Raw genomic sequence first — 53,699 nt, 5'->3', positions numbered from 1 at the left:
TCACCATTGAATCTGAGTACTTCTTGCGAGGTGCTCAGATTCTTTTTTTGTGCCGTGTATTTGATGGCTCCGGCCAATGATACATAGCTACCGCGTACCGTCGCCTGATTCCCTTTCAGTTCAATTCCCCTAACCAGCAAGTGCAGATACTCCTTTGAAAATGGCGTATCCCTGTTCAAGAGCTTTTCCCGCAACAGACCGGCAAACACCTTGACCTCTTCCATGTCGATGCTGTCAACCATAGCCTGTGTTGTGCTGCTATACCCTTCTATCTTGCGGCTGATTTCCGTTTCCTGCTTCTTCAGTTCATCAAGCCGCTGTTTCAGGATAGCGTCAATCTGGATGCCGTTCTCAATCGAATGATACAGGTTCTTCAACTTGAAATGCACTGCTTCAAGCTGCTTGTTCAGTTCGGTGATGCTCTGAGGGTTGTCACCCCGCATCTTCTGTTTAAGCTCCTTAAGTATCATCCCGACACGTTCGGGAATAAAAACCTTGTCTGCCAATGCCGACAGCACCGACATTTCAAGCTTGCCCATCGGAACCATCTTTGACGAACAGAGGTCAAGGTGCTTCCGTGTTCTGGTATTACAGCGATAATAGAAATATGTATTGCTCTTGCCGGTTGCTGCGGTCATGGCTGCGCCACACTCCCCGCAACGCAACAAGCCGGTTAGCAGTTTCGGCGACGTCAAGCGCCGCGGGTGGTTCATTTTCGGGCTTCGCTGGATTCTCTTCTCCTTGACCAGTTCAAAAACTTCCGGTGAGACTATAGGCTCAACCGGAATGCGGATGATTTCAGCAACATCCTTCTTTTCACCGGTTTTCCATGTTTTTTGATTGAACAGCTTTTCACCTTTATAAACGGTATTGGTCAGAATCTGATACACGGTTGTAGTACTCCACAACGAGCCACGCCGGGTAATTCCCTCTTTATTCAGCAATGACGCAATATCTTTCACCCCCATGTTACGCTCAATGTAAAGCTTGAAAATCCGCTCAACAACCGGCACTTCAAGCGGGTCAAGCACTAACAGTTTCTTATGTCCCGTTCGTGCCGGTTCATCTGTTTCCTGTATCCGATAGCCAAACGGGACAGTGGAGCCATTGAAGAAACCCCTTTCAGCGTTACGAATCATACACCGCAATGTGTGCTTCGCATTCTCCCGGCTGTTCTGTTCGTCAACCATTGCTAGCATTCGGCGCAAGAATTCGTTTTCTTGGTTGTTGATTCCTTCCTGGCTGATAGATGCAAGTGCAATCCCGTGCTTAGTCAATCTACGCTCATAAAGCGTGAATTCAACCTCGTCACGGAAAAACCGGGAAAAGCTATGCACGACAATGATATCAAAGGGCCGATGCTTGCTGGAATTGCAAGCATCGGCCATCATGCGCTGAAATGCGGGGCGGCGGTCGTCTGTGCCGGTCAACCCCTCATCGCAATACTGTTGCACAATTTCATAGTTGTTCTTAGTGCACCAGTTCAGCATACTCTCAATCTGGTCGGGCAAAGAGAGGTTAAAATCTGCCTGACGTCCGGTGCTCACCCTTGCGTACAGCGCTGCTCTCATCAGTTTTCTCCCTCTTGTCAATCAATAGCTCTTGCAAAATGTCTTGAAAGTATACCTCAATCAAAGAGATTTCTGCAGTCAATACGGAGCGTTCGACAAAGTCCAGTTCTTCAAATTGTATTATTACTTCTTCTTCGGGGAATTTCTGTTTCTTTACATTCGGCGGATGTGACATGATTCTACCCCGCTCGCCGAACAAGCGGGGTAGATGCCCAGAAAATCAATCATGTGCAGTTCCTCCCTGTCGGAAGCGGCCCAACGTCGAAGACGAAAAGGCCGGAGAATCTGCACCCCAGGCATATTTAGGCGGTGTGACGCATAAGTCACACCACGAATAATGATTGCGTTTAACGATTGCGGTCAGGTTGACTGCTTAGATCATGTAAAACGTGGCCTTTAGGAAATCAGGACGCACGTATGGCGGAAAAGCCTGGGGGAATGCTGCCCCGCGTGCAGGAATCACGGGCGCAGTCTGGCGACGCTCCAATTCATTGCGTCGATGGAAACAAGAAAGTGTACATTTATTAACATAAAATCAAAGCTATGTCAATATGATATGCCCAAATAAATAATTATCTGTATTGTGAATATTTTTATTACAGTAAATCGGTGACTAATGATTGCAAATAACCGACATTAACTCCATATAAACAAAGCGGCAAGGTGTATTTATTGGTATATTAAGGAGGCAATAAATACAGGTAAAAACGCCATACAAGCCTGAATTATATAAAAAAATATGCAAAACAGCCTTGCATCGGAAGTCGAATTCTGCTACTGTTAAATCACTTTTCTTTTTCCCACTTTTTGAGTGCTATCGCACCTATCTTTACAATTGACTACAGTTTAATTCCATCCATTGTGACGAATTATACTCATTGTCAACTTATCACTTTATTTTACAAGTCATAATAATATTATCTGGTACAAATATGTACTGCTTATAATAGAAGTTGTGCGATAGCGCAACTTCCATATTGGAAATCACAAAAACAGAGGCGGTGTAAACCAACTCGATAACATAAAACTGTTAATCGGTTAAAAAGTTACTTTAGTAATGCCAAAAATCTGCACAAAGAAGAGAAGAGCTGCTCGTTGATGCGAATGCCAATCGCTATATACGGGTATCATGGCGCAACCACCTGTCGCCAAACAGGAACTGTAGCCATGATGGGGCTCGCCGAGTGCATTGAGAAATGCCCGCTCGGTGGGGAGGGGCGCTGGCTGGTGAAAATCCGGTCTTCGACCCACTTACATTGAAATCGGGCGACGTGGAAATAGTCTCAATCAAGCTATCATGATTGGGGCTCGTCATACATGAAAGGGTGAAAATCCCGAATCGGGGGGGACACATTGTGTACTACCCGGTCGTGGCGGGGGAGCGTGGAAGGGTTAACAACCTTCTTGGCAGTAATGTCGAACGCATACAGCTGAACCCGTTAAAGGACTGCATTGATGCTTGCAGCCAAAGCGCCTGTTAAAAAGGTGCAACCACGTGAGTTTGCAGGAAGTGGCCAGGTCAAAGCGCGATGAAGGCTATGCGTACAGAAAGCCAGTTTTCAGGGTGAGTAGGGGGGAGCTTGTGATTTCTGCCCCGTGCTGTGATGCACACAAACATAGCTGGAGCAACCAGAGCCTGCAGATGACATGTATGTCTAACACGGAAAGGGCCGAACGGCATAGCGTCTTGCGATATTGAAGACGCTATGTGCGAGGTCTGATTAGCAATCCTGAGTACCGTCTGAGCTATCCTTGCTTGACCGTAAGGGGCAACGTCCGCCAACTTGGCACTTGGCCGCCGTGAAAGCAGTTAAAACGGCAAAGGACACGGGAAAGGGATTCCCTAGCAATTAATTCTCTTCTTTGGGTTGTTTGTTCGCAGGTGCCGGCGTGGCAACCGTTCACCTGCGAATGCAGTAACAGCAGCAACTGACTGGAAGGTCGTCTATCTTCAAGTAACCGGAAGGTGAAAAAATGGATGCGGATGAGAGCTCACAGCAGTATTTATGTGGCTCATGGCAAGGTTTCATTCAACAGATCGTTTATCAGTTTGGGCGCGGATATGAACATTTCTGCTTAACTGTTCTTCCCGACGAAAAGCGCGATAAATGGCTGATGATAGACAATAAATTGATAAGCAAGTATGGCTGCAATAGGAGTAAATACCAGCGTTACCGGTCGAAAGCAAAGGGCGAGGCGAATTATGTGTATCTTCGGTGGCAACATCTCGCACTTTTGTTACGAACAAAGGGAACGCTAAAACCTGAATCTGACCGGTTTTGTGATATACATGAGCATGATTTGAGAATTCCGATTAGCTCGCTTGTAACCATGAAAATCCATAAAAGACGCAAAGAGACCACCACCGTCTTTTTGTCAAAAGATACAATCAAAGGAATGAAAGCGGAATTTGCCGATATCATCGGGAAAGACCATTTTGATAAATCATTCATTACAAAAAGAGTCCTGACGATCTGGGACTATACAAACGGTTTTCCGCAATACTCGGGACTGATTGAACAACGGTCTCAAATATTGGATTTTGTTGTCAAGAAGTGCCGGAAACATAACATTCCGTTAAAGCGTGAAGATTTCAGATTCAACACAAAACGGAAAATTTACAAAGTATGGTTAGAATCCCCGGATACAATACCGGAGGACGCATAGTCAAAGCCCCGGCAAGCGCGCACGTTACGTGAGCCGGGGCTTTTTGCGTTATATTAAGCAAGATGGAGGGTAAAAAATTTGGCCTCAGTTTGAATACGATCTCGAAAATTGTGCATTGTCAGAAATTATCGGGTGGCCACATAATAATTGGTGAATCAAAATTTAAGTTGTGTTAATTATTGTATGCTTGCAGTGATTATATTCCGAGTGGGGTCGGTGTGAGTGACCTTATAGACTTAGAAAAAAACATGTTAGAGAAGCGAATTGAAGCCATCCTCGATGAGCGCCGCCAACTGCGAGATGAACTGATTATGTTTCAGCGCGCTCTTGTCGGATTAGGGCCTATCCTTGTAACCGTATGGGGTGGAATATTCGTAGCTATTCTCGGCAAAGATGCACCCAGATTTTTTCAAGAAAATCGGATTTTAATCCTAACCTTCCTTAATCAGCTTCTATTTTTCCTCGGACTCTACGTTGCAATGATCGTTGTCAATGGTCAAATACACAACCGTTATATTGCTCATCTGGAGAATGAGCTTAACAATTTGGTTGGAAAGCCTACATGCATTTGGGAAATATCGGGGGATGCTTTCCAGCCATCATTTGTTGTGTTGACTGTGGTTTTGATTTTGACATTGAGTGGCGGATTTCTAGCTTTAACAAGCTTGACATTCGGAGCGACTCAATCCCATTGGCTCCTTATTCTCAATATTAATCAGCTAATTCTTGTTATTGGAGCATTCACGTATCAGTTTCTCTGGGGGGATAAACGCTATGACGAAAAACTCAAAAAAACTTTTTCCTAGACTGCATCAGCATCCGAACCGAAACATGCTAATAATTAATGTCATGGCTTTCATTAGCAAGTGACTACTTATGTTTATTGGATTCGACACTGAATTGAAGAGGTCGTTATATGGAGAACATCAAGCAGAGAGTAAAGCAAGGAAGACGTTTTCGCCTATTGCAATATTTATTTCTGATTATGATTGTATTAACACAGGGATTCTTCAACTACGCATACGCAGCGGATTTCGGTTATATTAATGATAAGAGTGGGAATCCTGTTCGAGTACAAATTAATGGAAATCAAGTTTATGACACTAATAATAATAAAATTGGTCAATTACGAGAGGATGGAAGAGGGATAATAGATTGCAGTAGGGGTGATACTTCAAATGTAGGAAGGTTTAACAATTTTTCTCAAATACAAAATGATGATGAGGCAAGAAGAAGAGCATTAATGCTTGAATCTAATTCATCACAAGCACAGCAAAAGTACACTTATGAAAACATGCCACTTCCACCAAAATCATATAACTATAAGACAGCTAAGCAGTATCAAAAGTCTGCCACCCAAGCATATAAAAATAGTAAATTTCTAGAAGGATATTTTATTTGTAATGAAGCAATAATAAGGGCAAATAGATTGGAGATAAAAGCTACTAATAAAGTTTTGTTTGATTTAGGTAAATCAAGAGAAGTTTTTCTATATTTATTAAATAATCAATAACAATGATTATTTTAGATAATAATGTAACAATTACATGTTAGTGACATTAGGTAAGTTATTAAAATAGATGCGCCCATTGTATGGCCTAAAAAGTAGTATTGTTGTCGCCATTGATTGGAGTGATAATTGCAATCAATAACTAGTAAATTTTCCTTGAAAGACTTTATCGCTTATCTGTTCCCAGGATTAACCTGGTTACTTTCGCTATTTGTAACGCTATCAGTAAATAAAGGGTTTCGTGATATTTTTCTGAATACTGAGTATATTAATAAATTTATTGCCGCTGCAATATTTTATTGCATTCCTCTAGCTTACTTACTCGGCGCAATAGCATCAAGTGTTGGTCATGTTTTGGAAGATTTGTTGATCAAAATCTGTGAAATACCAATAAAATCAACCAATAAAGAAAAAAAGAAGACTGATGACGAAAAAGAAAAAATTGATGCCTTCTTTTACGTAGTTAATGATGTTTTGAATGTCAAAATAGACAAAGATTCAATTAATAAAAGTACTGATTTAATAAGAAGTAACTATTTTTATTTAGCTCGAACATTTGTCGGAGAATTATTGCCATATTCTTTAGAGCATTCCGAAAGACAAGATACTGTCAGGCAAATGCGTCGCAATTCTCTTGTCCCTGTCATTTCTTGGGTGCTCACTGGAGTTACGTGGTACTTTTTGGGAGATCAATTATCCCCCCAACAGAAATCTATATTGTTAACAACATCTTTGTTCTTCGGCTTTATTGTTTTATGGGCATTATGTTATGGAATTTATAAAAATCGAGCTAGTCAGTTACGTGATATCTATTTGGGGTTACTTGCATTACCTTCACTACTAAACATACAGAAAGAAAATAAACCTAGCAATAATCGACGAAGCATCCGCTGTTTGTGTGTCTCTAAACGTGCAATATATTCTAATACTAAGTTGCATCCAAGAAGTCCGTAGGGACACTTCTTGTGGACGCCCAATCAGTGGCAAGTTTCATCCGCCACCAAGAGAGTGTTTTTTGTCATCTTGAATGCAATGCCGAATAAACACAGTTAGATGCGAAGAATATGATCTTATAAAATTGATAAAGAAATCAATTGTAATCTCTAACCATATACAATTACAGACATTTCCCAGTACTCTGATTCATTGCCACTGGCGCGCCAATAAAATTACTGGCCGATTCCTTAAATGGAATCGGCCAGTTTGTTTGTGAATGGGCAAAACCATTCTGAATCACATGGTTATGAGGTTAGGCTGAACCGGAGTGCACCCTCCTCGCGGATTCTGGCAAGCATGTCGAACCTCTTCTCACACGCTACTTGATTACGATATTATCCAGGATTGCGGATCCCTGGCCGACTGTAACCGTACCTTGGATCTCCGTACTGCTTGCCGCATTGACGAAGCCGGCATCATAACCACCTACTATCGTGACGGAGACTGGCTGGTTGAGGTTCAGGTCCTGATTGAAGGTATATGACTGGGAAATTATGGTATTGCCGCTGAGAGCATTGTTGTATGCCTGCTGCGGCGTAGTGTAAATACTCGACCAGTTCTCCGCGATCTTTACCGGGAGGGTTGCCGAAAATTCAGCCTGGATTGTAACATCCGCGCCAAGGGTTACGGAGCACTCCCCGGTACCGCTGCAGTCGCCCCCTGTCCAGCCGCTGAATTGTGAATTTGGAGCTGCCACCGCCTTGAGAGTAACAACGGTTCCCAGAGCAAATCGCCCGCTGCAATCCGGCCCGCAGTTGATCCCCGACGGCAGGCTCTGGATGCTTCCGCTCCCCGTGCCCGCCTTGGTTATGGCCAATACCGGATCAATGCCGTTTACCGCACCGCATACTCCCCCCTCGGCATAGAAGCCGTCGCCGTCATGGTCGGTGCAGAGCTGCACAACTTCACCGTTGAACCCGTAATATCCTTCATTCCAGTTGATTGCGAGCCTGTTGCCGCCCATGTGGATCATGAATGGATTTACCTGATCCTTGTTGCCTGAATGGACCCAAACTCCTGAACTCCCCCAGCGATACGAACCGTTTGCCTTAAGGTGTTGGATGAAGATGTCGAAGTTGCCGGAACGGTCGTCATGCCAGGCAAAGAGGGCGCCGCCATCACCGTCGGGGATGATGGTCGGAGCGTCCTGTTTGCCGTCGGCCGCGATTACCGGGACCCCTTCGGCCCCCCATACCGGTTCGCCCGCGGGATTGAGTCGCTGGGCATAAATGTCCCATTTGCCGTGGATTGTCGTTTCCCTGTTCCTGAGATCGAGCCAGGCCACGATGGCCCCACCCTGGCCGTCGCTCACCATATTGAGCCTGCTGGGACCGCCGGATGGTGAGATCCTGAACGGCATCGCCGTGAAGCCACTGGCAACCGGCACTCCGGTCTGGTTCCAGAGATGCTGCCCGGCACTGTTGAGACGAACGGCGTAGATGTCGTTCCGGTTGACGGCATTGTCTTCCGGATAAAGAAGGTGATTCCTCAGATCGTGCCACGCAAAAATGGCCCCACCGGCGCCGTCGGACATGACGTTGGCACCATAGCCGGAGCCATACGTGGTGCTTTCCGGGCTCAGCCGCTTGCCGGTTGTTTCCCACAAGGGGATACCGTCGCCGTTGACGTGCTGGCCATAAACGCCCCACCATGCAGAACCGGCCCAGGACAGATACGCACCACCGCTGCCATCTTCTGCCATTGCCATATCAAACTGGCTTTCTGTTGACTGGGAAGCCCGAACGCCCGGCTTCGCCCATAAAACGTGCCCCACTGGCGCTCACCCGCTGAACATAGAGTTTGCTGTCTGCAACGGAATACCACCCGACCACCGCTCCGCCCGAACCGTCAGGGATCATGACCGGATTAACCGCTGATCCCCCAAGGGTGACGTCTATCCCGGCGCTCCCCCAGAGGAGCTCGCCGGTATTGCTGACCCGCTGGCCACGGATATTGTCGTCGCCATAGTCCCCGGTGTTGTTGTCCTCGATCCAAAGCACGATGGCGCCGCCGAAGCCATCGCTGATGATCGCCGGCCCATGTTTAGATTTGGTCGAGGAACTGATCCTCAGCCCGTTGGCTGTCCAGAGAGGGTTGCCATTACTGTCGATATGCTGGATCGACATGTCGGGGTGCCCCTGGAGGACATCGTATGAAACGTAGTAGGCGCCCCCGGCCCCGTCCGGGATCCCGGGGGGGTTGGTATTCCGGTCCGCGTCCCACACCCCTGAGGACAGGCTAATGGAGCAATTGGAGAGCAATATGTCCTGCTGTACTGCCACCGAAACCGGGAACTGGATCGTGGAGCCGCTCCCGTCCGGCGAGATGTCGATCGTACCGTTCACCGAATCAACGGCGTTCAGACTCATGGCCGGGGAAGAATTTGCGGTTCCAGACGTTGCGGCGGCGGCAATCCACGGGGGTGCGGTAAGCGACCAGTTCAGGGTTCCGCCGCCAACGTTCAAGATACCGAAGGAAAATGTGCGATCCTGACCACAGAGGAGCTTGGGAACCACAAACGAGAGGCTGTCGGGCTGGGTCTTCAATACCGGCGGATCGGATGGGGGTGAAGCGGCCATCGCTACTGCCCGGGCAGCATTGACCCTGCCCCAGCCAAGGTAGGGATCGTAACCCGGCGTGTCCTTCGTCGGATTGCCGACCTGGTCGTCAGCGCTGTGCCTGATAATGGCGAACAGTTGTTCGCGGGTAAGCGATGGGTTGGCGGAAAGCACCAGGGCCGCAACCCCCGAAACATAGGCTGCAGAAGCGGATGTCCCCGCACTTCGCAGATAGCCGGGGGCAACGGCGGTACTTCCAGGCAGGAGCGGCTGTGCTATCCCCAGTGACAGTATCGAGATATAATCCGGGGCGTAGCTGACACTCAGACCGCTGTTACCCCCCCGGTGCTGCCACATCGACAAGATAGCCTCGATTCGAATAGAGGGAGAAGTCATCATTCACATCTGTTGCGGAAACGGTGAGCACCTCCGGGATCATGGCAGGAAAAGCATCCTTGACATCGCTTGCCCGGTTGTCGGCCGAGGCGACGACAATTGCGCCGAGAGCGTTGGCCACAGCTACGGCATCTGCTATGGTGGGAGAATTGAAGCAGTCGGAACAGCCCCAGCTGAGGTTGATGACGTCCGCACCGTTATAAGCCGCATAGAGAATGGCGTTAGCAAAGGGGCTGTCCGGCTCGGGGCCGCTGCTGATGCTCCAACCGCTGGAGTACGCTTTTACCGGCATTATCCTGGCCTTCGGGGCAACACCCACGATCCCGGTGCCGTTGTTGCCGACAGCTCCGATGATACCGGCAACAAATGTACCGTGGCCGTTGCGGTCCATGACATCATTGTCGCTGGCATATGGTTCGTTGATCCCCTGGGGGGATTCGAAATGCCAACCCCTGACATCGTCCCTGAAACCGTTGCCGTCATCGTCAACACCCGGTGCACCCGCGGCTTCCGACGGATTCGACCAGACATTGGGGGCGATATCCACATGATTGTAATCAAGCCCGGTGTCAACAACTGCGACCACGACACCTTCACCCTGGGCGGTATCCCAGGCAACATCGGCTTTGATTCTCTTCAGTGCCCACATGTCATCAACTGAGTTGCCCCATGAACCTCTTGACGAGAAAAACGGATCGTCGGTTACCGACTGGGACTGCATCATGGAGCTTGGGACGGCATATTCAACAGCCGGATTGGCAGAGTAGCTTTTGCACGCAGCCTGGATATCCGTCCCCTCAGGCAACGAAAAGATGTAAACATGGGACAGGTCTGGAACTTCTCCGGCCATTGAGGCTCTCGCCGCACGCTTGGCGTATTTAGCTCTCGACCTCTCGAACTGTTGGATGAAATACGCCTTTCGTTCTGCTCTCGAGTTCCCAAATACCTTCTCCTTTGGGTCTCCGGCGTTTATCTGCAACATGGGAGAGATCTTTTTCACCCCCCATTTTTTGTTAAGTTCGTCTAGATCGCCCCCCACTTTCGGCGCGACATGCTCAAACTTGAGACCTGCGTCATGAATCAGGTCTGCCGATTCTACAATGCGGTCATTGAGCTTGACAATAATCCGGTCATTGGCGAAGCGGGTCTTCTGAGGGGGAGAAGGTTGTATGTTATCCTGCGGAAGAGGCGATTGCCTCCTGAAAGCACTGTTTAATTGCACATCGGGGCAGGTCAATGAGTTAGCGTAAAGGGGGGGTGCCGGGAGGAGCAAAAGAATGAGGGGCAACGATACAAAATACTTGCATAACCAATTCATTTCCGGGTTCATACAACTCTCTCCAATCAGATTGATTGTATACAAGCAGAACCTTAAATATAATAAATGTTAGCCGATATCAATAATAAATGATTAAATTTGGTTCAATGAGAAATATTGGGTTGAAAGCAGGCGGCAAGCTGGGAATGGCAGGCAATCCGTACCCCTCTTAATTGGACTCTAGAAAAACGTTGACAAATCGTCGTTGAAAGGTACACTGCAACAAAATTTGTTTGAGAGATAGCCGATAATACTTAACCATCCGCGAGGGTGGGGCGGAAAGCCTACAGGGTCTCGACTAGAGACAGCCGGGTTGCCGAAATATCCAGTGATATTCGGTCCCGGCTTTTTTGTTGTCAATGGAGTCGAGACAGCAAGAGGTGCGACTCTGAGGGTGCCATATGCCGGTTCGCGCCGCTGACTGAAAGCGGCAATAAAATAGTTGTGGTAAACGATAATACTCAACCATCCGCGAGGGTGGGGCGGAAAGCCTACAGGGTCTCGACCAGAGACAGCCGGGTTGCCGAAATATCCAACGATATTCGGTCCCGGCTTTTTTGTTCATATTGTTATCGAGAAAGGTGCTTACGTAACCCATGTGTCGATTCTTTGGCCTGTTACTCCCATCAAGTTGGCTTCGTCTGATAGCTCTCTCTGTATTCATCTTCTCTCTCCCTGGCTGCGCGGCCATGAAAAGCGCTCAGGAGAATTCATGGCTTGCCCCGGACCACCTTGAAAAGGAGATCGAGCGGAACGAGTTTCCGGTTGCCAGAGGAGAAGATGTCATTGGTAGGCTGGCAGTCATCAGACTTGAAAAGGGGGATACGCTGCCGGATATTGCCAGGCACTTTAGTTTGGGGATCAATGCAATCAGTGCTGCTAATCCAGGTGTAGATGTATGGGTGCCTGAGGCTGGAGAGCGCATCCTGTTACCTCTGAATTTTATCCTTCCGGACACGCCCAGGAAGGGGATTGTGGTCAACCTGGCCACCAAGAGGCTCTTTCAATTCAAAGAGGATAAAAACTCTCTGGTGGTGTCGACCTACCCGGTCGGTGTCGGGACCAAGGAGCGTCCCACCCCAACGGGTCAGATGCGTGTAGCGCGCAAGGCAGCCCGGCCGACCTGGTATGTGCCTGCTTCAATCGCCGAAGATCATCGGAAAAAAGGAGATCTTCTCCCAGCACAAGTCCCTCCGGGACCTCTGAATCCCTTGGGAGAATACGCGCTCTATCTGAGCAAATCGGGTTATTTGATCCACGGTACCAATAAACCGGCCAGCATTGGTCTTAATGCATCAAATGGCTGCCTTAGACTCTATCCGGAAAACGTGGAGATGCTCTTCAACGACACGCCGGTCAATACTCCTGTACTCATTGTCAACCAGCCATATCTCATCGGTCAACGTGATGGCGTAGTTTACCTGGAAGCCCATACGCCTCTGGAAGATTCGGGCGCTGTTGAGCTGGAGAAGGTCTATGCAAAACTGAAAAATTTTGAAAAGAAATCGGCGGCTGCCCTTGACTGGAAAAGGGTTAAGGAGGTACAGGCCGAGGCCCGGGGGATTCCTGTTCCGATCTTGGAGATGAGTCAAGGACGTGCAAAAGGGGCTGCGAAAATCATAGAAGTCGAGCATCCGGCTGCATTGTATGGCAGACCGGAACTCCCGGAACTGAAACTGGAGGCATGGTACGTTTTGGCTGCTGATCTGCGCGACGAGATTGAGGCTTTGAGGATTGCCGCCATTATCAATCACCAGGGCCCGCCAATCCCGGCACGGGTGCTCACAAAGAGCAATGGCTACCGAGTGATCGCCGGCCCTTTCAATGATATGAGTGAGGCCAAAGATGCAGCAAAACGCTTGAAAATTGATTTGGAAATAGACGGGATATTGATTGAGCCTGTCAAGAAGGGGTAGTCGATCCCGCTTCATGGCAAGGTAACCTGAACAGAAAGGAGGTGAAGAGATATGAAGAAAAGTCTTTTGCTGATCGCAATGATGTTTGTTCTCGCCAGCATGATTGGTTGTGCTACATCCGGAGACCTCGAGAAAGTGCAGGCACAGCAAAATCTGATAAATGCTAAAGCCGAGCAGGCATTGCAGGATGCGCAAGCTGCCAAGGCAGCAGCCGACGAGGCTAAGGTAAAGGCAGATGAAACATCAGCCCGCGCCGATAATGCTGTAAAGCAGGCAGAGGAGAGGGAACGGATCGCTGATGAAAAGGCGAAAAAAGCTGACGCTGTCTTCCAGAAATCGATGAAGAAGTAAGTCAATGCCAAGGGAACTGTCAGTTTTGCCTTTGTGTTCCGGATATGAAAATGGCAGGGTCTCAAAACCCTGCCATTTCAATGTTCATCACTTAAGTTCACCCGGAACAATTCACACATCTGACTTGTTAGGTTAGAATATCAGACGGTCAGCGCAAAGATATTTCAGGTTATTCTGTCAAGGGTAATGAGATGAGGGTGAGAATCTTTCAAATGATGCTGTCTAAGGCAAATATGGATAACAGACAAGGCAGGATGGGTGGACACTTTTTCCTTTTCTTCATCGTTATCATAATGACACCAATGTTACTAAGCGGATGCAGTCACTTTACCGAAGGATATCAGACCAAGTCGACCTTTCAAGAAGCGAATAATTTGTTTAATCAGGGAAGCTATAAGGCCTCTTTGAACATGTATGAGCAGATTAGTGAAAAGTATCCCACGACGTCAGACAGAGTTCTTTTCGAGATGGGTATTATTTATGCGTATCCGAAGAACGAACAAAAAGATTATCAGAAGTCACTGGAGTGTTTTCAGAGAATCATCAAGGATTATCCCGGTAGTGAGTACAGGCAAAACAGCGAGACAATGATATTTAATATCAACAATGTCGCTATCAAGGATAAGAAGATTGCATCGCAGCAAACACAGATTGAAACTCTCCGGCAAGAGGTCAAAGGCAAGGAGAATGAAATAGCGGTATTGCAGAAAAAGATCGAAGCGCTCGAACAAAAGGTTTTTGCCTATGCAATCCAGAAGGGATCGGCAGATAAGATACTGATAGAAAAACAGGCGCGGCGATTGATGTTGATCTCAAAGGGTGAGGTGCTCAAGACCTACAAGATAGCCTTGGGGGGAAACCCAATTGGCCCCAAAGAACGGCAGGGCGATAACAAGACCCCGGAGGGAATCTACTCCATCGATGCAAGAAACAAGGACAGCCGTTATCACCTGTCTCTTCATATTTCCTATCCAAACGAGCGAGACAGAAAGCGGGCCAAGGAACTGGGTGTTTCTCCGGGCGGAGACATCATGATCCACGGCATTAAGAATGGGTTCTCGTGGGTCGGTGACTCTCACTCAGAGGTTGACTGGACAAAGGGGTGCATAGCCGTAACAGACGATGAAATCGAGGAAATTTCCAAGTTAGTGCCGAATGGCACGATTGTGGAGATAAGGCCATAAAAAGTCACTTCCTGCTATTGTCAGATCTCGGTGGTTCTGAGACGATACCCCACCCCCGGCTCAGTGATGATGTGCTGCGGAATTGATGGATTCTGCTCGATCTTGCGGCGCAGGTTGCTGATATTGACTCGCAGCACATGCGGCTGTTCCAGGTAGGCGATTCCCCATACCTGTCTGAGTATCTGGCTGTGGGTCAGAACCTTCCCGGCATGAGTAACCAGTAAACGCAGGATATCGTATTCTGTAGGCGTCAGAGATACCTCCTCCCCCCGGCATAATACCCTTCGATCAGTGAGATTTACAATAAGATCACCGCTGGTGAATACCGGTTCCGGAGTTTGTTGCAGCGTTCGCCGGAGCGCGGCGCGTATGCGCGCCTTAAGTTCGCTTACCCCGAACGGCTTGGTAAGGTAATCGTCGGCACCGGCATCCAGAGCTGCCACCTTGTCATCTTCCCGCTCCCTTACCGAAAGCACGATGATTGGGACCTGCGACCACTCGCGGATGCGTCTGATGACTTCGATGCCATCGAGGTCGGGGAGCCCCAGGTCAAGGAGGATAACATCCGGTTTGGTCGTTGCCGCGGCAGCCAGAGCAGCATGCCCACCTTCCGCAAGGTGCAGACGAAACTCTCCCTCAAGAATTGTCTGCAGGAAACGACGTATCGGTTGCTCGTCGTCAACGACCAGGATGCGCACGGGATTGTCGGAGTTCATTGCTTTCCTTCGTATTGAATATCAAGAGTAGCCGGCGGCAACTTCACTTCGACCATCAATCCGCCTTCCGGCCTGTTCGATGCGGTAATGCTGCCATTGTGCGCCTCGATGATTCCTTTGGCAATGGAGAGCCCCAGTCCGGTTCCGCCGGTCCGCTCCGGCACCTCGATACGGTGAAACTTGGCGAAGATCTGTTCTTCCTGTCCTGAGGGTACGCCCGGTCCAGTGTCAATCACAGCAATTATAACCGACTTTCCGTCGAAACGTGCTGACATGGTGATATCAGCCGACGCTGGGGAATGTTTGAGGGCATTGTCCAGCAGGTTAACCAGTGCCTGGGTCAACAGGGCGAGGTCGGCAGGGACCAGCGGTAATTCCTGATCCACCGCTGTCACGATCTGGTGATTACCGATACGCGGCTCGACAGCGCCGATGGCACAGCCGATGATCTCTTCGACCTCACAGGGGATCAGCCGGGGAGACAGAGCACCTGCCTCAAGCCGCGTCATGTCGAGCAGGCTTCCCACGAACCGGTTCAGGCGACCCGCTTCTTCGGCCGCTGTCGAGATCATGCTTCGCCGTTGTTCCGGGTCGAACTTCTGGTCATCGGTCAGCATCGAGTCGAGAACCCCGGATATGGTCACCAGCGGGGTGCGCAGGTCATGGGAGATCGAATTCAAAAGAGCCTGTTCCAGGTGGCTCTTCTCGCGCAGAAAGCGGGCCTCTTCTGCCTGACTGGCAAGATGGACCCGCTCCAGCGCCATCGCGACCTGACCGGCGAACGCTTCAATCAGTTGCAGGTTATCGATTAGCGATGACTTCTCTTCGATCACCATGACCCCCACAACCTCGGTACCGGCCTTGAACGGCACGAACAGGCAGGGAGACTCCGGAAAGGCGGCAGTCCCGGCCCCGGCTCGCCGGCCGCTCTTCATTACCCAGGAAACAATCTCCTGGCTCCCGTCATCAAGCTGGATCGCCATGTCGTCCGGGACCTGCTCAACTGCACCGTCCTTGTTCAGGAGAACCGCCAGTCTTGCCCCGAGATTCCGGAGCACGGCACGCCTCAGAGCCTCGACGATCGCCTGTGCATCACCGGAAACAGACAGGTCCCGGGTAAGGGAATACAGGCTGTTGGTCCGGCTTTCCTGTTGCCTGACCTGTTCAACCTTCTCCTGGATTCTGGCGACCAGAGAGCTGATGACAACCCCGACAACGAAGAGGGCGAAGAAGGTAACCAGATATTCCGTATCCGAGACCCGCAGCGAGAATCGTGGCGGGATAAAAAGGAAGTCGTAGGCTAGCACCGACAGGAGGGCGGTCAGTATTGCGGCCCGGAGCCCCAGCCTGGTAGCGGCCAGCACAACTGCCAGCAGGTAAGCCATAACCATATTGACCGGTGCAAGCGACGTGCGGACTAATTCGCATATCAGAGAGGCCACTGCAACAAGGCCGATGGCACCAAGGTAGCTGGAAAGCAAACGAGCAGGCTTCATGAGGTAAATCATACCCCTGAATCAGGATGTTGCCAGTAGCTGAATTATGTCCGCACCCTGATCGGCAGGATCACCGTGGTCAAGCCATCCCATTGCAGTCGGCGCTGGATGGCAAAGGCAGTCTCGTTGTGCAGGAGGCGGTGATAGAACTTCTCCAGCCGGAAGGTGATCTGACCGGTGAACACTGTCGAACGGGGGTAACTCCTCGGCGGTCTGTTTGCAGAGCTCCACTGCGGTCTCAACCACATCAGTCGCCATGGCGGTGCGGTATTGAGCGGCAAAACCGAGTTTGCGGGCCATTGCCACATATTTATCAAGCCCCTGCCTGACCGACTCCTCCAGCGCCTCAATCTCCTTGGCGCCCTTGAACGATCCTGAATCTATCATGGCAACAGAGACAAATATCACGTTTCGGTAGGTCTTCGGGAAGGTTGACATGATCGACAGCAGGGTATGAACGCCAAAGCCGCTGTATCCGGAGACCAGCTGGATGGCAGTCGGTGCATTACGGTCAAGGGGCGGCGGGTCACCATGAGGAGAAATAGGCAGATCCAGCAAGGTTTCATCAAGATCCCGCATTCCTTTGCGCACCTGCAGATAATGGCCTTTGATCAGGTAGCAGAGCCCGATAACGACCGATGTGATCACCAGGGTCAGCCAGCCGCCTTCGGCGAATTTCTCCACGGTGGTGATGACCAGGATGGTAACGCACAGGATCAGGCCGACAAGATGTACCGAGAGGTGGCGCAACCATTGGGGGTCTTCTTTACGTCGCTGGATGAAGAGTTTCGACATGCCCAGCTGCGATAATGAGAACGTGATAAACACATTGATGGAGTACATGACTACCAGAGCCGAGACCGATCCACCGGTATAGAACAGGAGGACAATCGCAGCGATACCCATCAGGATGATGCCGTTACGCATGGTCAGCCGCACCGACAGGGCGGCAAAGCGATGCGGGAACCAGGAATCGATGGCCATGTTTGCCATTACCCGCGGACCATCCACGAAACCGGCCTGGGCTGCCACCAGCAAGAGCGCTCCTTCGGAGAAGATGGTGACGAAGGAGAGCCCGTTTCCCATGGGCCAATGGGCGAACAGCCCGTCGGCCAGCACGGCATTGAGAGTTTTTCCTTCTACCGGCTTGATCCCCACCAGGGCATAGCATAAAAACAGGATACCTGCTGTGAAGGCCAGTGAAGTGGCCATGTAGAGCATGGTCCGCTTGCCGGTCTGCACTCGCGGCTCCCGCATGATCTGCAGCCCGTTGGAGACCGCCTCGATACCGGTGTAGGTACCGCCGCCGAGCGAGTAGGCCCTTACGAACAAGAGCAGGATACCGAAGAAGCCGACACTGGAGAGGTCATTGCTGATGCCGCTCCGCATATCGCTTGCCAAAGGGGCGATCTTGTCTGTGTGTGCGCATACACCATAGACAAGCATCAGGATATGGCTGATTACGAACGTCATGAAGATCGGCGCCAGCACGGATATCGACTCCTTGACACCGCGGATATTCAGGACGATCAGCAGCACCGTGAGGATGCAGGCAACCGGTACCTTATAGTAGTGAAACCCTTTGGGGATATAACTGAAGATCGCGTCGCAGCAGGAGGCGATGGAAATGGTTATGGTCATGACATAATCCACCAGCAGGGCGCTGCCGGAAACGACCCCGGCCTTTTCCCCTAGCATGTGGCTGGCGACGATATATCCGCCGCCGCCATGTGGGAAGTGCTCTATGATCCGGGAATAGGCATAGGATATGATGAAGACCGTCATGGCCGTGGCCAGGCCGAGGAAAACCGCCAGATAGGTATGTTCTCCCAGAGCCTTGAACGCCTCTTCCGGGCCGTATGCCGATGATGACAGCCCGTCGGCACCCAGGCCTACCCAGGCGAGGATGGGTATCAGAGCGATCTTATGGAAAAGGTGAGGGTCCTTGAGGTATTTTGGCGCTCCGAAGATTACACGGCGTATCTTTCCGACAAGAGACATATTAGCCGGATGAGTATCAATCATTCCCGTTTCTCCAGGCTGTCGCCGGGGACCAGCTTCCAGTTGCCTGAATTGCGGTCAAACACAGGTACCACCCCCGGCTGTCCGGTCGGTGGCGAAAGAATGGTAATGCCATCTTCTTCCTGCACCTCTTTCAACTCGCAAAAATCCTCGCCTGCGTACAGACCGCTATCGACATCGAACAGATAAACTCTCATTGCGATCCTCCCATGAGTACAGCGTAGCTCGATAGACATAATAAATGTGTCAAGATAGGGATGAAGGGCATCAAGAAAACATCAAGATCGTTTCGAGAGGAGTGCGCTGGTCAAGGTTGGACAGTACCCTGACCGCATCCGGTATCTCTGCTTTGCAGGTCACCCATGGGGATTATGATAATATTGATAACGGTATTGAACGGAGGCGTTCAGATGGGAATCTGGCCCAATAAAACCGAGGCAGTTTATCAAAAGTGTCAGGAGGCCTGACATGAACTTTCTGTGCCACCTTTATCTTTCCGGCGATGACCGGATGCTCCTGACCGGCAACCTGATGGGGGATTTTGTCAAGGGCCGCCTGGAAGGCCGTTATCCCGAACCTCTCCGTAACGGCCTTATCCTGCACCGCCGGATAGATTCCTTTGCCCATCATGATAGTAGCTATCAGCAGAGCAGAAAGAGGATTGCCGCGCAATACAGTCTGTTCCGCGGGGTACTGGTGGATCTCTTCTATGACCATTTTCTGGTCAGGGAATGGGGTCTCTGGTCAGACGAGCCGCTTGACCACTACCTTGGCCGCGTCAGGCAACAGGTGGAACAGCAATGGCAGCTGTTGCCGCCGACGCTTCAAGGTTTCCTGCCGATCATATTTACTGAGCTGATCCCTTCCTATGAAGAAGTCGGCGGGGTGGCAACTGCACTCGACCGGATGTCGCGAAGGGTCAAAAGGCCAAATCCGTTGCGTGGGGGGGAAGTTGAACTTGTGAATAATTACGAGGGGCTGAGGGACGATTTTCTGGCCTTCATGCCAAAGGCGCTCCAGTTTGTGGCTGAGTTCACTGCTGCTGCAGAATAAAGCTTGTGCACATATCACATGCCTTTGGACCTATTTGCAGACCTGGTTTCTCCCCCGGTTCTTGGCCTTGTACAGGGCATTGTCTGCTGTTTTGATGACCTCATGCTTCGAGATCTCGCCGCCGTTGCTGTCGGCAACCCCGATGCTGACCGTGACGTTCGTGGTAATGCCGCCATCGACGCGCCCCCGGTTCTGCTTCCCTTGCCGTTTGTTTTTCGGCCGGTCAGAATTACGGATAACCAGCGGGTATTCTGCGATTTCCTTGCGAATGCTTTCCAGATGTTCCAGGGTTTCCTCGGCATTCTTCCTGGGGAACAGGATGGTGAACTCCTCACCCCCGTATCGGTATACTTTTCCGCCGCCAGTCACATTTTGCAGCTTTTTCGCGACAAGCTTGAGGACCTGGTCGCCGATATCGTGGCCGTAAGTGTCATTGAATTTTTTGAAGTGGTCTATATCTACCATGGCCAAGGCGTAATTCCGGCCGATTCCGTGCAACTGTTCGTTCAAGGCTCGTCGCGACGGGACATTGGTCAGTTCATCCCGGAACGCCATATTGTAGAAGTCCTGGAGTATGCTCACGGTGACTATGATTGCTGCCGACGAGGAGAAAACTACGAGCATGTTGGGTGTAGTAAGCCAGTTGCCGGCGATGAAGAAAGATATCATTGCCCCGAATAACCCGCTATCGACCGGGGCCTGCCGGATGATTGCAATGGCCATGACTGCAATCAGCTCGAAAACAAAGGCCAGTAAAGGGATCTGGGCAAAAGTGATTCTGTCGAAAATGCCGGCCAGTAGCGGCGAGTGGAAAATATTGGGTAAATCAGCCAGATGGTGATTATCGTGCAGAATGAGTGCGATCAGCGCCTGCAGCGCAAAAAATACCATCCTGATGCGTCCGGCCGCCGAGAAGAGCCCCTTTTCACGCATGGCTGCAAGCAGCAGGATGTTGAACGGGATGAACAGCGATAGGGTGTTGAAGATGGATTTCCCCTCTATCCCCTGGATCCCGGTTGGGAGGTAGGTTCTGCAGGTCCAGTAGCCGGTAATGATCAGGACAAGGGCGAAGAACGGCCGGCCCCGGCGGAAATTTGCCGCCATGAACATGCCGATGAATGAGATCAGATATGGGGTGGCAAGGGCTAGTTCATATTTTGCCGGCGGCAATCCGGCGATATATGGTATGGCAAGCCTTGAAAAAATGATGAGGAATATCGGGGTGGCAAAAACGATGATTTTGCGGAAAACCGTAACGGTCACGATTAACCTCCTCTATAAACACCTTCGGCATAATCCGCGATTGATTAAGGTGAATTTTGCATCAAGAGGAGCGGTTTCCTGACCGGAAACACAAAAAGGTCTTCCCTTGTGCCATTGTTTACAATGTACACACGGGAAAACCTTTTTATATCGAAAGCTTGCCTAAAATCGGCTAGTTGGTTTTAATGGGGTGGCTAGTGGGATTCGAACCCACGTATGTACGAGTCACAGTCGTAAGTGTTGACCGCTTCACCATAGCCACCATAAAGTGGGTATTCAGTTGGCACGCCCGACAGGATTCGAACCTGTGGCCTACGGCTTAGAAGGCCGTTGCTCTATCCAGCTGAGCTACGGGCGCAGAGTTTGGTCGGGGTGAGAGGATTCGAACCTCCGACCCCCTGCTCCCAAGGCAGGTGCGCTAGCCAGACTGCGCTACACCCCGTAAGAACTGACTTGTAACATACCATCTGTTTCCATGCAAGCATTTTTTGCTCAAATGTAATCAGAAATCGCCGGTCGAAATATGCTCCAGGAATCGTTGAAACGCCTTGGCCCGGTGGCTGATAAGGTTTTTGGTGGTCGAATCGAGCTCAGCCAGAGTCTGGTCGTATTCGGAGACCAGAAATAACGGGTCATAGCCAAACCCGTTACTTCCCCTTGGTTGCTCGATTATACTTCCAGCCAACTGACCGGAAAACGTCAGACAACTTCCGTCCGGTTGGCAAAAGGCTATACAGCAGGCAAATCTCGCACCTCTTTGCTTCCTGTCCACATGCATGAGTTCGAGGAGGAGCCTGCTGTTGTTCTCGCCGTCGGTAGCCGATTCTCCGGCAAATCTTGCTGATAGGACTCCGGGGCGACCACCGAGATAATCCACCTCCAAGCCGGAGTCGTCGGCGATGGTCGGAATTCCGGTTTCCCTGGCAGCATGGCGCGCCTTGATGATCGCATTCTCCGCAAAGGTCCTGCCGGTTTCCGGAGGGAGAGTCAATTGCGGGAAATCGGCCAGGGAGAAAAGCTCAGCCACTCGGGGCGCAAGCATTGCCTTAAATTCGCCGAACTTGCCGCGATTGGATGTGGCTACAAGCAATTGTTTCATTCTGCCAGAACCTTTTCCTGGATTGCGAATAGTTGCTTGATACCTGAAATCGCCTGGTTCCGCATCTGGTCCATCTGTTCGATCGTAAACGGTTCGCTTTCTGCGGTCCCCTGTACCTCGACAAATCTTCCGGAAGAGGTCATGACGAAATTCATATCCACATCGGCGCCGGAATCCTCGGAATAATCGAGGTCGAGCAATGGTTCGCCCTTGATGATCCCCACGCTCACTGCCGCAACAGCTTCGCGCAAAGGGGAGGAAGAAATGATATTGCGTTTGATCAGGCTTTGCATGGCATCGGCAAGCGCAACATATGCGCCGGTGATCGAGGCGGTCCTGGTCCCGCCGTCGGCCTGAATGACGTCACAATCGATCTGAATGGTTCTCTCGCCAAGAAGCGTCATATCCATGACGCTCCGGAGGGACCGGCCGATGAGACGCTGGATTTCATGGGTTCGTCCTCCCACTTTTCCTCTGGTAGATTCGCGCGCTGATCTTGTATGTGTGGACCTCGGCAACATTGAATATTCTGCTGTTACCCACCCAGTGCCTTTTCCTCTCAGGAAGGGGGGTAACACTTTCCTCAATTGAAGCGGTGCAGATCACTTTGGTATGCCCGAATGTCACCAGTACGGAACCTTCGGCATATCTGTTGAAATTCCTTGTAATAACAACTGGCCTGAGTTCTCCGGCGTTTCTTCCGTCAGCTCGCATGGTACTTCCTTTCAATGTGGTGCGGGTATAAGTAGCAGAGGGGGTGGCTGCTGTCAACGGGGCTCTTGCAAGTAGATTAGACAAAAAAAGGGCACCGAAAGGCGCCCTTTGCTTTTTGTGTGGTTGTAAGTTCTACCCCAGGAAATGATTGTGGCTTCTTGCCCTGTTGGTCAGTATGGTCGGATCCAGAACCTCTCCGCAGCAAGTGCATTTCCAGGCGTCGAAGGATCTTACGTAATCATAAAACTTTTCATTGAACATACGACCTTTGCATTTAGGACATTTCATGATTTATACCCCCCAAGGCATGAATATCAAACAGACGAAGCATATATATTCAGCTACTGTGCCGAACTGCAGGTATTTAAAAAAATAAAAAGTTTAATTAGTTGTCTTGGCGGCAAAAATGCTCTAAAAATCAAATAATTAACTGCTGTCGGAAATTTTCTGCCATGAGCCGCAATTTTGAAGATATCTCTGGAAATGGTCGAAAAGCAAGATGCTGACGGGCACCTAACGACAATTCATTGACGGTCAGCAGTCTTAATTAAACCCGCGCGCCCTGAGCCTTAGGGCATATTGACTTTGGTGCAGCCGGTTTCCGGGGCGGTTTCAGCAGAATAATGAGCCGGATATCTCAACAAAAACAGCTAATAAGTGACCTTGGTCACTGAAAACCATGGATATTGCCTCTATTGGATATGGTGCCGTCATAATTGTGACGTCGGCGCGGCGTGAATATCCGGTTATACTCGCCTGGGGTTCATCTGCATTGACGTAAAGATGCCGATTGGGTATGCTCCTGACATGACAAATTGTGACTCTACCGAAATAAAATGGGAAAATCTCTGCCATCAATGCGGCAGATGCTGCTTTGAAAAATTGGAGAATGAGGATGGCACCATTTTTTTTACCGCTACCCCTTGTCGTTACCTGGATGTCGTTTCCAGGCAATGCAAGGTGTATGAGCGCCGTTTTGAAATAAATCCCGACTGTATCGCCCTTACTCCCGAACTGGTCAGATCTCTTGATTGGCTTCACGATAAATGCGGATATCGCAGTCATTTCGGCCTGAAGAGGCGTCAGTCAAAGCAAGGCAAAAAAAATTACAAAGGAATGGAATGAGCCCAAACAAACCGAATCTTACTTTGATCCGGGGGGGGAAGCTCTCCCCTGCAGAATTTTCGGCTTTATTGCCGGAAGAAAAACTGGCGCACCTTAGAGAGCTCCCGGCCCAGCGCCGCCTAGAACTTATCATTGATGATCCTGACGGTGAGAAGCTGGTCAGAGGTTTTTCTCCCCAGGAGTACTATCTGATGATTAAGGAGATCGGCGAAACAGATGCCTCGCAACTTCTGGCCAACGGTTCTGCCGAACAGCTCTCCTTATGCCTTGACCTGGAACTCTGGCAGAAATGGGAGTTCAATAACGAAAAGGCCATTGAATGGCTGGAATATCTTCTTTCCGCTGACTCCGATGCCATGAAAGTTCTTTCCCGGCTCGATCCGGAACTCCTTCAACTGCTGCTTCTCGACGAAATTGAGCTCGGCGGAGGTTCCGGGGAGCTGGCAACCGATTCCGAACGGCTGGGCGATTGGGATCATTCGTTCGACAGCATGTACTTCCTGACATTTAAAAACGATAAACATGCTCGGATAATCGGCACCCTGATCGACGTTATCTACAGAAATGACCATGAGTTGTATCTCGATCTGATGGCGGGGTGTCGCTCAGCCGTAAAGAACGAACTTGAGGATCATTGTTACCGGTTCAGATCCGGTCGCCTGGCAGACCTCGGCTTTCCGTCACATGAGGAAGCGATTGAGATTTATGCCCCGTTGTCACCCGACAGGTACACCCCCGGCGAGGAGAAGATCCCTGTCATCAGTGAGATGGAAGGCCTTACCCTCTCGATTGCGCCGCTTGCTGACGGCACACTGTTATCCGGAGTGCTCGCAAAGGTTATGACAGAGCCGTTGCGTCAGGAACTGGAAGGGTTGCTGAATTGTGCCATGGTTGCCGAAGGCGGCTATGGGCTGGATGGCGAAAAGGCCCGCTCGGTAGCACAACGGGTATATGGCTGGTTGAACCTGGCATTGGAGTATCTCAGCGGTTCTGATGAATCTTATGCCGCTAATATTCTGCGCACCGAACAGCTGAAACGTCTTTTCCGGCTCGGGTTCGGCATCGTCCGGCAGGTGGGTCAGCAGGCGCGGAGCCTGGCTTCCGACGAATATGCAACTGCCAAAGCCTTGAGAGGTTTCGGGAATGATCGCCCGCTATTTTACCGGGGGCTGGATGCAGACCGTACGGACGGTTATCGCGAGTTCGGTTCCATGAAAGATGTTGAAATCGCCCGCGAATTTCTGAACCTTCTGAAACGGTGAGCAGTTGCAGGGGAGGGTGAATGGCGCAATATGTCGTACTGGCGGCAGGGGTTCTTCTTGGCGGCATTGTTGGCTGGGCTGTTGCGTGGTCGCGCCATAACCACGTAAGGCAGCTGGAGAAATCCTGCCTGGAAGCTGAGGCAGTCAAGCTGGCGGAACGGCTGCAGGCCAGAGACGACCGGATCAATGTGCTGACCGGAACGCTGGAGAGGCAGGAAGGGGAACTGCGGGAGGCAGGTGCTGCAATATCCAGGCTGCAGATTTCCCTGAGCGCGATGGAAACCCGGCTGCAGGAAGAGCGAAAAGGCGCGGCGGAAAAGCTGGCGGTCGTAAACGAAGCGCAGGCGAAACTGTCGGATGCCTTTCAGGCGCTTTCCGCTCAGGCGCTGCAGAACAACAACCAGGCCTTTCTTGACCTGGCCAGGGCGACCCTGGAAAAGTTCCAGGAGGGGGCCAGGGGAGACCTGGAACTCAGGCGGCGCGCCATCGATGATATGGTCAGGCCGATGAAGGAGTCACTGGAGAAGGTCGATCAGAAGATCGGCGAATTCGAGAAGGTGCGCGCCACGGCTTTCGACACCCTTGCCGAGCAGCTGAGGTCTCTTGCTGCAAGCCAATCGCAGCTGCATGGGGAGACATCCCGGCTGGTAAAGGCATTGCGGACTCCGACCGTTCGCGGCCGATGGGGGGAAATCCAGCTCAAGCGGGTGGTCGAGATTGCCGGGATGCTGAACTACTGTGATTTCTTCGAGCAGGAGAGCGTTAACGGTCTTGAAGGGCGGCTGCGTCCGGACATGGTGGTCAAGCTCCCCAGCGGCCGCAACATTGTCGTTGATGCCAAAGCCCCGCTCATGGCCTACCTGGAGGCTCTGGAAACCGTTGATGACAGCGAGAAGGTGCGTCATCTTCAGGATCATGCCCGGCAGATTCGCACCCATCTGGCAAAGCTGAGCGCCAAGGGTTACTGGGACCAGTTTCAGCCCACACCTGAGTTCGTGGTGCTGTTCCTCCCCGGCGAAACCTTTTTCAGTGCCGCACTGGAGCAGGATCCTGCCCTGATCGAGTTCGGGGTTGGACAGCGGGTAATTCTTGCCACTCCGACCACCCTGATTGCCCTGCTGCGGGCCGTTGCCTACGGGTGGCGCCAGGAACGGCTCGCCGAAAACGCCCAGGCAATAAGCGACCTTGGCAAAACCCTCTATGATCGGCTGGTACTGCTGACAGGGCATTTCTCCGATATGCGCAAGGGGCTGGAGCGCGCCGTTGAATCCTACAACAAGGCAGTCGGGTCGCTGGAGTCCCGTGTTCTTGTCTCAGCCAGACGGTTCAAGGAGCTGGGAGCTGCCCCTGAGAAGAGCATCGAAGATCTGTCCTCAATCGACATGGCTCCCCGGTCCCTTCATATTTCGGAAGTTGCACCGCCTGACAGCGATGCGACCTGATCCGGAAAGGTTTTCCGGAGCTATATTTTCCTCAACCCTCTGTACAAGAGGGAATCTTTCTGCTATTCTCTCCTACATCCAACACTGAAGGAGGTCTGATCATGGCTGAAGAAGAAAGCGGGATGGGCACCGGCATGGTTCTCCTGTCATTTCTGGTAGGCGCTGCTCTGGGGAGCAGTCTGGTGCTTCTTCTCAAGCAGAACGAATCAGAGGACCAGGAATCATCGTCCGAGGACGGTCCGCTCTTTATCTAGTGTCTCCTTACTGCTTGCCGGCTCGTGCGGCAGTGATATTTTTTCTTGCATCGGGAAGCGGCAGGTGGTATATAAATTCTTCCCATGAGCCCAGGTGGCGGAATTGGTAGACGCGCTAGATTCAGGTTCTAGTTCTCGCAAGGGAGTGCTGGTTCGATTCCAGTCCTGGGCACCAATTACGAAAAAGGCCTCACAGTTGATTCTGTGAGGCCTTTTTTCTGTGGCACTCATCAAATTCGCCGGCAGAGTGGTCCCTGTTTTCTGCCGTTGCACCGGGTCCGATGTCTCCGATAGCTTTTCTGTTAATAGTTGTTTCGGCCGTGATGCATGCACTCTGGAACCTGCTGGTGAAGCGAAGCCGGCACAAGACCGTCTTCATCTGGTGGATGTTTGTCGCTTCTTTGAGCCTGTTTTCACTGGCCCTTCCCCTCTCTCCCGACCGTTTCACCCCTCCGGAACCGTTCACGCTCCTGATGATATCTATGGGAGCAGTCTGTTTCGTGCTGTACCACCTGCTGAACGGGCGGGCCTACCGGGGGGGAGATCTTTCGGTGATATATCCGCTCTGCCAAACATCCATGATCTATGTTCCGATATGGGGCGTAGCCCTTCTTGGCGAGCGGCTCTCGATTTGGGGGATCATCGGCATTGTTATGGTCGCCGCCGGAGCGTATTCGATTCAGATGCAGAAAGTGTCTCTGGATGAAATATTCCGCCCGTTCCGCGATCTTCGGGGCAAGCCGGTCCAGGCTGCGCTGGCCGCGGGTTTCATTTACTCCATCGGCTCAATTGCCGAAAAGGTTGGAGTAAGAAACTACTCGCCATTTTATTTCACTTACTATCTGGTCCTGGTCATGTTGATACTGATGTCTTTCAATCTCTGTCGGCACCGATACCGGAGCCTGATCATCCCGGAACTGAAGGAGAACTGGCGGCTGATTCTGATCAGCGGCCCGGTGATGATGGCATCTTTTTTGACCTTCAGATACGGACTTAACCTGTCACCGGTGAGTTATGCCGTACCGGTGCGCCAGGTAAGCATAATGATCGGGGTCATGATCGGAATCCTGTTTCTCGGAGAGCCGTCCGGCAGGATCAGGCTCTTTTCCGCGCTCCTGATCCTTGCCGGCGCAGTCGTGATAAGACTGGGGTAAGAGACGGGAATTCTTTCCTTTTGACACCTTGATTTTGGCCGGTCGGCATGTTATAAGACTAAAGTTTTGTATACTTCATGAACTATATTTCAGCAAAGGGAGATTTGACATGGCGTATTCCGCAGATTTCGAAAAGGCCCTACAGGTTGGGCGTCCACCAAACATCAGGCAGCTTTTTCCCAATTCCAAGGCGCTTATCGTCAGCGGAAAGGTCATCGACCGTGCCATGATAGCAAAGGGCAAGGCAATCACGATGGCGGCCAACGGCCGCAACTACTTTGTCGTGCGCGGTGCGCTCATGGCGGCCCAACGGGCCAATGCCCCGATTATCATCGAAATCGCCAAGTCGGAAGGGGGCCAGAAGGCCTACTGTGCCGTCAACTACTGGAATATGGCACGCATTGTCGATGCCCTGTGCAACGAACTGGGGATCACGGTTCCGGTCGCAATCCACGCCGACCATTACGGCATCAAGAACGACAAGGATCTGGCCAGCGCCAAGGTCGAGATCCCGACCATGTTCGAGGCCGGCATCACCTCCATCGCCATCGATGCCTCGCATCTCCCCGACGACCAGAACCTGCTCGCGAACCTGGCCATCAACCCGTTCATCCCGAAATGGGCCGGGCTGGAGACCGAGGTCGGCGAAATCAAGGGAAGCACCGGACTTTCCACGGTAGACGAAGCACTGTTCCTGATCCGCGGCCTCAATGCCCACGACATCCATGCTGACTGGATCGCCCTCAACAACGGCACTACCCACGGTATCGAGGCTTCGGACGCCGGTATCCAGGTGGGCTTGACCGCTGCTATCCACAAGGCGCTGGCGCCATACAAGATCAATGGCGCGCAGCACGGCACTTCCGGCAACAGTTCGGATCGTCTCCGCCAGATTGCCGCTGAGACCGTCACCACCAAGGCGAATGTCGCCACTGCGCTGCAGATGATCTCCTGGGGGCTTGAGGTCAATGACTACGGCAATGCCCAGCTCGATAGCGACGGCAACTTCATCAAGGTGCCGGGCCAGGGAATGACCGAGGAGTTGTGGGCCGAAATGGTCAAATATGCCAACGACAAAGGGTGGAAGAAGGGGGACTACAAGAACCTCAACCTGCCGTTCGAGAACAAGATGCTGGCCCTTCCCAAAGAGGTCCGCGACCGGATGGCAAAGCGGGTTGAAGATTTTGCGTTCAAGATGCTGACCGAGGTCTTCAATGCCAAAGACACCGCGCCGCTGGCAATAGAGGCGATACTGAAGGCCGGTTCCCATGACATCGGACCGAAAGGAAGCAGGATCGAAAATCCTGCGGAATGGACCGAAGCCAAAATTGTCGAAAAGGCTAAGAACATCAGCGGTGACAAGGGCGCTGCAGGAAACTTCGACGACTAGTCAGGAAGCCATGCCTCCGGAGCATGTTGCTTTTGCCGCGGTTTAGATTCGTTCCGGTTTGATCTTACGGGAATTATTGTTAATATTATGGGGGCCATACGGCCCCCATTGTTTTACCGGGCCAACCAAACGAGGAGATCGGCTGCATGCGGAACTATTTCGGACTCTTGGGGATCTTGGCCATTACTGCTATGGCCTGCTGGATTTTGCTCCCGTTCCTCTCTGCGTTCATCTGGGCGGTTGTCATCTTCCAGGCCATGAGACCTGTGAGCCGGCGCTTGTCCGGCCATGTTTCCCGGACCATGGCTGCAGCGGCCATGGTTTTCATCGTTGCCCTGGCCGGGGTTGTCCCGGTTACCCTGGTTGGCGGTCAGCTTGCCTATGAAGCTACCGTAGCGGTGCAGTCGATCCAGGCCAAAAATCTCAATAAGCTTTCCGTAGCATCGGTGCAGAAAAAGCTGGAGAGTCTGCCGCTCCCCAAAGGGATCCGCAGCATCGTCAACAAGTACCGGGTTGACGAAGACGCGCTTGCCGCCCATGCATCCGAGGCCGGGCAAAAACTGCTTCAGTGGCTGGCAATCGCAGCAGCAGGGATTGCCCGAGGTGCCGGTTCCTTCATCTTCAGCGTGATTGCCTTCCTTTTTATCTTTTTCTTCCTCTGCCGTGACGGGACCGGCTGGTATCGCCGGATTTCGCAGGCGATTCCTATGGAATTCGATTTCGACTCGCTGGCAGCGCGGATGGCTGCAGGCGCTTCCGCCATATTTTTCGGCGTGGCCGGCACCTGCCTGTTACAGGGGATCGCGGGCGGGATTGCGTTTGCCGTGCTCGGCCTGCCGTCACCGTTCCTGGCCGGCGCCCTGATAGCCATCTGTGCATTGGTCCCTGCGATCGGCACTGCCCTGGTCTGGGGACCGGCGGCCATCTGGCTGATGGTCTCGGGCGCGGTCACCAAAGGAATCATCCTTGTAGTCATCGGCGCCGGGGTGATCGGGATGATGGACAATGTCACCAGACCATTGCTTGCCAGGCTCGGCGGCTCCGAACTGTCGGTGCTTACCATTACCCTCGGTGCCATCGGCGGGATTGCCGCCTTCGGGTTGACCGGGATAATCATCGGTCCGCTTGCCATTGAGGCTTTTTCCTGGTTGATGGAACATCTTGCCGCCAACAGGGGAGAGCCTGCAGCGGCCGAAGAACGAGCAGGACAGCCCTGAGTTACCTATCAAGAATGGCGCCATGACAACGCCGATCCGGGAAAATCCGGCCATGGAGCCGGAGCAGTGGCTGCGCCGCGAGGCCCGTGAGGTCCTGTCTCCTTTGGCTGCCGCAGTTGTTCTGGGTGTTGCCGCTGGAATCCTGATCATTGTTCAGGCCAGGCTCCTGGCCGGGGCCTGTCACGATCTGATCATCAATGGCGCCGGGTGGCAGGAGATCCCTGCCGTTGCCGGCACCCTGGCGCTGCTTGCCCTGCTTCGCGGGGCAGGGGCCTATCTGGCGGAGAGACAGGTGACCCGGGCCGCGACAGAGGTCAAGCAGCGGGTATTAAACCGGCTCTACCGAAGGCTGCAACTGCTGCTCCCTGCCGGAATTGCCGGCGAAGATGCCGGAACGCTCGCCGAAATCGTTACCTCCGGCGTGGAGGGGCTGGAAAGCTACCTGACCCGCTTCCTGCCGCACCTGTTCCTGGCGGCGCTCCTGCCGCTGCTCGTTCTGACGGTCGTTTTCCCTGTTGAATGGCGGGCCGGCATCGTCCTCCTGTTTTCGGCCCCGTTTATACCGCTAATGATGGTCTTGATCGGCAAGGGTGCGGAGCGCCTGAACCGGGAGCAGTGGGGCAAGTTGACCCGGATGGCCGGACACCTGCTCGACCTGGTGCAGGGGCTGCCGGACCTGAAGATCTTCGGCGCGGCCCGCCGCGAAGCTGCTATGGTCGCTGCGGTCTCCGACGACTATCGCCGCAGCACCATGGCAGTGCTCAGAATTGCATTTCTCTCCGCCCTGATGCTGGAGTTTTTTGCCACGGTCGGAACCGCACTGGTTGCCGTCATTATCGGTTTCCTGCTGCTTTCCGGCAAACTGGCTCTTGTCGACGGCCTGTTCGTGCTGCTGCTCGCCCCGGAATTTTATCTCCCCCTTCGCACCCTCGGCCTTTCCTGGCACAGCCGGATGAACGGCACCGCTGCTGCAGCCAGGATACTCCCTTTGATGTTACAGCCGCTACCGCTGCCTGAAAGTGGCGACCTCCCTCCGCCCGAGTCGGCTCCCGAAATCCATCTGGATAAGGTTTCCTTTTGTTACGGCGCTGATCGGGGCGGCGTCCGGGATATCGACCTGGTTATCCCGCCGGAGTCAGTTACCGTCATTGTCGGTGAAAGCGGCAGTGGCAAGTCGACCCTTGCCCGGCTCCTGCTTGGGCTATCCTTGCCGGAGCAGGGGAGGGTGCTGGTTGACGGGCACGATCTGGCTTCCTATGATCAGGGCCGCTGGCGCGAACGTCTTGCCTGGGTGCCGCAACGCCCCTTCTTCGCCGCTACCAGCATCAGGGAAAACCTTCTGGCTGCCGGGAGAGGGGCTACCGATGCGGATATTAGCGCTGCCCTGGAGGCGGCGGCGCTGTCCGAAGTTGTGGCGCGGCTGCCGCAAGGGGTCGATACACAACTGGGGGACCGAGGAGCCGGTCTTTCCGGTGGGGAACTCCGGCGGCTGGCGCTTGCCAGGCTGATGCTGCGCAAACCGCTGCTGATTGTGCTCGACGAGCCGACCGCCGGCCTCGATCAGGCCAACGAGCGGCTGATTCTCGATACCATCCAGAGGCTGGCGATAGGGCGGACAATGATCATCATCAGTCACCGCGAAGAGACGCTCCGGAACTGTACCCAGGTGGTGCAACTGGCAAGCGGGCGACTGACGGAGATTTCCTCGGGCGGGGTATTGTCATGAAGGGGCTGGTACAGATCTTTCGGGCAATGGCAGCGCGCCAATGGCGCTGGCTGCTGGCCGGTATCGGCGCCGGGTTTCTGGTCATCGCTGCCAACATTGCCCTGATGGCTGTTTCCGGCTGGTTCATCGCCTCCATGGCAGTCGCCGGGGTCACCAAGCTGGCCTTCAATTATGCCGTCCCGGCAGCAGCAATCAGGGGGCTGGCCGTTGCCCGGACCATTGGCCGTTACGTCGAGAGGCTGGTGACCCATGAAGCGGCCTTCAGGATGCTGGCCGACCTCCGGTGCTGGCTGTTCGACCGGTTGATCCCCCTGGCGCCTGCCGGACTGGAAGGGTATGCCGGCGGGGATCTTGCCGGGCGCCTTCGGGCAGACGTGGACAACATGGAGAGCTTGTATCTCCGGATCATTGCGCCGATCGCAACCGGCTTCAGCGTCATCGTGATCGCCCCGTTGTGTCTCTCCCTATTCAACGTCGCAGCCGGACCGGTTCTCTTGTCTGCCTTGCTTGTCGCCGGGGTAGCTTTGCCGCTGTTAACCAGGAGGATGGCAGCCGAACCCGGGGCAAGAGCGGTGAAGGTTGCCGGGGAGCTGCGCATCGCGGTTACGGAAGGGTTGCAAGGGGCTGAAGAACTGTTGTTGCTCGGTGCTGCCGACGAACAGGCTGATCGGGTGGCGCATCTTTATGCTGAACTGGCAGGGGAGCAGCGGCGCCTTGGCGGAATTAACGGCGTGGCAATCGGCGGGATTCTGGCCGCAAGCGGGATCGCCCTGGCCGTTCTGCTGGCAGTGGCTGCCGGGGAACTCGGCAGAGGTGCAGTCAGCGGGCCGGTGCTGGCCATGATCCTCTTTTTCGCTGCTGCCTCGTTCGAGGGGATTGCGCCGTTGGCCGCTGCCCTTCAGGCAATCCCGGCCGCATCCGCCACCGCCGGTCGCCTTACCGAACTGGCCGCAGCGCCCCACCCGGTTCCAGAACCGGGTGTCCCGCTTTCGCCGGTTTCAGGGTTTGAGATTGTTTTTCAGGGGGTCTGTTTTTCTTACGCAGGCGGCCCAGAGGTACTCAGCGATTTTTCCCTGACCATACCCGCGGGGGGGAGGGTGGCCCTGACCGGACCGAGCGGCAGGGGGAAGAGCAGCGTTGTCGAGCTGCTGCTCCGGTTTCGCCCCTATCGCGGCAGCATAACCATCGGCGGTGCCGAGCTTCGGGAGCTTCCGAGCGAGGTAATGGCGACCCTTATCTCGGCCGTGCCGCAGCGGCCGCATCTGTTTAATGCCTCGATCCGGGACAATATCCTGCTTGGCGCGCCGGATGCCGACAGTAGCCGGATCAGGGATGCACTCGATGATTCCGGGCTGGCCGGCTGGATCGACACCCTGCCTGCCGGCCTCGATACCATGGTCGGCGTTGCCGGGAGTGCCGTATCCGGAGGGGAGGCCAGGAGGATCGCCCTGGCCAGGGCGCTGCTGCACGATGCCCCGATACTGCTGCTGGACGAGCCGACCGAGGGGCTGGACCCTGCCACCGAAAGCAAGGTAGTGGCAGCCCTTAACCGGCGGCTCCGGGGGAAAACCCTCCTGGTTGTGACCCATCGCCCCGCCTGCCTGGCACTGGCCGACACGGTGATCGCACTCTGAAAGTTCCCACCCTGCTGTTGGTCTCCCCCATGAATCGACCGTTATCTAGTATCCATCCGGAAACTCCGGATGAGACACTAGTGGTTTCCGGATCGGAAAGGAGGGATCTTTTGTCCTGGCAAGGAAATCAAGGGATTGCGCGGAGACGTACTCCAGTACGTCGCACAAAGCAATCCCGCAGATTGACACCGCCAGGGCGAAAAAGAACCCTTTCCGGACGGAATCTCATGGCAGAACCTGCCGCGTGTTGTACTGCTGCTGATAGAGCGTATGCTCCGCATCCTGGGGGTAACTCTCGGTGGTGGGATACGGGTAATCGCTCATTGCATGGAACGGCAGCGGTTCGAGCAGGTTATATTCCTTGAATTCCTTGTAATACAGGTCGGCCTTGAGGATAAATCCTCTGGTCATACCGGTTTGAGGTGCCGACAGGGCCGGGAATTTCAATTCTAGCTTGTCGGCGTAGTTCATCAGGACATATTTGTCGTCCCTCTGTGTCAGCAGATCCTTCACGTCACCGTACCTGGTGAAATTGCCGTAACCGTAATAATCAGGTCTGAGCGGCAGGTTATCCCCAACGAGAATACGGTGCTGGGTCGTATTCATTGCCTGGATGGCGTGTCCCTCCATCTGCAGATCAGCTACAGAAGCTTGCAGTTCCTGTGTGGAGACGGAAACCGGTGAGGAGTCGTCGAGCCTGACCCTGTCGACAACCCATACCTGGGCCTTCTTGATCCCCAGATGCAGTCTGATACGGTGGTCATTGCTTAGGAAGCTGTTGGCGAGATCAACGACCATGGTCTTCAGGTCGCCTGCCGGCATGCCGAAGGTTTTGACCTTGACCCAGGCGCCGGAGGCATTGACAACCTCAATGTAAGGCTGGATGGTTACGGTTGACAGGTAAATCTTGGAGTTGATGATCTGCCAACCGTCGATCACCAGCTTTGCGTATTCCGGATGCTGCACGGTTCCGAAGTCCAGGGTGTAGAAGTTGTCGGGATCGTCCGGAGTCATCGGTGCTGGGTTGTCATCCACGTTGAGAAGCAGCGCCTTGATGTCGTTACCGTTCTTGTCGCTGGCGGTCAGCGGCAGCACCGGATCCTTGAGGGTATAGATCCGGAACGGATTGGCGTAGCCGTAATAGTAGGTGTTCTCCGCGCTTGAGGAGACGATTTCATAACCGTCAGGGTAGTCAATCGCTAGTAGCTTCGCCTCATCCAACAAGGTCGCTTCTTCCAGGGATTCCCAGATCTTCACCCGGTATTGATTGTTCGCATCGGGGGCCAGCCCTTCCAGCACCATGTATGACGGCTGGTAGAGTGTAACGTTTCTGGCCCCCTTCTTGATCTGGGAGATTGCCGGCCCCTGCAGGTCCGATTCGTACCCGTATTCCGTTCCGTTATAGGAGTAGACCAGCGGGCAGCTGGAACTGGTGCAGCTGCCGTCACAGCTGCAGTCCCAATAGTATTCGCCATCGGTAAAGGTTCCGGTCGTCGACCAGGGGGAGACCTGGCTTATGTGGCCGTTGTCCCGTGACTGCACGCGCCAGTACCAGGTAGTGTTGGTGGAGCCGAGATAATAGTTCCAGGTTGTGGCAGAGATCCACCCCGATTGGACCAGGCTAGCGCTGTTGAAGGAAGGGGAGGTATCGAGCTGGACATTGTAGTAGACAGGATCGGTATCCTGCGGGGTAACGCCAGTCCAGCTGAAGCTGTGCAATGCTGAGCACCAGACGCCGCCCACGCCGGTTGTCGGGATCAGGATCGGAGCCGCCGGCGCCGGTGGTGGCGCCGATACCGTTATGGTGAACGATTGCGTGTAATAGGATGCCCCGCCGGTTGTGGCCCGCACGGTCACCGGGTTGCTCCCCAGCTGCGCCTCGCTCGGCGTCCAGGTCACCAGTCCGGTGGCGGAGACGGTCATGCCGGTGGGTGCGGCGTCGAGTGCGTAGGTGAGCGCGGCGCCGGTAGCAACGGCCTGGTAGCTGTAGTTGTTGCCGGTTGCGGCTGTCGTGGCCGGAGACGAGGTTATTGCAACGGTTGAGATCGTGAACTGCTGGCTGGCAACTGCTGTGCCGACTGTTGCGGTCAGGGTGACCGGCACGGCATTCCCACCCTGGCCGGTGGCCGGTGTCCAGCTCACTGCCCCGGAGGTCGCATTGATCGTCATCCCTGATGGGGCTGTCGTGAGCGCATAGGTAAAGGTTCCGCCGGCCGGATCGACGGCAACCGGGGTATAGCTGTATGGTTTGCCGACTGCAGCAGTTGCCGTGGCTGTGGAGGTAATTGACGGCACGGAAACGGTAAAGGTCCGGGTGGCATAGAGCGGCGGCGTATAGGAACCGATGGTCGCCTTGACAGTGACCGTATTGCTGCCGGTCTGCCCGCTGGCCGGCGTCCAGCTGATGGCGCCGGTGCTGGCATTGATCGTCATGCCGGTCGGTGATGCCGTGAGGCTGTAGACAATGGTTCCGGTCCTGCCGGCGGCGTTGGCGGTTGCAGACAGGCTGTACGCCGCACCGACCGACGCGCGCTGGGTTGCCGGAGCGGCAATGAACGGGGCCGATACCGTAAAGGACTGGGTGGCGGCGGCTCCCCCTGCCTGAACGGCAACGGTTACCGGGATGGCCGTTCCTCCCTGGCCTGCCGACGGCGTCCAGGTCACCACTCCGGCTGTGGATATGGTCATACCAACCGGTGCGGTAGTCAGCGAGTAGGTGAGGGTGTCGCCGGATACCGGGGCATAGGCTGCCAGGCTGTAGGAGTATTGCACCCCTTCTGATGCGGTTGTCGGCGGGGTGGAGCTGATGATCGGCGTATGGTTGACGCTGACCGTGACCGTGAACTCCTGGATCGCGCTCAGTGAGCCGTCGCTTACCTGGAGTGAAACCGGGTGGCTCCCGGCGTCGGCCTGGGCCTTGGTCGGGGTCCAGCTGAGCAGGCCGGAGGCGGAGACGGTCATCCCGCTCGGTGCGGCAATGAGGCTGTAGGTCAGCGGATCGTTGTCCGGGTCTGAGGCCACGACCTGATAGCTGTATGCCGCGCCGTCCGCAGCAACGGTCACCGGTGATGACGATATGACCGGCGTCTGGTTGTACCCGACATCGATGGTAAAGCTCTGCTCAGCAGAGAGGCTCCCGTCGCTGGCCCGGACGGTGACCGGATTGGCACCATACTGGATAACGGTCGGGGTCCAGGTCAGAAGGCCGGTTGCCGAGACGGTCATTCCTGCAGGCGCGGTCACGAGCGTGTACGAGAGCGGGTCGCCTTGAGGGTCGGCGGCAATGACCTGATAGCTGTAGGGGTGGAGTTCCACCGCACTCGTTACCGGCGTAGAACTGATGACCGGCTCGCTGTTCTGGTTGGCGACGCTGATCGCATAATGCTGCTCAACCATGTGCCCGCCGGAATCAACGACCCGTACCGTGACGTTCTGATTGCCGGACTGGCTGTAGAGCGGGGTCCAGCTCACCAGACCGGCCGGGGAGATGGTCATGCCTGCCGGTTTTATCGCCAGGGAATATGACAGGGTCCTGTTCCCCACGGCAGTGGCGGTCACCTGGTACGAGTACGAAGCACCCTCGCTGACTGTTGTGACCGGTGTGGAAGTGATCGTCGGGGCATTGAGGTCTGTGGTGATGCAGGTCCCGTCCGACGGCAGGTACGCCGGGGTTATGACCGGGGCAAGATTGCTGTAGGCCGAATACTGGGCCCCGGCAAACGATCTGATGCGATAGGTGTATGTTTTCTGCGGTTCAATGCCGATGGTGTCGATGTAGGAGACGGTATCCGCCCCCAGGCTGGCGACCACGGCCCATTCCCCGTTCCAGAGCAGGGTTTCGAGGTTGAACCCGTTGACATCCGCGGTTCCGTCCTCCCAGGTCAGCTGCACTGTCTGGGAATTGAGGGGGGTGGCGGTCAGTGTGGTCGGCGAATCAATAGCCGTTGCGCTGCAGACGGTGGAACTGTATCCGGTAGTCCAGACGCCGGTCTTGTAGCCGCGTACCCGGTAACAGTACGTCGTTGTCGCTGCCAGCCCGGAGTTGCCGTAACTGCGCGGCGTTGCCCCGACAGCGGCGATCTGGGCGAACATAGAGCAGTTCGCACCGGCGCAGCGCTCGATGTAGTAGCCATCCGGAGCCGAGGTGTCGCTCCAGGCCAGGTTGATCAGGCTGGCTGACGCGGACTGGGCCGTCAGACCGGTTGGCGGCGCCGGAGCGTTCTGGGTGGTTGCCGAGGCGGTGTTGCTGTATCCGGAGTCCCAGGCATACGCTGTTGTTTTTGTCGCCCGAATCCGGTAGCTGTAACTCGTGCCGCTGGTCAGGCCGGTATCGGACCAGCTCACTGCGCCGGCAGCCGTTGTGGCGATTTCGGTAAACACTGAGCAGCCGGTGCCGGTACAGCGCTCGATCCGGAAGCCGGTCTCTGTAGCCGTCGTATCGGTCCAGGAAAGGGCAATCTGGCTGGTGCCGGCGGCCAGGGCAGTCAGAGAGCCGGGTGTCGCGATCGTGGTGGTCTGGGTAGCGATGGCACTGGCGGATTCCCAGCCACAGGTTGCCGTATTGTTGAAGCTCCTGACCCGATAGCTGTAGCTGAAGTCTGGGAGCAGTCCGGAATTGGCATAGCTGAGCGTATTGGCCGCTAGATTGTCGGCAATGGTGACAAAATTGCTGCACCCTGCGCCAAGGCAGCGCTCGACCCGGAAACCGTTCCGGTCGCTGTTGGCATCGGTCCAGGAGAGATTCAACTGAGCCTCGGAAATGCGCGTCGCGGTCAGGACCGGCAGGGTCGGGGCCGGGGTCACCGTTACCGGGGCGCTGTAAGGGGTGGTGTAGTAGGAGGTCCGGTATGCCGAGACCCGGTAGCTGTAGGTGGTGCCGCCGCAGACCGTATTGTCCTGGTAACTGGTCACACCGCTCCCTACCTGGCCGATCTGGCTATAATCCTGGTCCAGGCAGCTGCTGCCGGTACATCTCTGGATGTAGAAACCGGTCTCGTCCACTGTATTCCTGGTCCAGGTTACTGTTACCCTGGTTCCGGTAAAGGTGGCGGCAAGGGCCGACGGATTTCCCTGGGACGGGGTCGTGACCACAGCGGTGCCGCTGTAGTCCGAATCCCACGGCACTGTGGAGTTGGTGGCCCGGATGCGGTACTGGTAGGTGGTGCCGCTGACCACGGTTGTGTCACTGTAGGATATGGCGTTGGCGGTCGCAGTGGCGATCTCCGGACCGCTGAAGGTGCAACCGGCGCCGGTGCACCGCTCGATCTTAAAGCCGGTTTCGGAGCCGGAGTTGTCTGCCCAGGTCAGGTTTACCTGGGCGGAATTCGGCGCCGCTGCGGCAAGGGAGGCAGGGGCGATGAGCGTGGTGGTTGCAGTTACCACGCTGCTCACACTCCAGCCGTTGGTAGCGGTCTTGAAGGCCGAGACCCGGTAACTGTAACTGGTGTTACCCTTGAGCGCCGTATCGATGTAAGAGGCGCTGTTGGCGGCCAGATTGCTGCCGATCTGGCTGAAATCCGAGCAGCCGGCCCCTTCGCACCGTTCGACCTTGTACCCGGTTTCATCACTGGTGCTGTCGGTCCAGCTAAGATTCATCCTTGTTTCATTGGTACCGCGCGCCGCAGACAACGAAGCGGGCGGCAACGGCTTCGGGGTGGTGGCGGTGGCGATGCCGGTGTATGCCGTATCCCATGGGACGGTACTGTTGGTCGCCCGGATCTGGTAACGGTAGACCGTATCACTTGCCGCCGAGCTGTCCAGATAGGAGGCGGCATTGGCGGCTGTCAGATAGAGCTGGCTGAAGTCGGTGCAACCTGCGCCGGTACACCGTTCGACCACGAAGCCGGTCTCCGACCCGGTTTTATCCGTCCAGGCCAGGTTGACACTGGTGGTGCTGGTCGGCGTTGCCGTCAATCCGGTTGGGGCCGCAACAACGGTGGTTGCCGAGACAGTGCTGCTTGCGGTCCACCCGTTGGTGCCGGTCTTGAAGGCCGAGACCCGGTAGCTATAGCCGGTATTTCCCTTCAGCCCGGTATCGCTGTAGGAGACGCTGTTTGCTGACAGATTGCTGCCGACCTGGCTGAAATTGGCACATCCGGCCCCTTCGCACCGTTCGATCTTGTACCCGGTTTCATCGCCGGCGTTGTCGGTCCAGGTCAGGTTGATTCTGGTCTCGTCGCTTCCCTCAATGGCGCTCAGGGCCGAAGGGGCTGTCGGTGCGGTTGTGGCGGCCCCGGCTATGCTGCTGTAATCCGAATCCCAGGGGACGGTGGAGTTGGTTGCCCTGACCTGGTAACGGTAAGTAGTGCCGTTAACCACCGAGTTGTCGGGATAGGAGGTGGCATTGGCGGCCGTGATCGTAAGCTGCGAGAAATCTGTGCAGTCGGTGCCGCTGCAGCGCATGATCACGAACCCTGTCTCGGAAACGGTATTGTCGTTCCAGGCAAGGTTTATTGTGGTCGTATTGACCGGAGTGGCGCTCAGGTTGCCGGGCGGTGTGATCGTGGTGGTTGCGACTGCTGTGGTGCTGTAAGAGCCATCCCAGCCGCAGCTTGCAGTCCGGTAGCCTCTTACCCGGTAGGTGTAGGTGGTGTTGGCGGCTAGCGACGAGTCACTGTGATTGGTCACATTGGCGCCGGTCGTGCCGATCTGGCTGAAATCCGAGCAGCCGGAACCGCTGCACCGCTCGATCTTGTAACCGGTCTCGTCTACGACGCTGTCGAGCCAGGATAGATTTACCTGCCGTTCGGAACTTCTGGTGGCGGAAAGCACGAAATCTGCCGGAACGAATTGTATGGTATCAAAGTAGGCCGTTCCCTGCGGCGAGCCTGATGCAAAGCAGCGGATACTTACGCTGCCGGTGCCGGCCGGGATCGCCACGGTTTCGCTCAACTGGACCCAGCCGGTGTTGTTGTTGGGGCTGTCATAGGCGATGGCGATTCCGGGGGAATCGATCCCGGTCCCATAAACATCGCACTGGGCAGTACCGCTGGTCAGGGCGGTATTCAGGTAGCCGGAAAGGGTATACTGCCGACCAGGCGTGACGGCAAGCGACTGTGACCTGCCGAGTTGCGACCCGGTGGCCGTTATTTTGAGGCTCCTTGCGCCGTCATGCACGGTCGTCGTATCGATTTCCGTACCGGTCAGGGTGGTGACAGCCGTAGTCCAGCCGGATACGGCATTTTCAAAACCGGCGTCAGGCAGGAAATTGGTAATGCCGCTGGTTACGGTTGTGGCCACACTGCTGAATCCGGTCTCCCACGGCACCGAGCTGTTGACCGCCTTGACCCGGTAGCTGTAGGTAATGCCGCTGCAGACCGACGTGTCGGAATATCCACTGCTCGCTGCTGCAGCTGTGCCGACCTGGACAAAATCGCTGCAGCCAATCCCTGCACACCGTTCGACGGAGAACCCGGTTTCATTGGCCGTGGTCCGGGTCCAGCTCAGGCTTACCTGGGTGGTTGCACCGCTGGTTGCTGTCAGGTTCGCCGGTTCGAGCAGCGTCGTGCCGGCAGATAGCTGGCCGCTCTGCTTGGCCCAGCCGGAGGTAGCGGTCTTGAAACTCTCGACGTAGTAGCTGTAGCTGTTACCCGAAGTCAGTCCGGTATCGGTGTAGCTCGTTGCCGTAATGACGCCCCCCACCTGGGTGAAGTCCGAGCAGCCCACTCCGGCACAGCGGAACAGCCTGAAGCCGGTACGGTCAGTATTACTGTCGCTCCAGGTGACCTGCAGCTGCACTTCGGATACCCGGTTTACCGAGGAGAGGACCGGTGCCGAGGCGGCCGGGGTGGACCTTTCCACTGCTGCGCTCGGCAGGCTGTCCCAGCCAAGAGTGCTGTTTGTCGCCTGTACCTGGTACCGGTAGGCGCTGTTTTCGGCAACCGTGGTATCGCTGTAGCCGGTAGCGTTGGCAGCCGCGGTACCGATCAGGGCGAAATCCGAGCAGCCGCTCCCCTGGCACCGGAAGACCTTGAAGCCGGTCTCTGAGCCTGTTCTGTCCCCCCAGCCCAGGGTGATCTGGGTGGTGCTGTTGGCCGTGACGGTAATGTTGTTCGGTTCCAGGAGGGTGGTAGTGGCGCTTGCCTGGGCGCTTGGTCGTGACCAGCCGCAGGAGGCGGTTTTGAAGGTTTCTACATAATAATGGTATTCCGTGTTCGGGGTAAGGCCGCTGTCGCTGTAGGTTGTGGTTGTAAGAATGCCGCCGGTCTGGCTGAAATCGGAACAACCTGCTCCGCTGCATCTCCAGAGGCGGAAACCGGTCCGGTCGCTGTTGGTGTCGCTCCAGGAGAGATTTATCTGGCTTTCGTGCGCCCTGGCAGCCGACAGCACCGGCGTAGAAGGTGTCGGGGTGGTTGCTGTCGCGGTGTTGGAGTAAGCGCCTTCCCAGGGGGAGGCGAAGGTGAAGCATGCCGAAGATTCCTTGCTGCCGAAAACCGCTGTCGGTTCTGTGGCTGCATACCGGCGCACCCGCACCCAGTCGACGAGCATGTTGTCGATAGCAGTAGTTCCTGCGGTTGAACCGGTCAGGTAACCGAGCCAGAGAAATGACGGTACGTTCCAGGTTCCGGAATAGCTCTTACGGGTTACTTCGCTGTAGTTCGTCTCTTTGACGAAATAACTGATGGCGCTGTTATCACGGAATTCGTAGCCGACGATCCGGTAACTGTTGAGGGCATTGACCGGGGAGATGCCGCTCACTAACACTTCGGTCACATTCCCGCCAACACCGTACTGGACACTGCCATCGGTATGGAAAACTGTGTATAACCCGGTTGTGGGCGCAATATCGACCCACTGGTTGACGGTGCCGTTATAGGTCCCCAGCAGTGTTCCGGCCGCATTGTAGACATAGAAATAGTCATATCCAGTTTCCGATTGCGATACGACGTGGATTCTCGTGATATCCCCCCCGCCCGGCGGCGACCAGACCCCGCTCGCAGGCACACGGGTGTTCTGGCCGTTGGCCAGGAATGGGTTGTAGAGAGCGGTTCCGGTCGAAATGGTGGTTGTTTGCGTGCCGCTGGCGATATTGTATGAGGCGGCGGCACCGTTGGCGCCATAGGCGAGCAGATTGGCGGTCGATCCGTTATCGGTAACGAACGAAACGAGCGGATTGGACCCGGCGTTGCTCAACTGGGTTGACCTGGCGTTGGCGATACTGAGTCCGGAAGACGCATTTGCGCCGGTCAGCCACTGGCTTTTCATCTCGAACACGCGGTTCTGTGGTGAGGAGACAGCAGTGGCGTTGCTGTAGACTGCACCGGAATCGATCCTCAGCGCGCCGCCGGCAACAGAGGCAGCGCCCGTTGCCTGCCACCTGGCACTGTCCAGTGTGCCGTTGAATTCGTCGAAGAACTCGAATACCTCTACCCCGCTACTCGAACTGGTGGCAGCGGCATTGCCGAAATACATGGATAAGGAGTTGTTATTGCCGGTCTTGATCCAGATCGTTGCGGAAACCCCGTCCACCTTGTCTTCGATCCAGTAGGGGATTTCGAGATTGGCATTGTTGTCCAGGAATCTCAGGTCGGCAAAACTGCCCTGCATGTCGCTGTCATAAGGAACAGTCAGCCGCATCTGGAAGTTGGGCTGAAAATTGCTCACCGTAAGGGGTGTTCTCCTGGTCCAGCAACCGTTGTTGCCGTTTGACAGCGTCACCGACCCCCGGGTGGCCTTGACCCGGAAGGTGGCAGTCTCCCCTGCGCAGGCCGTGCTGTCCGAGAAGTTTGTGACATTGGACCCGGCGCTGCCGATCTGGCCGAATATTACGCAGCCGCTGCCGACGCACTTTTCGACCTGGAAACCGGTTTCGCTCACGGTATTGTCGGTCCAGGAAAGGTTGACTGCAGTGCTGTTCCCTGCATTTGCCGTCAGGCCGCTCGGCGGGTTGATAGTGGTCGTTGCCGAGGCAATGTTGCTGTATGTTTCCCAACTGCAGTTGTCGGTCTTGTACCCCTTTACCCGGTAGGAATAGGAGCTGTTGCCGGTGAGTCCGGTGTTCTTGAACTGCGTCGAATTCGGGACAAGGGTGGTGACCGGCTCGAAATCGCTGCAGCCGGCACCGTCACACCGCTCAACTATGTAACCGGTCTCGTCGCTGTTCGGATCGTTCCAGGAAAGATCGATCTCGACTTCCGAAATCCTGGTCGCCGTGATGAGCGGCGCAACCGCGACCGGGGTTGTTACCGCCGCTGCCAGGGTGCCTGCAGGAGACTCCCACCCGGAGCCGTACGCCAGAATCCGGTACAGGTAGCTGGTACCGTTGCAGGCGGAGCTGTCCGAGTAACTGGCGACATTAGGGGCCACGGTGCCTATCTGGCTGAAATCGGCACAGGATGGGCCGCTGCACCGTTCGACCCGGAAGCCGGTCTCTCCGGAGGTGTTGTCGGACCAGGCCAGATTGACCTTGGTCGTGTTGATTACCGTGGCGGAAATGTTGGCCGGGCTGCTCGGGACAAGAGTGGTTGTCTGGGCTGCCTTCCAGCGCGATGATTCGCCGCTGGTCAGGTAGGTCTGGACGTGATAGCAGTATGTTGCCCCTGGATTCAGACCGGAATCAGTATAGGTAAGGGTCGTGGCCGGTACGGACGCGAGAGGGGTCCAGGGGTTGCCGTTTGCGGAGGAACAGTTCCCCACCTTTCTTTCGATCTTGAAGCCGTCCTTGACGGAGGCGACGTCCGCCCAGGTCAGGGCAACGGCCGCATAGCCGGGAACCGCAGTCAGAGTGCGGGGGACTGACGGTTTCGTGTTGTCCGGGGCAATCTTGTAAACCAGGGCATCGGCGCTTCCGGAGGCGTTTTCCGTGTAACCTGCGACAAAAACCTCATCGAGGGAGTTGACGACCAGTGCCGTCGATTCATCGTAACTGTTGGCAGAGCCGTTGTAGAGTGTCGCGGAACTGATGTTCCCCAGATTGTCGAATTTGACTGTCAGGCTGTCGGTGGAAAAACCGTTGCTGGTGTTACCGGTCAGGTAAATATTGCCGTTGGAATCGATCCCCATCGCCTTGGCAAAATCGTCGTTGGCGGGGCGCTGGTAGATCTTCGACCAGAGCTGGTCACCGGCAGAGCTGTACTTGACCACGGTAATGTCATGGTTTTCACTGCCGCTGAGCGTGGTTCCCCCCACGACGACCGCGTCATCGACCGGATCTACCCTGACAGCTACTGCCTCGTCGTCGCCATGGGCTGAGCCGTCAAACGTCCTGGTCCAGATCTGTTGTGCCGTTGCTGCTGTGCCGCTGTATTTGACCGTGTAAAAATCTTTATTGCCCGAGGCGTTGACCGCAAACCCGGTGACATAAAGATCACCAGCGCTGTCAAGGGCCAGGCTGTTGAACCTGCTGTCTCCTCCAGGCACAATGCTTGACAGGTCGGTCCAGATTCTGGCGCCGGTAGCGCCGTTGTACTTGGAGACGAAATATCTGTGGATATTGGTATTGGGGCCGGTTTCGCTGTACCCGGCAACAAAGACGCTGCCGTCAAGCGCCAGGATTACCGTTGTCGGGAAGTCATCCCCCTGGTTCCCGTCAAACGGCGTGGCAACCCAGGCCCGGCTCCCGTCCGGATTGTACTTGATGACATAGATGTCGTCGTTGGAATCGATATTTTTCCCGTACCCCACGACCACCACGTTGTTGGAACTGTCGGATGCCGAGGCGATGGCAACGGCAATGGCGCGGTCATCCGTGGCTCCGCCCGGCACCGGGCCGTTGTACTGGTCAGCCGACAGTGCCGGAGGGCCGGCGGCTGCGTACCTCATCGTGTACAGCGAGTTGACGTCGTTGCTGGCGCCGTTGTGCAGAGTGGCATAACCGGAGACCACGATGCTGTTGTTCCGGTCCACGGCCACGCAGGTAGCGATGTCGGAAGCGTCGGTCGGGTCATTGTAGCGATCTGTCCAGAGCGCATTCATAGCGGTACGGTCGAGTTTCAGCAGCAGGTAGTCGAACGAGGTCTCCCCGGAACTGTATCCTGCCGGATAATCGTTGCTCTGGCCGGCTATGACCGGATTGTTGTCCGGGCCGACTGCAATGGCGTTGGCGAAATCATCCTTGCCCGCTAACCCGCTGTAAACATAGGGCGATACCGGGGCGACAAAGCTGACGACAACCGTCAGGGACGTGGCCACGTTGCTGTAGTGCGAGTAGCCACTGGCACTGCTGACTCCCCTGACGCGGTACGAGTAATAGGTGTTGGGGTCGAGGCCGGTATCGGTATGCGCCGTGACACCTGCAGCCGTTGTGGCGATTTCCGAGAAATCCGTGCACCCCTGGTTTGCGCACCGTTCGATACGGAATCCGTCTTCATTGCCGGAGTTGTCTACCCAGGAGAGGTCCACGCTGCTGTTGGTAACGGCCTGGGCGGTAAGGGCCGTCGGCGGGTCGAGCAGGCCGGGATCGTATTTTACCACCAGGAAATCAACCCCGTTGGCGCCGCTGTCAGACCATCCGGATACCAGCAGTTCTCCCGTAGGAGAAAGCCCAATACCGGCCGGCCGTTCGTTCAGGTTGGCCGCCCCGTTCAGTCTGCTGTTCCAGAGCAGGGTGCCGTTGTCTTTCTTGTATTTGATGGTCTGGAAGTCGTAATTCTTGTCGGCAACGGTAAAACCGGTTACAAACAGGTCGCCCAGCGGGTCAAGGACAATCCCGGTCGGGGAGGCGATGTCGTCGTTACCGTTGTTGGAGTTGAAGTTTTTCTCCCAGATCACGGCGCCGGTGGCGCCGTCGTATTTGGCGGTGTAGAAATCGTTCTGGGAGGTCATGGTCCAGGTGTAGCCGGTGATGTAGACATTGCTGTCGGGTCCGATCACCAATCCGCTCGGTTCGTCGTCAAAGGCGCCGTTGTAAGTCCTTTCCCATACCGGCTCCCCGGTGGCCCCATTGTACCGGGCCGTATAGATATCCAGGTCCAGGCCGTTCGAGGCCGACCCGGTAATGAACAGGTCACCGCCTGTATTCATCCTGACATACCCGCCAAGGCACGGATTTGCGGCGCCGGTAGAGTAGGTGCGCTCCCACAGCTTGGTGCCGCTGAAGTCGTACTTCAGGGTAAGGATGTTGAATGCAGTGCCGTTCCACGATTGACCGGTTACAGCGACTCCGTCACTGCCGGTTGCCACTGAGGCAATCTTGTTGGCTCCGGCTGCCGTGCCATGGGCAATGGCCGTCCAAAGCGGGGTGCCGTCCGGATTAGGGCCGGTGGCCGAGTACTTCAGCAGGATATAATCCTCGTTTCCGGCGCTGTTCTGCGAATATCCGCCGACATAAACGTTGTTCAGGCTGTCCACGGCAATTGCGGTTCCGTAATCGTTGCCTTTGGCAATGCCGTTATAGGTGTGCTGCCAGAGTACTGCGCCGGTCTCGCCGCTGTACTTGATCGTATGGATATCGTAGTTGGTCCCGTTCCAGGTATGACCGGTCACGATGACGTTATCCTCGGAATCGATGACGATCGAGGTGGCCTGGTCCGAGCCATGCGCCCGGTCATAGGTTGCCCGCCAAGCGATGCCGCTGCCGTCGGCCTTGAACTTTACCGTGTAATAGTCGTCATCTACGCCAGCGGCAAGGTTCTGGTAGCCGGTGGCAAAGACATTGCCGGCTTTATCGACTGCCGAGGCCCGCGCCTCCTGTTTTCCCGGCAACTGGTCGGCGAGTTGCCAGGCAACGTCTCCCCCGGCCCCAAATGCCGACAGCGGCAACAGCAGCATGAAAACAGCCATCATGAGGTTTACGATACGGGCCAGTTGACGTTTTCCAGCAGCTCTACCACCGTCACGGCTGTCGTTGGTCAAAAACGGAAAATTCATCGGATACCCTCCGAATTGCTTGACTGAATGATCTTGCGGTGCATAACCCATAACCCGGTGCCTTACCATGGTGTTTTCGTGTTCCAGCTGTTGTCCGGCCAGGCGCCGGTCGGATGGCAGTTGACCATGTAGGATGCAGATGCCCCGCCTTCACCACCGCCGAGCGGGAAGCTGCCGCCGCCGTAGCCGGCGCCGTTGTTACCGCTATACTCATTACACCCGGTGCAACTCCCTGAGCCTGCCGAACCACCGGTTTGCTTACGACCTTGGTGGTTGAAGTCGAGGCAGTTGGTTACCATGAGCCGAGGCAGTCCGCTCGTGTGCGGAGCATGGCACTTGGAACAGGTGAAGGTGTGCTGGATGGTGGGGTTTGCTGTTTTCCAGCCCTTGACCGATTCGTGGATTCTGTCCGGGCTCTTCCAGGTATGGTCGGTGCCGTTGGTCAGGTTGTTTTTGTAGTGACAGCGCAGGCATAGCCCGGCGAACTTGCTGTCGTCTTCGGTCACTATCTGGCGGATGTCGGCATAAGCGCTCGCTGTTCCGCCGGTAGCCGGGTTGGCGGCATCTTCTCTGTAGGGGGTTGTCATCCAGGTTCCCTTGAGCATCGGAACGGCATACGCCTGCTTGCTCCCCAGAGATGGGCTCACTCCATGCGGGTCATGACACGGGGTACAGAGGCCGTTGATCTTGTTCTGACCGGCGGTGGAATGGTTGAGGTAGCTCGATGCCTTGAGGTGTCCCCCTTTGATCGGCATATTCATGTATGGATAGCGATCCATGTAGGGTGCAGCAGACGCCCCGAACATATCCGAATCAACATACCCCTTGATCGACTTGCTGGCGCCGAATGTGGATTGGTAGCCCCACGGGGTTGTTCCGCGGGTGCTGGTCAGATGGCAGTCGAAGCATTGGCCGGCCCCGGCGCTGTATGGGTTGATCGCGTCGGGTGCGGAATTGGCGGATGCCTTGTAAGACATGGTATAACCGCCTTTGCCAGCCTGGGTTTCCTTCAGGTTGGCGCCGTTTTTGGTGCCGTTGAAGGTCACGTAGCTTGATGTTGTTCCGACCACGCGGGATCCGTGCGAGTTGTGACAGTCATAGCAGGTAACGTTATAGGCGCCGTTTCTGGTGTTGGCAAAGGACTGGTCGGTGCCGTTGTTCGGGTCGAACCCGCCCTGGTTGGCAACGGCATTGCCATGGCCGGAGAGCGCCTTGGTTACTGTACCCTTGCCGTTGGTCTGGTATTTTCCCCAACCGGTCGTGCCGGTCTGGGAATACCTGGCGGCAATACTCTGCCTGTCCCAGGCGTACTGACGCGGGGTCTTGCAGTCACCGAACGGCTGGGTGGCGTTGTTCTGGTCGCTGTGGCAGCCGAGGCAGTGATTGGTGATTTTCGCTACTTCCTGCCGCTCGGTGGTGATGTTGCCGAGGGCCAGTTTTGCCGGCGTATACTGGATTGCGGTCGAATAAAGCCGGTAGGTTGCCGGTCTGGTGCCAGGACCCCATACGACCAGGTCCACCTTGGAGTTTTTCACCGAGGTGTAAGTTTTGTAGTTGTACCCTTCATGGTAGCGGACATCGATAAGCCCTTCCGGGGTTGCTTCCCAATGGCAGGAATAACACTGCTTGTTCGAAACAGTTACCCCCTGGACATGGTGCGAGGTGCCGTTGAACTGTCCCATGACGTCAACGCGGTTCCCGACCGTGCCGGTATGGCAGGTGGTGCATCCGCGCGGCTGGCCGAAGGCTGAATGGCGTGGCACCGGCTTGTTGTTGTGGCAGCTGTTGCAGGGCTTATTTTCCGCATGGCTGTCAGTGAACCGGTGCTGGTGGCAGTTGGTGCAGACCCTGCTGGAGTTGTGGCCGTCGCCGTAATCGTTGCCGTAGTGTTTGCTCAGCTTCGCCCCCTGCAGCGCATGGCAGACGTTGCAGATGCCGTTGTACGGGGCAACGGTCCTGGCATAGTCCAGGCCGCTCTGCTTGCGGGTGAAGGAGACCTGTGCCCTGGCCAGCGGCAGACCCGATTTGCCGTCGGTTGCTGTGGCCACCTGGTCGTGAATCATGTAGATATTGCTGTCGCCGTGGGGGTCGTGGCAGTCCCAGCAGAACTTGCCCCCCTTCCACACGCCGTTGGCTTTGTATTCGCGGTAATGCTTGTAGCCGAAGTGAGCGGACGAGGCCCGCGCCTTCTTAGGCTTTATGAATCCCGTTCCGGGGTCGAACCCGATGGCATACTTCAACGGGTTGTTCGCAGGCGCGGTATGGCAGGAGTTGCACTCGCCGCTGCTGTCGTCGTCATGACACTTGAGGCAGACCCCCATCATTATATACTGGTTCCGGACATCTTCCTTCTGGTCTTGTGACCAGAGTCCGGCTCCGGAATTGTGCAGCTTGATGTCGTGAGTCGGGTTTGACGGATCGATAAAGTGGCATTGAGATGTTATGCAGGAAACCTGTCCCGAGACCATCGGGGCATGGTCGGGGCGATTTGCCGGGGTGCCGTCCGGCCAGGCGGCATTAGGGTTGGCCGGGATATCCTTCAGTTGCTTGGCCAGGGACTCCTTGTTGTTGTGGCAGCCGAGACACTCGCTGTCCAGCCCGCTCATGTGGCAGTAAACGCATTCCTTTTCAAAACGGTTGGAAAACTGGGAATGTCGTCTGAGACGGAACAGGTTGGTTTCGTCATTGTGCAGGACCGTATTGTCGTGGCAATACCAGCATGGGTTGCCGGGGAAGTTCGCCGCCGGGTTCCCTGATACCGGGTAGCGGCCGGAAGTGGAGTACCGGCCATGGCCGGTTGCATACCATTGCGACAGGTTTATCCGGGCGCGGGTCCCGTTGAAGGTAACATAGCTGTCCTGGTCGGGATTCGAGGTGCCGTGGCAGCCGAGGCAGATAACCGAATTGTTGACCGACCCACCCCAGACCGGGTCGGTACCGCCGGCGTGACATGCCGTGTTGCTGCAGATTTTTGAGACCGGGTTGTATGAGCCCCCCTGTTTGAATACCACGTCTTTTGTCTTGTTGACATGCACTGCGCCGTTCAGGTGCGCCACTTCGGTCATGCTCCCCGGAGGTACGCCGGTTGTATGGCACGAGGTGCAGGAACCGTTGATTATGGTTGCCGCATGGCACTCGTCGCAGGTGAAATTGGTCTCCGTATGGCGTGGATGGGAATTGGCCCTGGCATTGCCGGCCCCCAGGTTCGGGAACATCGGCAGAGAGGCCTTCCATTCTTGCCCCAGCGGCCAGTGGTAACTGCTCATGCTGCCGAATGCCGCAGGGAGCACCCATACCTTGCCGATGACGTCTACCCTGCCGTCATGGCAGCCGGCAGTGGAACATGATTCACGGGGGTGTCCGTGGCATGAATTGCAGTTGGTCTTGGGTTCGTTCCAGCCAAACTTGCGGACGGCATCGGGATTGGTGGTGCCGTCGCTGTGGCAGTAAACGTCGCTGCATTGCTTGGTAGCCGGATCGTAGGTCGGGTTCGGTCTGCCGACGATGTTCCATTTGGGATCGAAGACTATGTCCTTTGAGCCGTTCAGATGCCTGGTAAAGGTGGTGACGGTGTTGAATCGGGTGACCGTGGCGTTGTGGCAATAGTAACACGGGTATTTTCTGATCCACCGGTATCCGACCAGGCGGTCATGGCCATTGGAGGCCATGGTCAGGGGCGGGGTGCAGAACCCCCGTGCCGAACTCCACACCCCTTGGGTCGAGGCGCAGTTTGCGGCGGTGTTCTCATTTGCCGTCCCTTTGTGGCAGGAATCGCACTGCATGGTTATGCCGGTATCCGACCATTTCACCGGGATTCGCGGCAAACCGTTGCGGGCATCGCTGTGACAATACGTGCCGTTGCAGGATTTATCGGCACCGTAACTGCCACCTTCCTTGAAGGCGACATCCTTGACATTGTTGACGTGCAGTTCCCTGTTGACGACGGTATTGGCGGTATCCACCGTATTCTTGTGACACCGCTCGCATTTGAAGTTGTACCGTGCTGTATCCGTATGCCTGCCGTGACGGCCGCCGAGAGTGGTCTCCGCACCACCGCCGGCGTGACATCCTGTGCAGTCTCCCTGAAGAGTGCCCCCCCATGTCGGTACCACTATCGGAGGACCGTTGTTGCCGTTGCTATGACAGTAAAGGTTGGCGCAGCTGCCGTTTCGCTCGCTAGGGAGCTTTTTGAGATAGGTCGCGTAACTCACGTCCCCGGAATAATTCCCCCCGTTGTTCGGCGGCGCGGCAAATTGGACCGACAGTCCGCGTTTCCCGGCGCTGGTGGCATGGGCAAATGGTGCTGCCGATGCCAGATGGTCGAGGTGGCACTTCGAGCAGGATGTCGCAACCCCGTAATAATCACGGTGTTTAGTGCCGGAGCCCGATGCTGCTGGATGACTGCCGTCAGCCGGCGGGAACTCATGACAACCGTTGCAGTCGCTGGTGGCAACGTAAGCGGGGCTCCCCCATACCGGGGTGATCTTTTCAAAATGACAATTCACATTGGTGCAGCTGTGGAGCAGGGGGGTGGGGGTCTGGGGAAAGTAACCGCTGTAACTGTAATTGTTGTAAGTTGCTGGGGAGGCTGAGTTGTTGATATTGCCGGACAGACTGATGAGGCCGTTTCTGTGGGAGGTGTTGTACGACTCGCTTCCGGGGTGGCATTTAGCGCAGACTGCCGGAGCTCCCGGACCGGCTATGTGGGTCCGGTGACTGCCCGGAAACGCCCCGGTGACCGCGTTCCGAACCGGATCATTGGCAGGGGAGTCGATAGGCCGGTAGTCGCTCTCGCTCCGGTTGCCGTGACAGTCATAACACTGGATAGCGGCGCGCGATATAACCGGGGCCAGAATGAATCCTGACAAAATTGTCATAATTAATAAGCATTTAGAGAAGTTTGCGGCACATTCTTTCTTTGGCCCGCCCATGTTCGCTCCTTCTTGTATCGCATGGATATCGCTTGCGCATTCCTCCTCCGGCACCAATCTAATGATTGCGCGGGATTAGAGGCAGATTACAAAAATGTTTGAAAATCAACATGTTACCGATATCGAAATTACAAGTACGGTGCCAAACAATAGAATATATAATTATGTGGAATTGTTAATAAAAGTCTTTTAACTGGTACGCGGCCGCAAGAAGGGACAATTCTGGTGATCGAAGACCGGAAATGAAAGAACGGCAGTGACTTGGATCTGCTTTCAGAGTATGTTGGCAACTCGACTAGCAATTTCTCATGTAAGGTAGAGTGAAACCGGTTACGGCTAAATCAACGTTGCAAGTAATTTACGAAAGTTTCATAATAAATTTTTTAAAAAATCTGTCGAACGCCTCAGGTTGTGGAACTGGAATCACCAGTTTAAAAGGACGAGGTTTCTGCTGGAGGAGGCCGCTCACAGGGATCTTGGAAATATGTAGGGTTTCGGTAGGGGGCTTTTGTTGTGAAAACGTTTCTAGTTTTTATTGAGGTTTGTTGTATTTTGTTCGGGTCTTATTTACTTGCTGCGGGAGAAGTCATTCCAAAACCATGGCAAGCTCGATACGGGGCCAATTTAGGTCCACTGGGCCGAGTGACGATCTTAACGCAAAAGGGTATAGACGCGACTACGAAAAAAAGATTACTGGAATTGATTCAAGGCATGACTTCCGAAGAAATTCTTCAATACGACCTAAAGTCAAATGCCTCCGCAACAAAAACTCTGATAATGCTTGGCTCCCCAACTGACAGCAAAATTGAACGATATATTAACATGCTGAATCTTAACCGTGATTGGAGTCAGTTAGGCAGTCAAGGTTATTTGCTTTATGCAGGGGAAGTCAAAAATAAAATTATAATTCTTATGGTTGCAAATACGG

30 protein-coding genes, 4 tRNA genes, 1 pseudogene and 2 riboswitches (1 of these 37 only partly in view) are annotated in these 53,699 nt (G+C 54.9%); of the genes and pseudogenes, 19 read left to right on the top strand and 16 right to left on the bottom strand.

Features of this window, described 5'->3' with window-relative positions; all coding sequences use genetic code 11:
* Positions 1–1,571: recombinase family protein (locus OR1_RS14890; RefSeq protein WP_152609924.1), on the bottom strand; the 1,571-nt coding region annotated here is incomplete at its 3' end.
* 1,974 nt (positions 1,572–3,545) lie between these two features.
* On the opposite strand from OR1_RS14890, the gene OR1_RS14880 reads away from it, so the two are divergent.
* The 4 genes from OR1_RS14880 (at position 3,546) to OR1_RS22115 (ending at position 6,702) form a co-directional block, all read left to right on the top strand.
* Positions 3,546–4,238 carry a hypothetical protein gene (locus tag OR1_RS14880; protein ID WP_041972677.1) on the top strand — a complete coding sequence of 231 codons (693 nt, stop codon included), beginning with the start codon at positions 3,546–3,548 and terminating at the stop codon, positions 4,236–4,238.
* A gap of 218 nt (positions 4,239–4,456) precedes the next feature.
* The gene (locus OR1_RS14875; protein ID WP_041972676.1) at positions 4,457–5,044 is read left to right on the top strand and encodes a hypothetical protein; all 588 of its coding nucleotides are present in this window, start codon (positions 4,457–4,459) and stop codon (positions 5,042–5,044) included.
* Positions 5,045–5,154: 110 nt separating this feature from the next.
* Entirely contained in the window at positions 5,155–5,751 is a 597-nt protein-coding gene (locus tag OR1_RS14870) for a hypothetical protein (RefSeq protein WP_041972675.1), read from the top strand.
* 126 nt (positions 5,752–5,877) lie between these two features.
* A complete protein-coding gene (locus tag OR1_RS22115) occupies positions 5,878–6,702 on the top strand; it encodes a hypothetical protein (protein WP_152609923.1) in 825 nt (274 codons plus the stop codon).
* Between the two features lie 361 nt (positions 6,703–7,063).
* Here OR1_RS22115 and OR1_RS14865 read toward each other — a convergent pair whose 3' ends face one another.
* The 3 genes from OR1_RS14865 to OR1_RS23040 are packed head-to-tail and all read right to left on the bottom strand — an operon-like array spanning position 7,064 to position 11,028.
* The gene (locus OR1_RS14865) at positions 7,064–8,452 is read right to left on the bottom strand and encodes a hypothetical protein (protein ID WP_041972674.1); all 1,389 of its coding nucleotides are present in this window, start codon (positions 8,450–8,452) and stop codon (positions 7,064–7,066) included.
* Position 8,453: 1 nt separating this feature from the next.
* On the bottom strand, positions 8,454–9,659 hold the full coding sequence (locus tag OR1_RS23045; RefSeq protein ID WP_052440491.1) for a S8 family serine peptidase: 1,206 nt from the start codon (positions 9,657–9,659) through the stop codon (positions 8,454–8,456).
* A complete protein-coding gene (locus OR1_RS23040) occupies positions 9,637–11,028 on the bottom strand; it encodes a S8 family serine peptidase (protein ID WP_052440490.1) in 1,392 nt (463 codons plus the stop codon). The genes OR1_RS23045 and OR1_RS23040 overlap by 23 nt, the downstream gene beginning before the upstream one ends.
* 230 nt (positions 11,029–11,258) lie before the next feature.
* Positions 11,259–11,337, top strand: a riboswitch (cyclic di-GMP riboswitch).
* 128 nt (positions 11,338–11,465) lie between these two features.
* A riboswitch (cyclic di-GMP riboswitch) is annotated at positions 11,466–11,544 on the top strand.
* 68 nt (positions 11,545–11,612) lie between these two features.
* Between OR1_RS23040 and OR1_RS14855 the strand changes: the two genes are divergently transcribed.
* From OR1_RS14855 to OR1_RS14845, 3 genes are all read left to right on the top strand, one after another.
* On the top strand, positions 11,613–12,932 hold the full coding sequence (locus tag OR1_RS14855) for a L,D-transpeptidase family protein (protein ID WP_041972673.1): 1,320 nt from the start codon (positions 11,613–11,615) through the stop codon (positions 12,930–12,932).
* Positions 12,933–12,983: 51 nt separating this feature from the next.
* Positions 12,984–13,283, top strand: a complete 300-nt coding sequence (locus OR1_RS14850) for an Lpp/OprI family alanine-zipper lipoprotein (protein WP_041972672.1) — start codon at positions 12,984–12,986, stop codon at positions 13,281–13,283.
* A 254-nt stretch (positions 13,284–13,537) separates the two neighbouring features.
* Complete coding sequence (locus tag OR1_RS14845) at positions 13,538–14,467, top strand: L,D-transpeptidase family protein (protein ID WP_370543364.1); 930 nt, start codon at positions 13,538–13,540, stop codon at positions 14,465–14,467.
* Between the two features lie 20 nt (positions 14,468–14,487).
* Here the strand turns inward: OR1_RS14845 and OR1_RS14840 are convergent, their stop codons facing one another.
* From OR1_RS14840 to OR1_RS14825, 4 genes are read right to left on the bottom strand one after another with little or no spacing between them, the layout of a single operon-like run.
* Positions 14,488–15,183, bottom strand: a complete 696-nt coding sequence (locus tag OR1_RS14840) for a response regulator (RefSeq protein WP_041972671.1) — start codon at positions 15,181–15,183, stop codon at positions 14,488–14,490.
* Positions 15,180–16,679 carry a DUF4118 domain-containing protein gene (locus OR1_RS14835; protein ID WP_160295266.1) on the bottom strand — a complete coding sequence of 500 codons (1,500 nt, stop codon included), beginning with the start codon at positions 16,677–16,679 and terminating at the stop codon, positions 15,180–15,182. The genes OR1_RS14840 and OR1_RS14835 overlap by 4 nt, the downstream gene beginning before the upstream one ends.
* Before the next feature lie 21 nt (positions 16,680–16,700).
* The gene (locus tag OR1_RS14830) at positions 16,701–18,704 is read right to left on the bottom strand and encodes an APC family permease (protein ID WP_237754315.1); all 2,004 of its coding nucleotides are present in this window, start codon (positions 18,702–18,704) and stop codon (positions 16,701–16,703) included.
* Positions 18,701–18,898, bottom strand: coding sequence for a hypothetical protein (locus OR1_RS14825; RefSeq protein WP_041972670.1), 198 nt, complete (start codon positions 18,896–18,898; stop codon positions 18,701–18,703). The genes OR1_RS14830 and OR1_RS14825 overlap by 4 nt, the downstream gene beginning before the upstream one ends.
* A 271-nt stretch (positions 18,899–19,169) precedes the next feature.
* On the opposite strand from OR1_RS14825, the gene OR1_RS14820 reads away from it, so the two are divergent.
* Positions 19,170–19,754 carry an ACP phosphodiesterase gene (locus OR1_RS14820; RefSeq protein ID WP_041972669.1) on the top strand — a complete coding sequence of 195 codons (585 nt, stop codon included), beginning with the start codon at positions 19,170–19,172 and terminating at the stop codon, positions 19,752–19,754.
* 30 nt (positions 19,755–19,784) lie between these two features.
* Here the strand turns inward: OR1_RS14820 and OR1_RS14815 are convergent, their stop codons facing one another.
* The 6 genes and pseudogenes from OR1_RS14815 to rph form a co-directional block, all read right to left on the bottom strand.
* Positions 19,785–21,017, bottom strand: a complete 1,233-nt coding sequence (locus OR1_RS14815) for a GGDEF domain-containing protein (protein ID WP_052440488.1) — start codon at positions 21,015–21,017, stop codon at positions 19,785–19,787.
* A 186-nt stretch (positions 21,018–21,203) separates the two neighbouring features.
* Positions 21,204–21,279, bottom strand: a tRNA-His gene (locus OR1_RS14810).
* Positions 21,280–21,298: 19 nt separating this feature from the next.
* Positions 21,299–21,375 (bottom strand) — tRNA-Arg (locus OR1_RS14805).
* A 6-nt stretch (positions 21,376–21,381) separates the two neighbouring features.
* Positions 21,382–21,459, bottom strand: a tRNA-Pro gene (locus OR1_RS14800).
* Positions 21,460–21,519: 60 nt separating this feature from the next.
* Entirely contained in the window at positions 21,520–22,116 is a 597-nt protein-coding gene (locus OR1_RS14795; RefSeq protein ID WP_041972668.1) for an XTP/dITP diphosphatase, read from the bottom strand.
* Positions 22,113–22,830: pseudogene (gene rph / locus OR1_RS14790) on the bottom strand (ribonuclease PH). The gene OR1_RS14795 and the pseudogene rph overlap by 4 nt, the downstream one beginning before the upstream one ends.
* 783 nt (positions 22,831–23,613) lie before the next feature.
* Here rph and OR1_RS21730 point away from each other — a divergent pair.
* The 10 genes from OR1_RS21730 (at position 23,614) to cydC (ending at position 34,034) form a co-directional block, all read left to right on the top strand.
* A complete protein-coding gene (locus OR1_RS21730; protein WP_370543363.1) occupies positions 23,614–23,955 on the top strand; it encodes a YcgN family cysteine cluster protein in 342 nt (113 codons plus the stop codon).
* Positions 23,952–25,217 (top strand): DUF6178 family protein, encoded by a 1,266-nt coding sequence (locus OR1_RS14780; protein ID WP_052440487.1) that lies wholly within the window; start codon positions 23,952–23,954, stop codon positions 25,215–25,217. The genes OR1_RS21730 and OR1_RS14780 overlap by 4 nt, the downstream gene beginning before the upstream one ends.
* Before the next feature lie 20 nt (positions 25,218–25,237).
* On the top strand, positions 25,238–26,659 hold the full coding sequence (rmuC, locus tag OR1_RS14775) for a DNA recombination protein RmuC (RefSeq protein WP_041972666.1): 1,422 nt from the start codon (positions 25,238–25,240) through the stop codon (positions 26,657–26,659).
* A 101-nt stretch (positions 26,660–26,760) separates the two neighbouring features.
* Positions 26,761–26,913, top strand: coding sequence for a hypothetical protein (locus OR1_RS22335; protein WP_160295265.1), 153 nt, complete (start codon positions 26,761–26,763; stop codon positions 26,911–26,913).
* A gap of 88 nt (positions 26,914–27,001) precedes the next feature.
* Positions 27,002–27,088, top strand: a tRNA-Leu gene (locus OR1_RS14770).
* 106 nt (positions 27,089–27,194) lie between these two features.
* Positions 27,195–28,067, top strand: a complete 873-nt coding sequence (locus OR1_RS14765) for an EamA family transporter (protein ID WP_041972665.1) — start codon at positions 27,195–27,197, stop codon at positions 28,065–28,067.
* 109 nt (positions 28,068–28,176) lie between these two features.
* The gene (locus OR1_RS14760; RefSeq protein WP_041972664.1) at positions 28,177–29,457 is read left to right on the top strand and encodes a class II fructose-bisphosphate aldolase; all 1,281 of its coding nucleotides are present in this window, start codon (positions 28,177–28,179) and stop codon (positions 29,455–29,457) included.
* A gap of 146 nt (positions 29,458–29,603) precedes the next feature.
* Positions 29,604–30,674, top strand: a complete 1,071-nt coding sequence (locus OR1_RS20980) for an AI-2E family transporter (protein ID WP_052440486.1) — start codon at positions 29,604–29,606, stop codon at positions 30,672–30,674.
* On the top strand, positions 30,619–32,400 hold the full coding sequence (gene cydD, locus OR1_RS14750) for a thiol reductant ABC exporter subunit CydD (protein ID WP_237754314.1): 1,782 nt from the start codon (positions 30,619–30,621) through the stop codon (positions 32,398–32,400). Before OR1_RS20980 ends, cydD begins: the two co-directional genes overlap by 56 nt.
* Positions 32,397–34,034, top strand: coding sequence for a thiol reductant ABC exporter subunit CydC (gene cydC, locus OR1_RS14745; protein WP_237754313.1), 1,638 nt, complete (start codon positions 32,397–32,399; stop codon positions 34,032–34,034). The genes cydD and cydC overlap by 4 nt, the downstream gene beginning before the upstream one ends.
* Before the next feature lie 225 nt (positions 34,035–34,259).
* Here cydC and OR1_RS14740 read toward each other — a convergent pair whose 3' ends face one another.
* Together OR1_RS14740 and OR1_RS14735 are read right to left on the bottom strand one after the other, a co-directional pair.
* Positions 34,260–47,840, bottom strand: coding sequence for a DUF2341 domain-containing protein (locus OR1_RS14740; RefSeq protein WP_160295264.1), 13,581 nt, complete (start codon positions 47,838–47,840; stop codon positions 34,260–34,262).
* A gap of 62 nt (positions 47,841–47,902) precedes the next feature.
* A complete protein-coding gene (locus OR1_RS14735) occupies positions 47,903–52,717 on the bottom strand; it encodes a CxxxxCH/CxxCH domain-containing protein (protein WP_082002978.1) in 4,815 nt (1,604 codons plus the stop codon).
* 567 nt (positions 52,718–53,284) lie between these two features.
* Between OR1_RS14735 and OR1_RS14730 the strand changes: the two genes are divergently transcribed.
* Positions 53,285–53,699: the beginning of a beta-N-acetylglucosaminidase domain-containing protein gene (locus OR1_RS14730; protein ID WP_041972660.1), read on the top strand. Its footprint extends 1,085 nt past the window's final position; 415 of the gene's 1,500 nt are visible here — the first part of the coding sequence; it begins with the start codon at positions 53,285–53,287; its stop codon lies beyond the right edge, outside the window.

This window comes from Geobacter sp. OR-1 (assembly GCF_000813145.1).
In the GTDB taxonomy this organism is placed as follows: Bacteria; Desulfobacterota; Desulfuromonadia; order Geobacterales; family DSM-12255; genus Geoanaerobacter.
This window is presented reverse-complemented; position numbering and strand designations above follow the sequence as displayed.

Bases quoted from the DNA above. Each gene is read 5' to 3' on its own strand.
- OR1_RS14795 (WP_041972668.1), bottom strand. From the start codon at position 22,116: ATGAAACAATTGCTTGTAGCCACATCCAATCGCGGCAAGTTCGGCGAA.
- OR1_RS14855 (WP_041972673.1), top strand. From the start codon at position 11,613: ATGTGTCGATTCTTTGGCCTGTTACTCCCATCAAGTTGGCTTCGTCTG.
- OR1_RS14825 (WP_041972670.1), bottom strand. From the start codon at position 18,898: ATGAGAGTTTATCTGTTCGATGTCGATAGCGGTCTGTACGCAGGCGAG.
- OR1_RS14845 (WP_370543364.1), top strand. From the start codon at position 13,538: ATGGGTGGACACTTTTTCCTTTTCTTCATCGTTATCATAATGACACCA.
- OR1_RS14740 (WP_160295264.1), bottom strand. From the start codon at position 47,840: ATGAATTTTCCGTTTTTGACCAACGACAGCCGTGACGGTGGTAGAGCT.
- OR1_RS20980 (WP_052440486.1), top strand. From the start codon at position 29,604: ATGCGGAACTATTTCGGACTCTTGGGGATCTTGGCCATTACTGCTATG.
- rmuC (WP_041972666.1), top strand. From the start codon at position 25,238: ATGGCGCAATATGTCGTACTGGCGGCAGGGGTTCTTCTTGGCGGCATT.
- OR1_RS14760 (WP_041972664.1), top strand. From the start codon at position 28,177: ATGGCGTATTCCGCAGATTTCGAAAAGGCCCTACAGGTTGGGCGTCCA.
- OR1_RS21730 (WP_370543363.1), top strand. From the start codon at position 23,614: ATGCCGATTGGGTATGCTCCTGACATGACAAATTGTGACTCTACCGAA.
- OR1_RS14865 (WP_041972674.1), bottom strand. From the start codon at position 8,452: ATGGCAATGGCAGAAGATGGCAGCGGTGGTGCGTATCTGTCCTGGGCC.
- OR1_RS14840 (WP_041972671.1), bottom strand. From the start codon at position 15,183: ATGAACTCCGACAATCCCGTGCGCATCCTGGTCGTTGACGACGAGCAA.
- OR1_RS22335 (WP_160295265.1), top strand. From the start codon at position 26,761: ATGGCTGAAGAAGAAAGCGGGATGGGCACCGGCATGGTTCTCCTGTCA.
- OR1_RS14880 (WP_041972677.1), top strand. From the start codon at position 3,546: ATGGATGCGGATGAGAGCTCACAGCAGTATTTATGTGGCTCATGGCAA.
- OR1_RS14870 (WP_041972675.1), top strand. From the start codon at position 5,155: ATGGAGAACATCAAGCAGAGAGTAAAGCAAGGAAGACGTTTTCGCCTA.
- OR1_RS14830 (WP_237754315.1), bottom strand. From the start codon at position 18,704: ATGATTGATACTCATCCGGCTAATATGTCTCTTGTCGGAAAGATACGC.
- OR1_RS14765 (WP_041972665.1), top strand. From the start codon at position 27,195: ATGTCTCCGATAGCTTTTCTGTTAATAGTTGTTTCGGCCGTGATGCAT.
- cydC (WP_237754313.1), top strand. From the start codon at position 32,397: ATGAAGGGGCTGGTACAGATCTTTCGGGCAATGGCAGCGCGCCAATGG.
- OR1_RS14820 (WP_041972669.1), top strand. From the start codon at position 19,170: ATGAACTTTCTGTGCCACCTTTATCTTTCCGGCGATGACCGGATGCTC.
- OR1_RS14835 (WP_160295266.1), bottom strand. From the start codon at position 16,679: ATGAAGCCTGCTCGTTTGCTTTCCAGCTACCTTGGTGCCATCGGCCTT.
- OR1_RS23040 (WP_052440490.1), bottom strand. From the start codon at position 11,028: ATGAACCCGGAAATGAATTGGTTATGCAAGTATTTTGTATCGTTGCCC.
- OR1_RS14780 (WP_052440487.1), top strand. From the start codon at position 23,952: ATGAGCCCAAACAAACCGAATCTTACTTTGATCCGGGGGGGGAAGCTC.
- OR1_RS23045 (WP_052440491.1), bottom strand. From the start codon at position 9,659: ATGTGGCAGCACCGGGGGGGTAACAGCGGTCTGAGTGTCAGCTACGCC.
- OR1_RS14735 (WP_082002978.1), bottom strand. From the start codon at position 52,717: ATGACAATTTTGTCAGGATTCATTCTGGCCCCGGTTATATCGCGCGCC.
- OR1_RS14850 (WP_041972672.1), top strand. From the start codon at position 12,984: ATGAAGAAAAGTCTTTTGCTGATCGCAATGATGTTTGTTCTCGCCAGC.